This window comes from Streptomyces sp. NPDC032091 (assembly GCF_055580265.1).
Map to the genome: position 1 here is coordinate 92350 of NZ_JBVILR010000020.1, position 55311 is coordinate 147660.

The 55311-nt window shown below is 74.3% G+C and carries 53 protein-coding genes and 1 riboswitch (2 of these 54 cut by a window edge); of the genes, 34 read left to right on the forward strand and 19 right to left on the reverse strand.

Features of this window, described 5'->3' with window-relative positions:
* The 3 genes from ACZ5NJ_RS28155 to ACZ5NJ_RS28165 all read left to right on the forward strand — a co-directional run.
* Positions 1-40: the end of an amino acid permease gene (locus ACZ5NJ_RS28155; protein WP_468768289.1), read on the forward strand. Its footprint begins 1430 nt before the window's first position; only the last 40 of its 1470 coding nucleotides appear in the window; its start codon lies beyond the left edge, outside the window; it ends in the stop codon at positions 38-40.
* 10 nt (positions 41-50) lie between these two features.
* On the forward strand, positions 51-506 hold the full coding sequence (locus ACZ5NJ_RS28160; RefSeq protein ID WP_007262967.1) for an Lrp/AsnC family transcriptional regulator: 456 nt from the start codon (positions 51-53) through the stop codon (positions 504-506).
* A gap of 250 nt (positions 507-756) precedes the next feature.
* Positions 757-1428 carry a hypothetical protein gene (locus ACZ5NJ_RS28165; protein ID WP_468768291.1) on the forward strand — a complete coding sequence of 224 codons (672 nt, stop codon included), beginning with the start codon at positions 757-759 and terminating at the stop codon, positions 1426-1428.
* 205 nt (positions 1429-1633) lie between these two features.
* Here the strand turns inward: ACZ5NJ_RS28165 and ACZ5NJ_RS28170 are convergent, their stop codons facing one another.
* The gene (locus tag ACZ5NJ_RS28170; RefSeq protein WP_468768294.1) at positions 1634-2344 is read right to left on the reverse strand and encodes a GNAT family N-acetyltransferase; all 711 of its coding nucleotides are present in this window, start codon (positions 2342-2344) and stop codon (positions 1634-1636) included.
* A 305-nt stretch (positions 2345-2649) separates the two neighbouring features.
* On the opposite strand from ACZ5NJ_RS28170, the gene ACZ5NJ_RS28175 reads away from it, so the two are divergent.
* Together ACZ5NJ_RS28175 and ACZ5NJ_RS28180 are read left to right on the forward strand one after the other, a co-directional pair.
* On the forward strand, positions 2650-3450 hold the full coding sequence (locus ACZ5NJ_RS28175) for a carbon-nitrogen hydrolase family protein (RefSeq protein ID WP_468768296.1): 801 nt from the start codon (positions 2650-2652) through the stop codon (positions 3448-3450).
* 73 nt (positions 3451-3523) lie between these two features.
* Complete coding sequence (locus ACZ5NJ_RS28180) at positions 3524-5224, forward strand: flavin monoamine oxidase family protein (protein WP_468768298.1); 1701 nt, start codon at positions 3524-3526, stop codon at positions 5222-5224.
* 156 nt (positions 5225-5380) lie between these two features.
* On the opposite strand, the gene ACZ5NJ_RS28185 is transcribed toward ACZ5NJ_RS28180, so the two are convergent.
* The 4 genes from ACZ5NJ_RS28185 to ACZ5NJ_RS28200 all read right to left on the reverse strand — a co-directional run bounded on the left by ACZ5NJ_RS28185 (position 5381) and on the right by ACZ5NJ_RS28200 (position 10870).
* Positions 5381-6022 (reverse strand): DUF5995 family protein, encoded by a 642-nt coding sequence (locus tag ACZ5NJ_RS28185; protein WP_468768300.1) that lies wholly within the window; start codon positions 6020-6022, stop codon positions 5381-5383.
* 76 nt (positions 6023-6098) lie between these two features.
* Complete coding sequence (locus tag ACZ5NJ_RS28190; RefSeq protein ID WP_468768392.1) at positions 6099-7499, reverse strand: uracil-xanthine permease family protein; 1401 nt, start codon at positions 7497-7499, stop codon at positions 6099-6101.
* Between the two features lie 63 nt (positions 7500-7562).
* Positions 7563-8348 carry an SDR family oxidoreductase gene (locus ACZ5NJ_RS28195; RefSeq protein ID WP_468768302.1) on the reverse strand — a complete coding sequence of 262 codons (786 nt, stop codon included), beginning with the start codon at positions 8346-8348 and terminating at the stop codon, positions 7563-7565.
* 152 nt (positions 8349-8500) lie between these two features.
* Positions 8501-10870: a chitinase C-terminal domain-containing protein gene (locus ACZ5NJ_RS28200; protein WP_468768310.1), complete on the reverse strand. Its 2370-nt coding sequence runs from the start codon at positions 10868-10870 to the stop codon at positions 8501-8503.
* A gap of 296 nt (positions 10871-11166) precedes the next feature.
* Positions 11167-11296: riboswitch (FMN riboswitch) on the forward strand.
* Between the two features lie 153 nt (positions 11297-11449).
* On the opposite strand from ACZ5NJ_RS28200, the gene ribD reads away from it, so the two are divergent.
* The 11 genes from ribD (at position 11450) to ACZ5NJ_RS28255 (ending at position 20908) form a co-directional block, all read left to right on the forward strand.
* Positions 11450-12580, forward strand: a complete 1131-nt coding sequence (ribD, locus tag ACZ5NJ_RS28205; RefSeq protein WP_468768312.1) for a bifunctional diaminohydroxyphosphoribosylaminopyrimidine deaminase/5-amino-6-(5-phosphoribosylamino)uracil reductase RibD — start codon at positions 11450-11452, stop codon at positions 12578-12580.
* Complete coding sequence (locus tag ACZ5NJ_RS28210; RefSeq protein WP_468768313.1) at positions 12581-13204, forward strand: riboflavin synthase; 624 nt, start codon at positions 12581-12583, stop codon at positions 13202-13204.
* A complete protein-coding gene (locus ACZ5NJ_RS28215) occupies positions 13201-13854 on the forward strand; it encodes a nicotinamide mononucleotide transporter family protein (protein WP_468768315.1) in 654 nt (217 codons plus the stop codon). Before ACZ5NJ_RS28210 ends, ACZ5NJ_RS28215 begins: the two co-directional genes overlap by 4 nt.
* Entirely contained in the window at positions 13851-15155 is a 1305-nt protein-coding gene (locus ACZ5NJ_RS28220; RefSeq protein ID WP_468768317.1) for a bifunctional 3,4-dihydroxy-2-butanone-4-phosphate synthase/GTP cyclohydrolase II, read from the forward strand. Before ACZ5NJ_RS28215 ends, ACZ5NJ_RS28220 begins: the two co-directional genes overlap by 4 nt.
* 101 nt (positions 15156-15256) lie before the next feature.
* Positions 15257-15742, forward strand: a complete 486-nt coding sequence (gene ribH, locus ACZ5NJ_RS28225) for a 6,7-dimethyl-8-ribityllumazine synthase (protein WP_042817356.1) — start codon at positions 15257-15259, stop codon at positions 15740-15742.
* Between the two features lie 58 nt (positions 15743-15800).
* Positions 15801-16073: a phosphoribosyl-ATP diphosphatase gene (locus ACZ5NJ_RS28230; RefSeq protein WP_344159636.1), complete on the forward strand. Its 273-nt coding sequence runs from the start codon at positions 15801-15803 to the stop codon at positions 16071-16073.
* Between the two features lie 71 nt (positions 16074-16144).
* Complete coding sequence (gene hisG, locus ACZ5NJ_RS28235) at positions 16145-16993, forward strand: ATP phosphoribosyltransferase (RefSeq protein ID WP_395508623.1); 849 nt, start codon at positions 16145-16147, stop codon at positions 16991-16993.
* A 34-nt stretch (positions 16994-17027) separates the two neighbouring features.
* A complete protein-coding gene (locus tag ACZ5NJ_RS28240; RefSeq protein WP_468768319.1) occupies positions 17028-17492 on the forward strand; it encodes a PH domain-containing protein in 465 nt (154 codons plus the stop codon).
* A 199-nt stretch (positions 17493-17691) separates the two neighbouring features.
* Positions 17692-19095, forward strand: coding sequence for a hemolysin family protein (locus ACZ5NJ_RS28245; RefSeq protein ID WP_468768321.1), 1404 nt, complete (start codon positions 17692-17694; stop codon positions 19093-19095).
* Entirely contained in the window at positions 19092-20153 is a 1062-nt protein-coding gene (locus tag ACZ5NJ_RS28250; RefSeq protein ID WP_468768322.1) for a hemolysin family protein, read from the forward strand. The genes ACZ5NJ_RS28245 and ACZ5NJ_RS28250 overlap by 4 nt, the downstream gene beginning before the upstream one ends.
* A 182-nt stretch (positions 20154-20335) precedes the next feature.
* A complete protein-coding gene (locus tag ACZ5NJ_RS28255) occupies positions 20336-20908 on the forward strand; it encodes a helix-turn-helix domain-containing protein (RefSeq protein ID WP_468768323.1) in 573 nt (190 codons plus the stop codon).
* 22 nt (positions 20909-20930) lie between these two features.
* Here ACZ5NJ_RS28255 and ACZ5NJ_RS28260 read toward each other — a convergent pair whose 3' ends face one another.
* Complete coding sequence (locus ACZ5NJ_RS28260) at positions 20931-22883, reverse strand: AAA family ATPase (protein ID WP_468768325.1); 1953 nt, start codon at positions 22881-22883, stop codon at positions 20931-20933.
* Positions 22884-23259: 376 nt separating this feature from the next.
* Positions 23260-23895 carry a uridine kinase family protein gene (locus ACZ5NJ_RS28265; RefSeq protein WP_468768327.1) on the reverse strand — a complete coding sequence of 212 codons (636 nt, stop codon included), beginning with the start codon at positions 23893-23895 and terminating at the stop codon, positions 23260-23262.
* A 134-nt stretch (positions 23896-24029) separates the two neighbouring features.
* Here ACZ5NJ_RS28265 and ACZ5NJ_RS28270 point away from each other — a divergent pair, with 134 nt between their 5' ends.
* The 3 genes from ACZ5NJ_RS28270 (at position 24030) to ACZ5NJ_RS28280 (ending at position 26266) form a co-directional block, all read left to right on the forward strand.
* Positions 24030-25424 carry a peptidase C39 family protein gene (locus tag ACZ5NJ_RS28270; protein WP_468768329.1) on the forward strand — a complete coding sequence of 465 codons (1395 nt, stop codon included), beginning with the start codon at positions 24030-24032 and terminating at the stop codon, positions 25422-25424.
* 100 nt (positions 25425-25524) lie between these two features.
* Positions 25525-25953 carry an SPW repeat protein gene (locus tag ACZ5NJ_RS28275; protein WP_468768330.1) on the forward strand — a complete coding sequence of 143 codons (429 nt, stop codon included), beginning with the start codon at positions 25525-25527 and terminating at the stop codon, positions 25951-25953.
* Between the two features lie 163 nt (positions 25954-26116).
* Positions 26117-26266, forward strand: coding sequence for an SCO1431 family membrane protein (locus tag ACZ5NJ_RS28280; protein WP_468768332.1), 150 nt, complete (start codon positions 26117-26119; stop codon positions 26264-26266).
* Between the two features lie 18 nt (positions 26267-26284).
* Here ACZ5NJ_RS28280 and ACZ5NJ_RS28285 read toward each other — a convergent pair whose 3' ends face one another.
* Positions 26285-27241, reverse strand: a complete 957-nt coding sequence (locus tag ACZ5NJ_RS28285; RefSeq protein ID WP_468768334.1) for a DUF6114 domain-containing protein — start codon at positions 27239-27241, stop codon at positions 26285-26287.
* A complete protein-coding gene (locus ACZ5NJ_RS28290) occupies positions 27229-27849 on the reverse strand; it encodes a DUF6230 family protein (protein WP_468768335.1) in 621 nt (206 codons plus the stop codon). Before ACZ5NJ_RS28290 ends, ACZ5NJ_RS28285 begins: the two co-directional genes overlap by 13 nt.
* A gap of 69 nt (positions 27850-27918) precedes the next feature.
* On the opposite strand from ACZ5NJ_RS28290, the gene ACZ5NJ_RS28295 reads away from it, so the two are divergent.
* The gene (locus ACZ5NJ_RS28295; protein WP_468768336.1) at positions 27919-28611 is read left to right on the forward strand and encodes a TetR/AcrR family transcriptional regulator; all 693 of its coding nucleotides are present in this window, start codon (positions 27919-27921) and stop codon (positions 28609-28611) included.
* Between the two features lie 156 nt (positions 28612-28767).
* Positions 28768-29940, forward strand: coding sequence for an acyl-CoA dehydrogenase family protein (locus ACZ5NJ_RS28300; protein ID WP_468768337.1), 1173 nt, complete (start codon positions 28768-28770; stop codon positions 29938-29940).
* 55 nt (positions 29941-29995) lie between these two features.
* On the opposite strand, the gene ACZ5NJ_RS28305 is transcribed toward ACZ5NJ_RS28300, so the two are convergent.
* Positions 29996-30274, reverse strand: coding sequence for a hypothetical protein (locus tag ACZ5NJ_RS28305; protein WP_468768339.1), 279 nt, complete (start codon positions 30272-30274; stop codon positions 29996-29998).
* 215 nt (positions 30275-30489) lie between these two features.
* Here ACZ5NJ_RS28305 and ACZ5NJ_RS28310 point away from each other — a divergent pair, with 215 nt between their 5' ends.
* Positions 30490-31623: an Rv3169 family protein gene (locus ACZ5NJ_RS28310; protein WP_468768340.1), complete on the forward strand. Its 1134-nt coding sequence runs from the start codon at positions 30490-30492 to the stop codon at positions 31621-31623.
* A 28-nt stretch (positions 31624-31651) separates the two neighbouring features.
* Positions 31652-32740: a phosphotransferase family protein gene (locus ACZ5NJ_RS28315; RefSeq protein ID WP_468768342.1), complete on the forward strand. Its 1089-nt coding sequence runs from the start codon at positions 31652-31654 to the stop codon at positions 32738-32740.
* 6 nt (positions 32741-32746) lie between these two features.
* Here ACZ5NJ_RS28315 and ACZ5NJ_RS28320 read toward each other — a convergent pair whose 3' ends face one another.
* A complete protein-coding gene (locus ACZ5NJ_RS28320; protein WP_468768343.1) occupies positions 32747-33199 on the reverse strand; it encodes a hypothetical protein in 453 nt (150 codons plus the stop codon).
* 218 nt (positions 33200-33417) lie between these two features.
* Between ACZ5NJ_RS28320 and ACZ5NJ_RS28325 the strand changes: the two genes are divergently transcribed.
* The 4 genes from ACZ5NJ_RS28325 to fxsA all read left to right on the forward strand — a co-directional run bounded on the left by ACZ5NJ_RS28325 (position 33418) and on the right by fxsA (position 37308).
* Positions 33418-33858 carry an Lrp/AsnC family transcriptional regulator gene (locus ACZ5NJ_RS28325; protein ID WP_030240692.1) on the forward strand — a complete coding sequence of 147 codons (441 nt, stop codon included), beginning with the start codon at positions 33418-33420 and terminating at the stop codon, positions 33856-33858.
* Positions 33859-33895: 37 nt separating this feature from the next.
* Positions 33896-35524: an amidohydrolase gene (locus ACZ5NJ_RS28330; protein ID WP_468768344.1), complete on the forward strand. Its 1629-nt coding sequence runs from the start codon at positions 33896-33898 to the stop codon at positions 35522-35524.
* A gap of 328 nt (positions 35525-35852) precedes the next feature.
* Complete coding sequence (locus ACZ5NJ_RS28335) at positions 35853-36620, forward strand: polyprenol monophosphomannose synthase (RefSeq protein ID WP_468768346.1); 768 nt, start codon at positions 35853-35855, stop codon at positions 36618-36620.
* 94 nt (positions 36621-36714) lie between these two features.
* Positions 36715-37308, forward strand: a complete 594-nt coding sequence (fxsA, locus tag ACZ5NJ_RS28340) for an FxsA family membrane protein (RefSeq protein ID WP_468768394.1) — start codon at positions 36715-36717, stop codon at positions 37306-37308.
* A 119-nt stretch (positions 37309-37427) separates the two neighbouring features.
* On the opposite strand, the gene ACZ5NJ_RS28345 is transcribed toward fxsA, so the two are convergent.
* The 3 genes from ACZ5NJ_RS28345 to ACZ5NJ_RS28355 all read right to left on the reverse strand — a co-directional run bounded on the left by ACZ5NJ_RS28345 (position 37428) and on the right by ACZ5NJ_RS28355 (position 40323).
* Positions 37428-37802: an RNA polymerase-binding protein RbpA gene (locus ACZ5NJ_RS28345; RefSeq protein ID WP_007262928.1), complete on the reverse strand. Its 375-nt coding sequence runs from the start codon at positions 37800-37802 to the stop codon at positions 37428-37430.
* 301 nt (positions 37803-38103) lie between these two features.
* A complete protein-coding gene (locus ACZ5NJ_RS28350; protein WP_468768348.1) occupies positions 38104-39486 on the reverse strand; it encodes an MFS transporter in 1383 nt (460 codons plus the stop codon).
* 66 nt (positions 39487-39552) lie between these two features.
* A complete protein-coding gene (locus ACZ5NJ_RS28355) occupies positions 39553-40323 on the reverse strand; it encodes a glycerophosphodiester phosphodiesterase family protein (RefSeq protein ID WP_468768350.1) in 771 nt (256 codons plus the stop codon).
* A gap of 217 nt (positions 40324-40540) precedes the next feature.
* Between ACZ5NJ_RS28355 and ACZ5NJ_RS28360 the strand changes: the two genes are divergently transcribed.
* On the forward strand, positions 40541-42040 hold the full coding sequence (locus tag ACZ5NJ_RS28360) for an SCO1417 family PLP biosynthesis transcription factor (protein WP_468768352.1): 1500 nt from the start codon (positions 40541-40543) through the stop codon (positions 42038-42040).
* A 63-nt stretch (positions 42041-42103) separates the two neighbouring features.
* Here ACZ5NJ_RS28360 and ACZ5NJ_RS28365 read toward each other — a convergent pair whose 3' ends face one another.
* Both ACZ5NJ_RS28365 and ACZ5NJ_RS28370 read right to left on the reverse strand, forming a co-directional pair.
* Entirely contained in the window at positions 42104-43735 is a 1632-nt protein-coding gene (locus ACZ5NJ_RS28365) for a hypothetical protein (protein WP_468768353.1), read from the reverse strand.
* 30 nt (positions 43736-43765) lie between these two features.
* Positions 43766-43960, reverse strand: a complete 195-nt coding sequence (locus ACZ5NJ_RS28370) for a hypothetical protein (protein ID WP_344159715.1) — start codon at positions 43958-43960, stop codon at positions 43766-43768.
* 332 nt (positions 43961-44292) lie between these two features.
* Between ACZ5NJ_RS28370 and ACZ5NJ_RS28375 the strand changes: the two genes are divergently transcribed.
* Complete coding sequence (locus ACZ5NJ_RS28375; RefSeq protein WP_468768355.1) at positions 44293-44694, forward strand: ankyrin repeat domain-containing protein; 402 nt, start codon at positions 44293-44295, stop codon at positions 44692-44694.
* Between the two features lie 340 nt (positions 44695-45034).
* Positions 45035-46432 (forward strand): HEAT repeat domain-containing protein, encoded by a 1398-nt coding sequence (locus ACZ5NJ_RS28380; protein ID WP_468768356.1) that lies wholly within the window; start codon positions 45035-45037, stop codon positions 46430-46432.
* A 455-nt stretch (positions 46433-46887) separates the two neighbouring features.
* Here ACZ5NJ_RS28380 and ACZ5NJ_RS28385 read toward each other — a convergent pair whose 3' ends face one another.
* Genes ACZ5NJ_RS28385 through ACZ5NJ_RS28395 form a run of 3 tightly spaced genes read right to left on the reverse strand, consistent with a single transcriptional unit; the run spans position 46888 to position 49201 of the window.
* A complete protein-coding gene (locus ACZ5NJ_RS28385) occupies positions 46888-47754 on the reverse strand; it encodes a 5-oxoprolinase subunit C family protein (protein WP_468768357.1) in 867 nt (288 codons plus the stop codon).
* Positions 47751-48416 carry a 5-oxoprolinase subunit B family protein gene (locus ACZ5NJ_RS28390; RefSeq protein ID WP_468768359.1) on the reverse strand — a complete coding sequence of 222 codons (666 nt, stop codon included), beginning with the start codon at positions 48414-48416 and terminating at the stop codon, positions 47751-47753. The genes ACZ5NJ_RS28385 and ACZ5NJ_RS28390 overlap by 4 nt, the downstream gene beginning before the upstream one ends.
* A complete protein-coding gene (locus ACZ5NJ_RS28395) occupies positions 48413-49201 on the reverse strand; it encodes a LamB/YcsF family protein (RefSeq protein ID WP_468768361.1) in 789 nt (262 codons plus the stop codon). The genes ACZ5NJ_RS28390 and ACZ5NJ_RS28395 overlap by 4 nt, the downstream gene beginning before the upstream one ends.
* 86 nt (positions 49202-49287) lie before the next feature.
* On the opposite strand from ACZ5NJ_RS28395, the gene ACZ5NJ_RS28400 reads away from it, so the two are divergent.
* The 4 genes in view from ACZ5NJ_RS28400 to ACZ5NJ_RS28415 are tightly spaced (at most 54 nt apart) and all read left to right on the forward strand, a layout consistent with a single transcriptional unit that may run on beyond the window.
* Positions 49288-50838, forward strand: a complete 1551-nt coding sequence (locus tag ACZ5NJ_RS28400; protein ID WP_468768363.1) for a hypothetical protein — start codon at positions 49288-49290, stop codon at positions 50836-50838.
* The gene (locus ACZ5NJ_RS28405; protein WP_468768365.1) at positions 50835-50999 is read left to right on the forward strand and encodes a hypothetical protein; all 165 of its coding nucleotides are present in this window, start codon (positions 50835-50837) and stop codon (positions 50997-50999) included. Before ACZ5NJ_RS28400 ends, ACZ5NJ_RS28405 begins: the two co-directional genes overlap by 4 nt.
* Complete coding sequence (locus ACZ5NJ_RS28410) at positions 50996-51904, forward strand: hypothetical protein (RefSeq protein WP_468768367.1); 909 nt, start codon at positions 50996-50998, stop codon at positions 51902-51904. The genes ACZ5NJ_RS28405 and ACZ5NJ_RS28410 overlap by 4 nt, the downstream gene beginning before the upstream one ends.
* A 54-nt stretch (positions 51905-51958) precedes the next feature.
* On the forward strand, positions 51959-55311 hold the 5' portion of the coding sequence (locus ACZ5NJ_RS28415) for a hypothetical protein (protein WP_468768368.1). Its footprint extends 1417 nt past the window's final position; only the first 3353 of its 4770 coding nucleotides appear in the window; its start codon is at positions 51959-51961; its stop codon lies beyond the right edge, outside the window.

Consider the following 55311-nt stretch of genomic DNA (forward strand, 5'->3'; position numbering starts at 1 on the left):
CCGCCTGGCCACGGAAGAAGTGGCCACAGCAGAAATGTGATCCATCCGCAGTGCGACTGAACGATCTCGACGAACGCATCGTGCACGCCCTCGCCGAGGACGCCCGACGCTCCTACGCCGACATCGGCTCCGAGGTGGGCCTCTCCGCCCCCGCCGTCAAGCGCCGCGTGGACCGGCTGCGCGCCGAAGGCGCCATCACCGGATTCACCGTCCGCGTGGACCCGGCGGCCATGGGCTGGGAGACCGAGGGCTTCATCGAGATCTACTGTCGCCACAACACCTCGCCGGACGACATCCGGCGAGGGCTGGAGCGGTACCCCGAGGTGGTGTCCGCGTCGACCGTCACCGGCGACGCGGACGCCCTCGTCCAGGTCTTCGCCTCGGACATGCGCCACTTCGAGCGGGTCCTGGAACGCATCGCGGGCGAGCCCTTCGTCGAACGGACCAAGTCCGTCCTCGTCCTCTCGCCGCTGCTGCGCCGCTTCACCTCCGGCGCACCCGCGTAACGGCCACGCCCCCGCCCACCCGGCGGGGGCGCCGTCGTCTCCGGCCGTCGCCTGGGCCCTGACCGAGCGGCCCGTCGGGGACCCGGCCGCGCGGGGCGCCCTGGCCCTGTACGAGCGGCTGCGAGCCCTGCGGCACGGCCCGGACGCGCTCGTCCCGCTCGGCGGCTTCTTCGAGGAGCCGGCCGCCATCGCCGCGACCGACCCGGCGTTCACCCCGTACGCGGGGACCGTCCTGCCCTGCCCGGAGCCGTTGCGGGAAGGAGCCCCAGGCTCCTCCACCGCCCTGGACGACGGGCTGCTCGTGGTGGCCGTCCCCGGCGGGGACGCCTTCCTGCGCGTCGCCGCCCTCGCCGACCCGGAGCGGAGGGCGCGGGCCGAGCGGATCGCCGCCACCGTCCGGGAGGGCCACCTGGCGACCGTCCTGCGCCGCCACCGCGACCTCCTGGCCAGCCTGGACCGGCTGGCCGCCCGCGCCGCCGGCACCCCGGTGCCCGAGGGCGGCTACGAGGCGAATCCCGCGCTCAGCGCCCCGGAGCTGGTCGCCGACGTCGCCGCGGCCCTCGGGACCGGTACGGACGCAGCCGCCCTCCACCTCCAGCTGCTGGCCCTCGCCCGCCCCACCGACCGGGCCGTCCGCCGCTGGAACGGCTGGACCGCCGCCCGGCACAAGGCGGCCCGGGCGGAGCTGCTGGCGACCGGTGCCGTGGTGAGCGACCAGCGGGCCCGCGCGGGCCGGACCCTGTTCGTGCCCGGCGCTTGGACGCGGGCCACGGCCCCGCACCTGCCCGTGGAGACGGCGAAGCTGGACGCGCACCTGGCGTCCGCCTCGGGCACGACCCTCCACCTGCCCCTGCTGCGCCTGCCGGCACCCGTCCCGCCGCACGAGCTGTTCGCCCGCGCCTGGGCCGAGAGGGGAGCCTGAAGGGGACCCGCGGACGGACCGGGGGATCGGGGAGCCGGGGCGACACACGGCCACGGCCACGGGGACGGGGGCCGGGCGGAGGGCCGGACGGCCGCTGATCCGCGTGTTCATCGCCTCGGCCGTCCGGCCCCCTGCCCCAGCCCCCGTCTCCGCCGACGCTACGGGAGGCCCGGTCGGCACTCAATGAACCGCGTGTTAAACCGTGCTACGCGCGGTCCTCCGACGTCCCGGGCGTCCGCAGCCCGATGAAGACCGGCTCCCGGCGCAGCGCGAAGCCCATCGACTCGTACAGCCGGATCGCGTTCGTGTTGTCGGCGGCCGCGTGCAGGAACGGCACGTCCCCGCGCTCGCGGATCCCCGCCGCCACCGCCCGCACCAGCAGCGCCGCCAGCCCCCGGCCGCGGTGGTCCGGGTGGGTGCACACCGCGCTGATCTCCGTCCAGCCCGGCGGCCGCATCCGCTCCCCGGCCATCGCCACCAGCCGGCCCTCCCGGCGGATCCCCAGGTAGGTGCCCAGCTCGACGGTGCGCGGCAGGAAGGGGCCCGGCTCGGTCAGCTCCACCAGCGCCGTCATCTCCGCCACGTCGTCCGGCCCGAGCCGCACCGCCTCCGGTGCGGCCTCGGCCCGTACCGCCGAACCGTCCAGCTGCACGCCCGGGATGCGCCGTACGGTCTCCCAGCCGGCCGGCGGGGTCGGCAGACCGGTCAGCCACACCTCCCGCCCCGGCCCCACCAGCGCGGCCAGGTCCGCCCAGGCGGCCGGGTCCGCCGGGTCGGCGACGGCCGCGAAGGGGTTCGCCGCGGGCAGGTAGCGGGCGGCCCCGCTCCCGGAGTACTCGGCGAAGGCGCGGTGCGGGCCGGTCAGCGCGGCCCACACCGGGTTGTCCAGCGGGGCGGCGCGATTCTCGTGGGACATGCGGTGCGGGGTCCTTCCTCGGGACGGCCGCCCTCGACCCCGGCGCGGCGGGCGCGGGACTGCGGCCACGGCGGCAGGGTAAGCCCCCGCAGCCCCCGGGAGCAGCGGATTTACGACCGCGGCCCACCACCCCCTTCCCGCCCCCCGTTCCCACACCGCCGGGGCCCCGCGCAACGAATCGCCGGGTGGGCGGCAGAACGCGCAACGAATCGATGAGGCCAGCGCAACGCTGACGGCTTGTCCCGATCGAACGCCCGAACGTACCGTTTTACGACCCCCACCCCACCTGTCACAGAGGTACGCCCATGCCCCCGCTGCGCACCGCACTCCTCCAGAGCTCCGGACGGCTCGGCGACACCGCCGAGAACCTGAAGCGGCTCGACGAGGCCGCGGCGCGCGCCGCACAGGGCGGGGCCGGGCTCCTCGTGACGTCGGAGATGTACCTGACCGGCTACGCGCTGGAGGTCGGGGAGATCGCGGGCCTGGCCGAGCCGGCCGACGGCGAGTCCGCCCACGCCATCGGCGGCATCGCCCGCCGCCACGGGATCGCCGTGCTCTACGGCTACCCCGAGCGCGAGGGCGACACCGTCTACAACTCGGCCCAGCTCGTCGGCCCCGACGGGGCCCGCCTGGCGAACTACCGCAAGACCCATCTGTTCGGCTGCTTCGAGCAGGAGGCCTTCACCCCCGGCGACGTCCCCGTCGTCCAGGCCGACCTGAACGGCCTCCGCGTCGGCATCATGATCTGCTACGACGTGGAGTTCCCGGAGAACGTACGGGCCCACGCGCTGGCCGGGACCGACCTCCTCCTGGTCCCGACCGCGCAGATGCACCCGTTCCAGTTCGTCGCCGAACAGCTGGTCCCGGTACGGGCCTTCGAGAACCAGATGTACGTCGCGTACGTCAACCGGACCGGCCCCGAGGGCGAGTTCGAGTTCGTCGGCCTCAGCTGCCTCGCCAGCCCGGACGGGGTCACCCGCACCCGCGCCGGCCGCGGCGAGGAAATGGTGTTCGGCGAGGTCGACGGGGAGCTCCTGGAAGCCTCCCGCGAGACCAACCCGTACCTGCGCGACCGCCGTCCCGGGCTCTACGCCTCCCTCGTCTGAGGGCCGCCCGCACCCCCCTTCACCACCCCGCCCGCCCAGCCCTGCCTGCTCTGCCGCAAGGAGACGTACCCCCATGACGTCCACGGTGCCCACCACCGCCGTCCCGCACGGCGACGGACAGCTCCCGCCGATCACCATGTTCGGCCCGGACTTCCCGTACGCGTACGACGACTTCCTCGCCCACCCGGCGGGCCTGGGCCAGATACCGGCGACCGAGCACGGCACCGAGGTCGCCGTGATCGGCGGCGGCCTGTCCGGCATCATCTCCGCCTACGAGCTGATGAAGATGGGCCTCAAGCCCGTCGTCTACGAGGCCGACCAGATCGGCGGCCGCCTGCGCACCGTCGGCTTCGAGGGCCCGGGCACCGAGGGCCTCACGGCGGAGATGGGCGCCATGCGCTTCCCGCCCTCCTCCACGGCCCTGCAGCACTACATCGACCTGGTGGGCCTGCAGACCCAGCCCTTCCCGAACCCGCTCGCCGAGGCCACCCCCTCGACGGTCGTGGACCTCAAGGGCGAGACCCACTACGCCGAGACCATCGCCGACCTCCCGCAGGTCTACCGCGACGTCGCCGCCGCGTGGAACGCCTGCCTCGACGAGGGCGCCGACTTCTCCGACATGAACCAGGCGATGCGCGAGCGGGACGTCCCGCGCATCCGCGAGATCTGGGCCAAGCTCGTCGAGAAGCTCGACAACCAGACCTTCTACGGCTTCCTGTGCGAGTCGGAGGCCTTCCAGTCCTTCCGCAAGCGCGAGATCTTCGGCCAGGTCGGCTTCGGCACCGGCGGCTGGGACACCGACTTCCCGAACTCCATCCTGGAGATCCTGCGCGTCGTCTACACCGAGGCCGACGACCACCACCGCGGCATCGTCGGCGGCTCGCAGCAGCTGCCGATGCGCCTGTGGGAGCGCGAGCCCGAGAAGATCGTCCACTGGGCCCAGGGCACCTCGCTGTCCTCCCTGCACGACGGCGCCCCGCGCCCGGCCGTGACGCGCCTGCACCGCACCGCGGGCAACCGCATCACCGTCACGGACGCCAACGGCGACATCCGCACCTACCGCGCCGCGATCTTCACCGCGCAGTCCTGGATGCTGCTGTCCAAGATCGCCTGCGACGACACGCTGTTCCCGATCGACCACTGGACGGCGATCGAGCGCACCCACTACATGGAGAGCTCGAAGCTCTTCATCCCCGTCGACCGGCCGTTCTGGCTGGACAAGGACGAGGAGACGGGCCGCGACGTCATGTCGATGACCCTCACCGACCGCATGACCCGCGGTACCTACCTCCTGGACGACGGGCCGGACCGGCCGGCCGTCATCTGCCTCTCGTACACCTGGTGCGACGACAGCCTGAAGTGGCTGCCGCTGTCCGCGAACGAGCGGATGGAGGTCATGCTGAAGTCCCTCGGCGAGATCTACCCCAAGGTCGACATCCGCCGCCACATCATCGGCAACCCGGTGACCGTGAGCTGGGAGAACGAGCCCTACTTCATGGGCGCGTTCAAGGCGAACCTGCCGGGCCACTACCGCTACCAGCGGCGCCTGTTCACCCACTTCATGCAGGACGGCCTCCCCGAGGACAAGCGCGGCATCTTCCTCGCGGGCGACGACATCTCCTGGACGGCCGGCTGGGCCGAGGGCGCCGTCCAGACCGCCCTGAACGCGGTCTGGGGCGTCATGCACCACCTCGGCGGCTCCACGGACGCCACCAACCCGGGCCCGGGCGACGTCTACGACGAGATCGCCCCGGTCGAACTCCCCGAGGACTGATCCCCTCCGGCACCCGAGACCACGGGCCGCCCCCGCGTTCCCCACGCGGCGGCGGCCCGTTCCCATGCCCGGGTACGGGCCCCTCCGCGCGGGCTGCCGTCCCACTCCACCGTGCCCCGGAGCCCGGGAGGCGGGAGCCCCGGCCGCACCGGGGTTTCAGCCCGTCGGGGTCAGGAGGCAGCGGCCTACCAGGCCGACGCCCGCGTCCAGGGATTCCTCGAACTCCTCCGCCAGGTCGGGGGAGCGGCGCAGGGTCCACAGGAGGCGGGCCGCCGCCCAGGCTCCGGCGCGGGCGCGTTCCAGGCTCCAGGAGCCCAGGAGGTGGGTCAGGGGGTCGGCGATCTCCAGGAGGTCGGGGCCCGGCATCAGGTCCTCCCGGATGCGTTCCTCCAGGGAGACCAGGGTGTCGCCGACCCGGTGGAAGTCGGCCTCCAGGGCCGCCGGGGCGCAGTCCAGCACCCGGCAGGTGGACACCACCGCCAGGGCCAGGTCGTGCCCGATGTGGGCGTTGATCCCGGCCAGGGCGTGCTGGAGCGGGCGCACCCCCGGGTGGCGGCGGTACTGCAGGAGCGGGCGCCAGCAGGCCGGCGCCCGGTCCGACTCCACGGCCGCCAGGTACCGCTCCGCGAACCGCACGCTCAGCGTCTCGGCCCGCCGGGGCTCGGGGAAGCCCCCGTGCTCGATCCGCTCGTGCAGGCTCTGCGTCACGGTCAGGTAGACCCGGTTGAAGACGGCCACGCCGTCCTGCGCCGGCAGCCGCTCGTCGAGGACGCGCATCCGCGCGAGTACCGCTTCCATGGAGGACAGCGTCACAGCCGCGGCGGCCGGCGCGGGGAACTTGGCCGTAGGCTTCGCCGGTTCGGGCGAAGCGCCGTCAACCCCGCTTGTCCAGGGGCTCCCCGGTGCCCTCGTCGTATGCGGAGGTGCCCGAGTCCAGCAGCGGCTCCTGGCGCTTGAGGTGCTCCGGCGCGAAGTAGCGCAGCGCGTGGTAGCCGGTGATCACAACGATCGTGCCGAGCGCGATGCCGCCCAGTTCGAAGCTGTCGCTGAAGTGCAGCTTGACCCCGCCGACGCCGATGATGATGCCGGCGGCGGCCGGGACCAGGTTCAGCGGATTGCGCAGGTCCACCCGCCCGTTCAGCCAGATCTGCGCGCCGAGCAGGCCGATCATGCCGTACAGGATCACGGTGATGCCGCCCAGCACCCCGCCGGGGATCGCGGCGACGACCGCGCCGAACTTGGGGCACAGGCCGAAGAGCAGCGCGAAACCGGCCGCCGCCCAGTAGGCCGCCGTGGAGTAGACCCGGGTGGCGGCCATGACGCCGATGTTCTCCGAGTACGTGGTGTTGGGCGGCCCGCCCACCGCGGTGGACAGCATGGACGCGGCGCCGTCGGCGGCGATGGCGGTGCCGAGCTTGTCGTCGAGCGCGTCGCCCGTCATCTCGCCGACGGCCTTGATGTGCCCGGCGTTCTCGGCGATCAGCGCGATCACCACCGGCAGCGCGATCAGGATCGCCGACCACTCGAAGGACGGCCCGTGGAGGGACGGCAGCCCGATCCAGTCGGCCTTGCCGACACCGGAGAGGTCCAGCCGCCAGTGGTCCACGGCCTCGGTCCCACCCGCCGGCGAGTGGATCTTGCCGAAGACCAGGTCGAAGACCCACGAGATCCCGTACCCGAAGACCAGGCCCAGGAAGATCGCGATCCGCGACCAGAACCCGCGCAGGCACACCACCGCCAGCCCGGTGAACAGCATGGTCAGCAGGGCCGTCCACTGGTCCTGCGGCCAGTACGTGGCCGCCGTCACCGGAGCCAGGTTGAACCCGATCAGCATCACCACCGCGCCCGTCACCACCGGCGGCATCGCCGCGTGGATGATCCGCGCCCCGAACCGCTGCACGGCCAGACCCGCCAGGAAGAGCGCCGCGCCGACCACGAACACCGCGCCCGTGACCACCGCGCTGTCCCCGCCGCCGGCCCGGATCGCCGCCGCCACGCCCACGAAGGACAGCGAACAGCCCAGGTACGAGGGCACCCGGCCGCGCGTCGCGAGCAGGAAGACGGCGGTGGCGATGCCCGACATCATGATGGCCAGGTTCGGGTCCAGGCCCATCAGCACCGGGGAAACGAAACTCGCGCCGAACATCGCGACCACGTGCTGGGCGCCGAGCCCGGCGGTGCGCGGCCACGACAGCCGCTCGTCCGGCCGCACCACCGCGCCAGGGGCGGGGGTCCGCCCGTCTCCGTGCAGGGTCCAGCGCAGGCCGAAACCCATGTTCCACCACTTCCGTTCCGCCGAGAGGTCAAGGATCATGACCGCAGGGCGGCCAGCCATATATTACGGCCGGTTAGCTGTGGGTTCGTCCCGATTGGCGTCCTCGTGCCGGGAGAGGTACGCGTCGAACGTGACGCGGCCCACCGCCCGCCCGGGCGGCGTCAGGATGCCCCCGCGCCGGCACGCCCCGTACGCGCGCCCCGCGAGCGGTACGCCGAGCACCCGCCGCCGGCTCCCCGTCGCCGCGAGGTAGGCGCGGGCCCACTCCTCCAGGGTGCGGACCTCCGGCCCGCCCATGTCGGGCACCCGCCCGGCCGGCTCCGGCACCGCCAGCTCCGCGAGCCGTTCCGCGACCTCCTCGACCGCGATCGGCTGCACCCGCACGCCCTTGGGCAGCGGCACGACCGGAACCAGCGGAAGCCTCGCCATCGAGGCCGTCACCTGCGCCACCAGGTCGTGGAACTGGGTGGTCCGCAGGATCGTCACCCCCAGCCCGGACTCCTCCAGCATCCGCTCCACCCGCAGCTTCGTCCGGTAGTAGCCGAGCGGCACCACGTCCACCCCGACGATCGAGATGTAGACGAGGTTGCCGACGGTCCCGGCCCGCCGGGCCGCGTCGATCAGGTGCCCGGCGGCCACGTCGTCGCCCCCGCGCGGTGAGGTCGCGCAGTGGACGACCACCCCGACGCCCGCCATCGCCGCGTCCAGCCCGCGTCCGTCGCGCAGGTCGACCGGGTGGGCGGTGGAGGACCGGCTCAGCGCCCGCACCTCGTGGCCGTGGTCGCGCAGCAGGGTGACGACCAGGGAGCCGAGGTTTCCGGTGCCGCCGGTCACGAGGATCGTGCTCATCTTCGGGGTGTCCTTCCGCGGGGGAGTGCTGTCTCCCAGGGGACAGACCGGGGCGCCGGAATGTGACACCGGCGCGCGGGAGGGGCCCGGACGTGCGAGGACCCGGTGGCCGCCGGGCCACCGGGTCCTCACGTCACCTCACCCGCGGGGGGTCAGCAGGCGCCCAGGTCCTTCCAGACGCCCCACTGGCCGGTGGTGCCGGGCTCCTCGTTCTGCGTCCACCACTGGGCCTTCCAGGTGTGGCCCTTGTGCGAGACGACGCTCCCGCCGGTGTAGACCGTGCCCGCCACGTACGCCGGGCTGGTGCAGGTCCCGCCCGGGGGCGTGGTCGGGGGCGTGGTCGGCGGGGTGGTGGGAGGCGTCGTCGGCGGCGTGGTGGGCGGCGTGGTCGGGGGCTGGCTGCCGCCCGGCTCCGTCACCGTGGTGCCGCGTGCCAGGTCGCCGGCGAGGGCGTACGTCGTGCCGGAGACGTTCACCGTCCAGTTGGACGGCGTGGACACCGGCAGGTAGTAGTTGAACGCGAGGTCGACCGTGGCGCCGGGGGCCAGCGACTGCCAGGCCGGGAGCTTCAGCGAGACCCGCTGGAAGTCGCCCTTCAGGCCGCCCACGTTGGCGCCGGAGTGGCCGGTGGCGATCACCTTGGTGCCGAAGCCGGACTGGTCCGAGGCGTTGGCCGGGGCCGAGGTGCCGTAGTCGAACTGGAACTCGGTGCCGCCGGGCAGGGTGGTCTTCGTGTTGTTGGTGATCTTCAGCTTCGGGGTGATCGGGTAGTTGGAGTCGCCCAGCTTGAAGTCCGTGAACTCCGTCTTGATGTCCACCGCCTGGGTGGGCAGTGTGCTCCCGGCCTTCTTCGCGCCGTAGGGGGAGGCCGCCTTGAACTTGTCGTACATCAGCGAAGTGAGGGTGGAGCCCATTTCGTACTGGCCCTTGGCCGCGTTGTACGCGTAGTCGCCCGCCAGCTCCCAGACCATCGTGCCGCCGATGCCCTTGTCCACGACGTAGTCGGCCTTGGCGGCGACGGACTGCTCGTCCTCCGTCGACAGGAAGACCTTCTTCTGCGCGTTCCACAGCCACGGCGCCACCAGCGTGGAGTCGTACTTGCGGGCGTAGGTGCCGGTCAGCGTGGTGTTCGCGGGGAAGCCGTACGTGGTGACGTAGTCGCCGACGACGCCCTTCTCCAGGTTCTTCGCGTGCCACATCGGGTTCGAGCCCGCCGGGGACTCGACGCCATTGGCGTCCAGGTCGTGCCAGAGGTTGTCGATGCCGACCGCGCCGTCACCGCACTTGGTCAGACCGGCGCCCGCCGGGCAGCTGGTGGCCGCCGCCTTGCCCCACAGGCCGTCGGTGCCGCCCTGCACGTTCTTGAAGCCGCGGGTGTAGTACGGCAGGCCGATGTTGATCCGGCCCGACGGCATGGAGCCGCGGAAGTAGTGGTAGGCCCAGTCGGTGTTCAGGTAGCCGACGCCGCCGTACTGGGAGGTGGAGTAGACGCCCGCGGCCGCCAGTTCGGCGTCCTTGCCGTCGTCGAAGAGGGAGGCGTTGGGACCGACGTACTCGTTCCAGGCGCCGTGCAGGTCGTAGGACATGATGTTCACGTAGTCCAGGTACTTCTGCATCTGGAACGTCTCCATGCCCCGCAGCAGGTAGCCGGAGGAGGGGGCGGCGACGGACAGCAGGTAGTGCCTGCCGTCGGCGGCGCCCGCGCGGTCGAGCTTCTCGCGCAGCGACTTCATCAGGGCCGCGTAGCCCTGGACCAGCCCGGCCCGACGGGCGTTGGACAGCTGCCAGTCCAGCGGGTTGCCCGCGTCCTTCATCGTCGTCGGGTACTCGTAGTCGATGTCGACGCCGTTGAACCCGTACTTGCGGACGAACTCGACCGAGGAGTCCGCGAAGGTGTCGATGCCCGCCTGGTTGACGGAGCCGTCGGCGTTGGTGGCCATCGAGTAGAAGCCGCCCGAGGCCACGCGGTTGCCGTCGTCGCCGAAGTAGCCGCCCGTTTCGGCCCAGCCGCCGACCGAGATGAGCGTCTTCACGTTCGGGTACTGCTTCTTGAACTTGTTCAGCAGGTTGAAGTGGCCCTTGTAGGGGAGGGCCGGGTCCATCTCGGCGCCCGCCACCCCCGGCCAGGTCATCCCGGTGGCGGCGTTGTTCGGGCCGTCCGAACCGACCGAGATCCTGTTGTCCGAGCCGACGTGGGCGAAGGCGTAGTTCAGGTGGGTCACCTTGGACCACGGGACGTTGTTGGCGAGGTAGGCCGGGGTGCCGTCCTTGCCCGTGCGCCAGCCGGTGAAGTAGCCGATGACGCGGCGCTGGTGGTCCGCGCCCATCTTCTCGCGGCCTTCGGAGTCGTAGACGGAGCAGTACGGGACGTCGACTCCGGGCGTCTTGTACAGCCCGTCGGGGCGACAGCTCTCGTTGTCGGCGGCGTGCGAGACGCCCGCGGAGAGCCCGCCGACCAGCAGGCCGGCGATGGCGGCGCCGGAGGCCAGCAGCATCGCTCTCGTACGTGTGGGGGACGGCATGGTGCCTCCTGGGGAGGGGAGGATGGCAGGGCCCATTGCGGCAACAGGCGGAGGTGTGGCGCTGGTTGGCCCGTGACGTGCGCACGTCGGCAGGCCGGCTCCCGGGAAGATGAAGGGAACGTTAAGAGGACTAGACCAACCCGTCAATAGGTCTGGACCAACCTCGGACCCGGCGCGGCCGTCGCACCGCCGGCGCCGGAGGAGCGCTCAAGGACGGCATTCTTGTGAGCCAGGCCACAGCGGTTCACCCGCATGGCCGCCGATCCCCCGTGGCACACTGGCCCTAGTACCAGTAGCAGCGCACTCCGGGGTCGGTGTAATTCCGAACCGGCGGTATAGTCCGCGACCCGTCCGCAGCCAGCGGCCGGTTGACCAGGTGAAATTCCTGGACCGACGGTTAAAGTCCGGATGGGAGGCAGTGCGCGGCGGGCAGTCACCGGTACGCCGCCGTCGGCGGTCCACCGGCGTATCCCCAGGGATACGTGTCGGACGGACCGTGTTTTCCGGCTCCCCGGCGTCCCCGCGTGCGCTTTCCCGCTTCATCTGTCGTATCCCGACAGGCCCCGGAGTCCGTGCCCGATGAGGCAGGAGGACCCGGTGGCGACACACGCCGCGCAGGCAGCACCCGACCCGAGCATCACCGCGATGCGCCGGGCCATCGAGCTGGCCTCCCGCGGACTCGGCTCCACCAGCCCCAACCCCGTCGTCGGCTGCGTCATCACCGACCCCGCGGGCGCCGTCGTCGGCGAGGGCTGGCACCAGCGGGCCGGCGGCCCGCACGCCGAGGTCCACGCCCTGCGCGACGCGGGAGACGCCGCCCGCGGCGCCACCGCCTACGTCACCCTCGAACCCTGCAACCACACCGGCCGCACGGGCCCCTGCGCACAGGCGCTGATCGACGCCGGGATCGCCCGCGTCGTCTACGCCGTCTCCGACCCGAACCCGCAGGCCAGCGGCGGCGGAGCCACCCTGCGCGCCGCCGGGGTCGCCACCGAGGCAGGCCTCCTCGCCGACGAGGCCGAGCAGGGCAACACCGCCTGGCTCACCTCCGTCCGCCTCGGCCGCCCCCACGTCACCTGGAAGTACGCCGCCACCCTCGACGGCCGCAGCGCCGCCGAGGACGGCAGCAGCCGCTGGATCACCTCCGCCGAGTCCCGCGCCGACGTCCACCGGCTGCGCGCCGAGGCCGACGCCGTCCTCGTCGGCGGCGGCACCCTGCGCGCCGACGACCCCCACCTGGCCGTACGGGGGATCGAGGGGGCCGTCCAGCCGCTGCGCGTCGCCCTCGACACCCGCGCCGGGCTGCCCGCCACGGCCCGCGTCCTCGACGACGCGGCCCCCACCCTGATCGTCACCGGCGAGGACGCCGACACCCGCCACCTGCCCGGCACCGACGTCCTGCGGCTGCCCCTGCATGACGGCCGCGTCCCCCTCCGCCGCCTGCTCACCGAGCTGTACGCCCGCGGGGTGCGCTCCGTCCTCCTCGAAGGCGGACCCACCCTCGCCGGAGCCTTCCTGGAGGCCGGCGCCGTCGACCGCGTCGTCGGCTACATCGCCCCGGCCCTCCTCGGCGCCGGCCCCGCCGCCCTCGGCGGCGCCGGCATCACGAACATCGCCCACGCCGTACGCCTCGACATCACCGAGGCCGTCCGCAGCGGCACCGATCTGCGCATCACCGCCGTTCCCGCCAACGCCCCCAAGGAGCACTGAGTGTTCACCGGAATCGTCGAAGAACTGGGCGAGGTCACCGCCGTCGAGCAGCTCGCCGAGGCCTCCCGCTTCCGCCTGCGCGGACCGGTCGTGACCGAGGGCGCCAAGCACGGCGACTCGATCGCCGTCAACGGCGTCTGCCTGACCGTCGTGGAGACCGCCGACGGCGAGTTCACCGCCGACGTCATGCAGGAGACCCTCGACCGCTCCAGCCTCGGCGCGCTCGGCGCGGGCTCCCGGGTCAACCTGGAGCGCCCCATGGCCCTCGGCGGCCGCCTCGGCGGACACCTGGTCCAGGGCCACGTCGACGGCACCGGCCGGATCCTCTCCCGCACCCCCTCCGAGCACTGGGAGCTCGTCAAGATCGCGCTCCCGGCCCCGCTCGCCCGCTACGTCGTGGAGAAGGGCTCCATCACGGTCGACGGCGTCAGCCTCACCGTCGTCGAGGCCGCCGCCGACTACTTCACCATCAGCCTCATCCCCACCACCCTGGCGCTGACCACCCTGGGCATCAAGCAGCCCGGCGACCCGGTCAACCTGGAGGTCGACGTCCTCGCCAAGTACGTCGAGCGCCTGCTCGCCGCCGGCGTGAACCCGCTGCACGCCGAGGAGGCGCAGAAGTGAGCGCCCTGACCTGGCTGAACTCCGAGGCCTTCACCGCCTTCGGCCAGAAGATCATCTGGTCCGACGCCATCGGCAACACCATGGGCCTGATCGCCCTCGCCCTCGGCTGGAAGCGCTCCATATGGACCTGGCCGACCCAGTTCCTCTCGGGCGCCATCCTCTTCGTGGCCTTCGCCGCCGGCCACCTCTCCGGCAACGCCGGCAAGCAGGTCGTCGTCATGCTGGTCGCCCTGTGGGGCTGGGCCCAGTGGACCCGCGGCAAGCGGCAGGCCCAGGACGCCTCCCTCGCCGTCCGCTTCGCCACCTGGCGCGAGCGCGGCCTGCTGCTCGGCGCCGCCGCCGTCGGCACCCTCGCCGTCACCGGGCTGTTCACCCTCTACCCGTGGATGTCCTGGAACCCGCTGCCGGACGCCTACATCTTCGTCGGCACCATCGTCGCCATGTACGCCCAGGCCAAGGGCCTGGTCGAGTTCTGGTTCGCCTGGCTGCTCGTCGACGCCGTCGGCGTCCCCCTCGCCTTCACCAGCGGCTACGCCTTCTCCGCGTTCGTCTACGTGATCTACGGAGCGCTCGTGCTCTGGGGTGCCTACGACTGGTACCAGCGCTCCCGCACCAACCCCGCCCCGGCCCTCGAAGGAGCAACGGCATGACCCCCCTCCTCACGCCCGTGCCCGACCCGGCCGACTCCGACGCCGAGGAGTCCTTCCGCCTCGACCCCGTCGAGCAGGCCATCCGCGACATCGCCGCCGGCCGCCCCGTGGTCGTCGTCGACGACGAGGACCGCGAGAACGAGGGCGACCTCGTCATCGCCGCCGAGAAGGCCACCCCCGAGATCGTCGCGTTCATGATGAGCGAGTGCCGGGGCCTGATCTGCGCGCCGATGGAGGGCGCCGAGCTCGACCGGCTGGAACTCCCGCAGATGGTCCAGCACAACACCGAGTCGATGAAGACCGCCTTCACCGTCTCCGTCGACGCGAGCGCCGCCCACGGCGTCACCACCGGCATCTCCGCCGCCGACCGCGCCACCACCCTGCGGCTGCTGGCCAACGGCACCTCCGAGCCCGGCGACTTCGTCCGCCCCGGCCACGTCTTCCCGCTGCGCGCCAAGCCCGGCGGCGTCCTGGTCCGCAACGGCCACACCGAGGCCGCCGTCGACCTCGCCCGCCTCGCGGGCCTGCGCCCGGCCGGCGCCATCGTGGAGATCGCCGGCGAGGACGGGGTCATGCTGCGGCTGCCCGAGCTGATCCCCTTCGCCCGCAAGCACGGCCTGACGATCATCTCCATCGAGGACCTGATCGCCTACCGCCGCTCCGCCGAGCCCACCGTCCGCCGCGAGGCCGAGGTCAGCCTGCCGACCGCCGCCGGCGAGTTCACGGCGTACGGCTACCGCTCCACGGTCGACGGCGTCGAGCACGTCGCCCTCGTCCACGGGGAGATCGGCGACGGCCGGGACGTCCTCGTCCGGATGCACTCCGAGTGCCTGACCGGCGACATCTTCCAGTCCCAGCGCTGCGACTGCGGCCCCCAGCTGCAGGCCGCCATGGCCCGCGTCCAGGCCGAGGGCCGCGGGGTCATCGTCTACCTGCGCGGACACGAGGGACGCGGCATCGGACTGCTGTCCAAGATGCGCGCCTACGAGCTCCAGGAGCGCGGCCGCGACACCCTGGACGCCAACCTGGAACTCGGCCTGCCCGCCGACGCCCGCGACTACGGCGCCGGTGCCCAGATCCTCGCCGACCTGGGCGTGCGCACCGTCCGGCTGATGACCAACAACCCCGACAAGGCCGCCGCGCTGGAGGACCACGGCATCTCCGTCGCCGGCCGTGAGCCCATGCCCGTCCAGGCGGGCGAGCACAACCTGCGGTACCTGCGCACCAAGCGGGACCGCATGGGCCACGACCTCCCCTGGCTGGAGGGGGCCGTACCCACCTCCGCCTGCGGCAACCAGTAACCAGGCACCACAAGCACCACGCACCACGCACCACAAGCACCACCCACCACGCACCACACCCGTCAACCCGGTACCCACCGGCACCCCCGAGGAGCAGAGCTGTGAGCGGCAAGGGCGCACCCGTACTGAGCGTGAAGAACTGCGGCGACCTCCGGGTGGCCGTCATCGCGGCCCAGTGGCACGAGAAGGTCATGGACGGCCTGGTCGACGGCGCCCTGCGGGCCCTGCACGAGCTGGGCATCGACGAGCCCACCCTGCTGCGCGTCCCGGGCAGCTTCGAGCTCCCCGTCGTGGCCAAGGTGCTCGCCGGACGCGGCTACGACGCCATCGTCGCCCTCGGCGTGGTCATCCGCGGCGGCACCCCGCACTTCGACTACGTCTGCCAGGGCGTCACCCAGGGCCTGGTCCAGGTGTCGATCGACACCGGGGTCCCCGTCGGCTTCGGCGTCCTGACCTGCGACAACGACGAGCAGGCGCTGGACCGTGCGGGCCTGGAGGGCTCGAACGAGGACAAGGGCCACGAAGCGGTCACCGCCGCCGTCTCCACCGCCATGACCCTCCGCACCGTCAGCGAACCCTGGCGGTAGTCCACGGAGTGAACCCTGGCACCGGGGGCCCCGGGTGAACCCGTACCCTAAGGGCATCATGGCGAACAAGACCTTTGAAGAGCTCTTCTCCGAGCTCCAGCTCAAGGCCGCCGACGGCGACCCCAGCACCTCCCGTACCGCCGAGCTCGTCGGCAAGGGCGTCCATGCCATCGGCAAGAAGATCGTCGAGGAGGCCGCCGAGGTCTGGATGGCCGCCGAGTACGAGGGCAAGGAAGCCGCCGCCGAGGAGATCTCCCAGCTGCTCTACCACGTCCAGGTGATGATGGTCGCGCGCGGGATCTCCCTCGACGACGTCTACTCCCACCTCTAGGCCGGAGCTCTCCGTCGGCCACGGGCCCCCGCCCACCCACCCCGTACACACCCAGCACAGAAGGAAGCCCCATGCTGCGCATCGCCGTCCCCAACAAGGGTTCGCTCTCCGGACCGGCGTCGGAGATGCTCCATGAGGCCGGCTACCGCCAGCGCAAGGAGTCCAAGGAACTCGTCACGGTCGACCCCGACAACGAGGTCGAGTTCTTCTACCTCCGCCCGAAGGACATCGCGATCTACGTCGCGTCGGGCAAGCTCGACATCGGCATCACCGGCCGCGACCTGCTGCTGGACTCCGGAGCCAACGCCGAGGAGATCCTCCCGCTGAACTTCGGCCGCTCCACCTTCCGCTACGCCACCAAGCCCGGCACCGCGAAGGGCCCCGAGGACTTCGGCGGGATGACGATCGCCACCTCCTACGAGGGCATCGTCGCCAAGCACCTCGCCGACCTCGGCGTCGACGCCTCCGTCGTCCACCTGGACGGCGCCGTCGAGACCGCCATCGAACTCGGCGTCGCGCAGATCATCGCCGACGTCGTCGAGACCGGCACCAGCCTGCGCAACGCCGGCCTGGAGGTCATCGGCGAGCCGATCCTCAAGTCCGAGGCGACCGTCATCCGCCGCACCGGCGCCGACGGCGACGACCCGAAGGTCGCCCAGTTCCTGCGCCGCCTCCAGGGCGTCCTGGTGGCCCGCAGCTACGTGATGATGGACTACGACTGCCGCGCCGAGCACCTGGAGCGCGCGGTCGCCCTCACCCCGGGCCTGGAGTCGCCTACGGTCTCCCCGCTCCACAACGAGGGCTGGGTCGCGGTCCGCGCCATGGTCCCCGCCAAGGACGCCCAGCGGATCATGGACGACCTGTACGAGCTCGGCGCGCGCGCGATCCTCACCACCTCGATCCACGCCTGCCGCCTCTGACCGGCCGGCCCGTCCCAGAAGGCATCACCGCACCATGACCGAGTCCGCCGCCCAGCCCGCACCGCCCGCACTGCCGGTCACCTTCCGGCCGAACCGCACCCGGGCGGTGCTGCTGGGCGTCGGCGCCGTCATGTTCGCCACCATCACGGCGATCGCGCTGCTGCTGGAGAACCTCAGCCCCGGCGAGCGCGCCAGCTTCGTCGTCACCGCCGTCCTCCTGTCCTCCGTCCTCGTCCTGCTCAGCCGCCCCAAGGTGGTCGCGGACGAGGCCGGGGTCACCGTGGTCAACCTCACCACCACCCGCCGCCTGGAGTGGGCGCAGATCCTGCGCGTCAACCTCCGCCCCGGCGACCCGTGGGTGTTCCTCGACCTCAGCGACGGCACCAGCCTGCCCGCCCTGGGCATCCAGCCCGGCATCGCCAGGGCGCGCGCCATCGGCGACGCCCGCGCCCTGCGCGCCCTCGCCGAGACCCGCGGGACCGGCGGCGCCGGCCACTGAGCCCGCCGCACCGGCCGCTGCGTCCCATTGCGGCGACGATCTCAATGACTACCCTGGTGGGGCGGCGCACCACAGCGCCCACCCACCCGCCCCGGGACCCCGTGGCCCGTGGGCACCTGCGACCAGAGGAGTGACTCCTTCCAGCAATGGACGGATCGTCCGGTAGTACCCGCGCCGCCCTCCCCGTGGAGGCGGCGGCATGACCATTCCGCTACTCCTTCTCGTAGCGGCCTTCGCCCTGATCCTCGCCAACGGTTTCTTCGTGGCGGCCGAGTTCGGCCTCGTCACGGTGGAGAAGCCCGAGGCCGAACAGGCCGCAGCCGACGGTGACCGCCGTGCCCGCACGGTGGTCGAAGCCCTGCGGGAGCTGTCCTTCCAGCTCTCCGGCACCCAGCTCGGCATCACCATCACCTCCCTCGTCGTCGGCATGCTCGCCGAACCGGCCCTCGCCGTGCTGCTGTCGAAGCCGCTCGCCGCGACCGGCCTGCCCGACGGGGCCGTCCCCGGAGCCGCCGTCCTCATCGGCATGCTGCTCGCCTCCGCCGTCCAGATGGTCGTCGGCGAGCTCGTCCCGAAGAACTGGGCCGTCTCCAAGCCGCTCCAGGTCGCCCGGTTCGTGGCCGGCCCGCAGCAGACCTTCTCCCGGGCCCTGCGGCCCGTCATCGCCGGCCTCAACGCCGTCGCGAACCGCCTCGTGCGGGCGCTCGGCGTCGAGCCCGCCGAGGAGATGGCCTCGGCCCGCACCCCCGGCGAACTGGTCTCCCTGGTCCGCCATTCGGCCCAGGCCGGCGCCCTCGAACAGGACACCGCCGACCTCTTCGTACGGACCCTCTCGCTGGGCGAGCTCACCGCCCAGCACGTCATGACCCCCCGCGTGAAGGTCAGCGCCCTCCAGGACTCGGCCACCGCGGCCGACGTGCTCAACCTGACCCGCGCCACCGGCCTGTCCCGCTTCCCGGTCTACCGCGAACGCATCGACGAGATCACCGGGGTCGTCCACCTCAAGGACGCCCTCGCCGTGCGCGAGTCCGAGCGCGCCCGCACGACCGTCGGCCGGATCTGCGTCGCCCCGCTGCTGGTGCCCGGCTCCCTGCCGGTCCAGCCGCTCCTGGAGCGGCTGCGCAGCGAACAGCCCATGGCCGTGGTCGTCGACGAGTACGGCGGCACGGCGGGCGTGGTCACCCTGGAGGACATCGTGGAGGAACTCGTCGGCGAGGTCCGCGACGAGCACGACCTCGCCGAGGCCGACAGCCCCGAACTGGCGGTCATGCCCGCCGAGGACGGCCGCCCCTCCTGGGAGGCCGACGGCAGCTGCCGCGTGCACACCCTGCGCCGGATAGGCCTGGAGGTGCCCGAGGGCCCGTACGAGACCGTCGCCGGCCTCGTCGCCGACCTCCTGGGCCGGATCCCCGCCCCCGGCGACCGGGCGGAGCTGCCCGGCTGGAAGCTGTCCGTCCGCCAGGTCCGGCGCAACCGCGCCGAACGGGTCCGGCTGGTCCGTCTGACGGCGCTGCCGCAGGCCCCCGCCGAGACCCTCCCGCAGCCCGCCCGCACCGCCGGGCGGCAGCGCGGCGAGCAGCAGCTGGAAGGCGCCGCCCGATGAACGCCCTCCAGCTCCTCTTCGCCCTGCTCCTGGTCCTGGCCAACGGTTTCTTCGTCGGCGCCGAGTTCGCGCTCGTCTCCGTACGCCGCAGCCAGATCGAGCCCCTCGCCGCCGGCTCCAAGCGGGCCCGCCAGGTGCTGTACGGCCTGGAGAACCTGCCGCGGATGATGGCCGCCGCCCAGTTCGGCATCACCCTGTGCTCCCTCACCCTCGGCGCGGTCGCCGAGCCCACCGTGGCCCGGCTACTGGAGCCCGTCTTCGAGGCGGTGCACGTGCCCGAGGGCCTGGTCCACCCCCTGGGCTACGCCTTCGCACTGGCCGCGGTGGTCTTCCTCCACCTGGTCATCGGCGAGATGGTCCCCAAGAACCTCGCCATGGCCGCCCCCGAGAAGACCGCCCTGTGGTTCAGCCCCGGCCTGGTGGCCTTCGCCCGCGTCTGCGGGCCGGTCACCACCGCCCTGGGCGCCTGCGCCGCGCTGGTCCTGCGGCTCTTCAAGGTGGAGCCCAAGGACGAGGTCGAGGCCGTCTACACCAGCGCCCAGCTCGGCCGACTCGTCGAGGACTCCCGGCAGGCCGGGCTCCTCGAACCGGTCGAGCAGGAGCGCCTGGAGGACGCCCTGGAACTGGGCAGCCGCCCGGTCACCGACGTCCTGCTGGCCCCGGGCCGGCTCGTCACCGTCGGCCCGGCCGTCACCCCCCGCCAGATCGAGCAGCTGACCGTGCGCACCGGCTACTCGCGCTTCCCGGTCCGCTCCGACAGCGGTGCCTTCATGGGCTACCTCCACGTCAAGGACGTCCTGGACCTGGAGGACCGCGAGCGGGCCGTACCCCAACGGGTGTGGCGCCGGATGACCACCCTGTGCTCGACGCTGCCGCTGGACGACGCCCTCAGCGTCATGCGGCGCGACGCCACCCACCTGGCACAGGTGGCCGACCCGGCGGGACGCGTCCTGGGCCTGGTGGCCCTGGAGGACGTCCTGGAAATGCTGGTCGGCGAGGTCCGCGACCCCGCCCACCGCGTCCCGGCCCGCCGCCGGGCGGCAGCCCTGACCGCCTGAGCACCGCTGCCGGGGGCTCAAACGCCGGCGGGGCTGGATTTCGCACAGCGAAATTCCAGCCCGCGCGGCGTTTGAGCGCAACGGGTCCGGGCAACGCCCGGGGAACGGTGGAAGGGCGGGTAGGGGACCTCAGCCCGCGCAGCGGCCCCCGGCACCGCGAGGCCACCCGGCACAATGGTTCCGTGGACCCGGACACGGAAGCGGTACTCGACGCCATCGGCCCCCGCCTCCGCACCCTGCGCCGCGACCGCGGCCTCACCCTGGAGGCCCTCGCCGCCACCACCGGGATCTCGGTGAGCACCCTCTCCCGCCTGGAGTCCGGCAAACGCCGCCCCACCCTGGAGCTGCTCCTCCCGCTCGCCAAGGCCCACCACGTCGCCCTCGACCACCTGGTCGGCGCCCCGCCCACCGGCGACCCCCGGGTCCACCTGGAGCCCCTGCGCACGCACGGCCGCGTCATCGTGCCGCTGACCCGCTACCCGGGCCGGATCCAGGTGTTCAAGCAGGTCCTCACCCCCCGCGAGCCGAAACTCGTCACCCACGAGGGCTACGAGTGGTTCTACGTCCTCGCGGGCGTGGTGCGGCTGCTCCTCGGGGACGAGGAGATCGTCCTCCGCCCGGGCGAGGTGGCCGAGTTCGACACCGCGCGCCCGCACTGGTTCGGCCCGGCCGACGGCACGGCGGCGGAGGTCCTGCACCTGTTCGGCCCCCGCGGCGACCAGGCCGTCGTCCGCGCCGGCCCCCGGACCCCCTGAGGACCCGGCCGGCCGCGGCGGGCTACAGCGGCGGCTCCGGCCGCTCCTGGGGTCCCCGCCCCGACAGGACCTCCCCGTACGCCTGCATCAGGTCCGCGAGCCGCAGCGTCGCCAGGTCCTCCCGCGAGGGGTCCCCGGCGAAGCCCGACAGCCGCAGGTCCCGGTAGGCGCAGCTCTTCTCGTACAGGGTGCGCAGGAAGCGCCCGTTGCCGAGCTCGTCGATCCAGCCCTGCTCCACCACGTGCCCGCTGATGCTGCGCAGCTCCTCCAGGGCCTCCTCGTCCCAGAGGTCCCCGTTCGCGTCGGCCAGCACCCCGCCGATCGCGGTCAGTTCCGCCGGCCGGTAGCTCGGGAAGTCCACCCGGGTCGTGAACCGCGAGGACAGCCCCGGGTTGGCCGCCAGCAGCCGGTCCATGCCCGCCGGATAGCCCGCCAGGATCACCACCAGGTGGTCCCGGTTGTCCTCCGCGCGTTTGAGCAGCACCTGGAGGGCCTCGTCCCCGTACGCGTCGCCCTTGCTGTAGCCCGAGTTGGACAGGCTGTACGCCTCGTCGACGAAGAGCACCCCGCCGATCGCCGAGTCGATCAGCTCGTTCGCCTTGACCGCCGTCTGCCCGAGGAACTCACCCACGAGATCGGCCCGTTGCGCCTCCACCAGATGGTCGCCGCCCAGCAGGCCCAGCGCGTAGAAGACCCGCCCCAGGATCCGGGCCACCGTGGTCTTGCCCGTCCCCGAGGGCCCCGAGAAGACGAAGTGGCGCTTCGGCGGCTGTACCGGGAGCCCCTGCGCCGCCCGCAGCCCGGCCATGTGGAGCTGCGCCGAGAGGGCCTTCACCTGCCGCTTCACCGGCTCCAGGCCCACCATCCGCTCCAGCTCCGCGAGCGCCTCCGCCAGCGCCCGCGGGTCGGCCGGCCCGGCGGGCAGCCCGACGGGGGCGCCCTGCGCGGGGAAGGTCACCTTGTGCCGTACGCCCTCCAGCCGGCCCGTCCCGGCCGCCGGCCCGAAGCGGGGGTCCGGCGGCTCGCCCGGCGTCGGCGGGTCGGGGTCCACCTGCCCGTCCGGGGCCACGTCCTGTACCGGCCCGCCGCCGCCCAGCGCCACCGCCGTGTAGTCCCCGCCGGCCGGGGAGAGCCCGTGGCCGGCGAAGCCCTCGGACAGGTGGCCCCCGTATCCGGCGTAGCCGGCGGCGTCCGCCATCCCGTCGAAATCGTCGCTGTCCTCGATGGCCGTCAGCCGCGCCGCCGTGTCCATGAACGCCGGGTCCACCCGGTGCACGGCCCGGTACAGCGGCAGGGCCGCCGCGCTGCGCCCGGTGCCCTCGCGGGCCCGGGCCAGCCAGTACCGCAGCTCCTTGCGCTGGGGCTGCTCGCTGCGGCAGCGCATCAGCGCCGCCGACAGCATCGGCTCCGCCTGCCCGTACATCTCCAGCCGGACCCGGGCCATCCCGCCGAAGAGCCCCGCCTCGATGCCGAGCAGCGGATCGTGCACCAGCGGCTCGGTGTGCCGTACGAGCTGCTCCCAGTCCTTGACCAGGTAGGCCCGGCAGGCGTGCAGGAACCGCACCTGCGGATCGGTGTCCACCGGCGGCAGCGCCGCCAGGGCCTGGTCCAGCTCGGGGACGTGGCGGCCGTCCAGCCAGTGCGAGGCGTGCGCCAGCAGCAGGTCCCGCCGGCTCTCCAGTACCGGCTGGACCCACCAGCCCAGCCAGTACCAGGAGTTCAGGGTCCGCCGGTGCCGGGTGCGCTGCTCGCCGAAGCGGTCCCGGTGGGCGTACATGCGCAATAAGGCGTTGGTGGTGTCCACGCGCAGCGCGTGCAGCCCCAGCCAGGCGTCGGCCATCGTGGGATCCAGGCTGACGGCGGTGCGGAACTCCTCCTCGGCCTGCGGGTAGGCGCCCATGGTGCAGGCGTCGACCCCGCGCAGCCAGGCGAGTTCGGCCGGGGCGTGTGCGCTGCCCGGCATGCCGAAGTCCATCACGTCCCCCACAAGCCTGCCCGTGGCACGCGGCAACCCGCGCGCCGAGCGCGCGAGTTGTCCACCCGGCCGATGAAATCAGGGCTGCATCGTACCTGCGGTGACGCACCTTACCCAGGGTGCGGTGGGCACGGGTCGCAGGTGTGCCCCGGAGGCGTACCGTGACGCAGGGTGAGGAAGGGTGGGTGGACCGGCGCGCCCCGCGCCCGGCCGGCACCGGCTCCGGGCAGAACGAAGCCCCCGATCACGGGGGAACAACCGGGGGCTCCGCGTCTGCGGCGGCCTTCGCAGACCGCGCATTCAGAACGTAAGGCCGCATCCGGGCCCGGGTCAAGCGGGTCGGGGAAGCCCTCCGGCGTGTGTCGAGCGGACGGGCTCAGGCCCGGGGGAGCCCGTCACCCTCGGTGAGCGCGGAGGGCGTTCCACGGGTCGCAGAAGCCCCGGAAGTCCACTCGTATCCCGTACCACTCTGGTGTACCAAGGTGTCCGCGAAGGGGCGCGAAGGGTCGTCCGAGAAGTGCGCGAGCTCGGCGCGCTCCCATCCGTCCCAGAAATCGGAGAGTTCGCGCCCGTCCCGCGTCCGTCCCCGCCCCCAGGAGGTCTCACGGGGGGTCTCCATCCACAGCAGCCGCGCCAGGTGCGGGCGCAGCGCCCGCCGCCCGGCCCCGACCCCCTCGACGAGCAGCACCGGAGCCGGCGCGAGCACCCGCTCGGGGCCGAAGCGGCGCCCGGCCCAGTCGTACGGGGCCCAGTGCGCGGGCCGCCCGGCGGCGAGGGGCTCCAGCACCTGGGCGTTCAGCCGCGCCCACCAGTCGAAGAGCTCCGTGTGCGTGGCCACGTCGTCGAGGTGCAGCACGGGGGCTCCGCCGAGGGCTTCGGCGAGCCGGTCGGCGAAGGTGCTCTTGCCGCTGCCGGCGTGCCCGTCGATCCCGACGACCCGGACGGCCCCCAGGGACGGCGGCAGCGCGGCGAGCGCCCGCGCGAGCGGCTCCAGTGACCCCTGTCGTTCCACGGCCCCAGCGTATGCCCCGCCCCCACCTCCCGGCCCCGCCCCCGACACGGGCGCGCGCTTCACCGCCCCGCCCCCGGGAACTGGAAGGGTGGGCGGGACGATCCGCCGTACCGACCTCCCGGGGGCACACGCCGATGACCGCACGAACCCCACGCAGGGCCCTGCTCGCCGCAGCCCTCGCCGCCGCCACCGCCACCGCCCTGCCCACCGGAGGCCGAGCGTCCGCCGCCACCGGCGACGGCGCGCCCGACTCCGCCCCCGCCCCCGCGGCACACGGCACCGCCGCACCCCCCACCGTGGACAACCGCTTCTGGTACACCCACGCCCACTGGCGGGCCGGCACCCACCGCGGCACCGTCGCCGTCGACGGCGCCCGCCCCGGTCTGGAGATCGGGGCGCCGGCCGGCCGCACCGACTACACCGACCCGCACACCGGCCGGAAGTCCGCCTGGGAGTACGCCGTCTGGACCTCCCCGGTGCACCGCTCCACCGTCCCCGCCACCGAGGCCATCGCCTCCTGGAACGCACGCACCCCGGCCGGCAGCTGGATCCAGACCGAGCTGCGCGTCACCTACCCCGACGGCACGGTCGGCCCCTGGTACGTGATGGGCCGCTGGGCGGCCGGCGACGGGGACATCCGCCGCACCTCCATGGACGGCCAGGGCGACGGCCGCACCGCCGTGTCGACCGACACCCTGGCCGTCGACGCCCCGGCCGCGGCGGCCGGCGTACGCATCACGCACTGGCAGCTGCGGCTGACCCTGTACCGCAGGCCCGGCGCCTCCGGAGGACCCACGGTGTGGCTGGCCGGGGCGATGGCCTCCGCCGTCCCCGACCGGTTCACCGTGCCGGCCGCCGCCCCCTCGGGCCGGGCGCACGAGCTGAACGTCCCGCGCTACTCCCAGGAGGTGCACACCGGGCAGTACCCGCAGTACGACAACGGCGGCGAGGCCTGGTGCAGCCCCACCTCCTCCCAGATGATCATCGAGTACTGGGGCCGCAAGCCCAGTGCCTCCGCCCTGGCCTGGGTCGATCCGGAGTACGCCGACCCGCAGGTCTGCCACGCCGCCCGCTCCACCTACGACGCCGCCTACAAGGGCTGCGGCAACTGGCCCTTCAACGCCGCCTACGCCGCCACCTACCGCGACCTCGCCGGCGTGGTCACCCGGCTCCGCTCCCTCACCGACCTGGAGACCCTGGTGGCCGCCGGCATCCCGGCCATCACCTCCCAGTCCTTCCGGCGCGAGGAGCTGACCGGCGCGGGCTACGGCACCGCCGGCCACCTGATGACCGTGATCGGCTTCACCGCCGCCGGGGACGTCGTCGCCAACGACCCCAACTCCCCGGACAACACCTCCGTCCGCCGCGTCTACAAGCGCCGCGAGTGGGAGAACGTCTGGCTGCGCACCAAGCGGCACAACGCCGAGGGCAAGACGGTCTCGGGCAGCGGCGGCGTCTGTTACCTCTACGCCCCGGCCCGGCCGACGGCGGCCCAGATCGCCGCCCTGCGGCAGGTCGGGGTGCTGTGAAGGCCGGAGAGATCCGCGGAAGACCCCCACCCCGAATGGCTTAACCGGCAGATTCTGGGCATAAAGGGCATGTAAGGCTTCTCATAGGAGGCAGCCCACCATGACCACCCATTCGAGCATCGAACACCACCCGGACCTGGCCGAAATGCGGACTCGGTTCGAGCGGGTGACGGCCACCCCCGCCGCGCAGGCCGTGGAGGCACTGGCCCTGATCACGGGCCTCTACCTGGCGGCATCGGCGTGGATCGCCGGGTTCAGCGCGCTGAGCCCGCTGGCCATCAACAACCTCATCGCCGGCGCGGCCTTCTGCCTGTGCATGGGCGGCCTGGGATCGGCGTACGAACGTACGCACGCGATGGCCTGGACCGCGGTCGCGATCGGCGCCTGGACCATCGTGGCCCCCTGGGTCATGGCCGGTGCGATGGACACCACCCGCAGCATCGTCAGCAACGTCATCACCGGCGTCGTCGCCCTGTGCCTCGGCCTGGCGATGGTGGCGATCGGCGGACGCCCGCGCACGACCACCTGACCGGACGCGCGTCCCGCCGGGCCCCGGCCGCCCTCCGCACTCCGGAGGCGACCGGGGCCCGCGGCGTGCGGCCCGTCGCGCCGTGCCGCGCCGTGGGCCGCGTCGGGTGGTGTGACCCTTGCCATATACCGCGAATGGGGCGAACGCTGGCACATTGGACGGCATGACCGCACACACCGCCGCCCTCACCGCCCGCGCCCGGCGCCTCGTCGCCACCGGCGGCCCCAAGGACTCCGCCTGGCTGGAGCACGTGCTCGGCTGGACGCTGGTGGTCGTCGTGGCCATGTTCGTCACCCAGGTCGGCTGGCTGTAGACCCGCCGGCCGGCGTGGTCAGGACGCCTCCAGCCGCAGCCCCTCGGTGACGATCACGTCCGAGGTGACCAGTGCCTGTTCGGCGCTGACCCGGGTCATGAACACGAACGGCGGGATGACCGGCGGAGCCGGCAGCCCGTCCGGGCTGAACGTCACGCACACCAGCCCTTCGATGCACCCGCTGAACCGCGTCAGGTACAGGGTCACGTCCCCGCGCAGCTCCAGCGACCGGGCCGCCAGCCCGTACTCCTCCCCGCCGTCGCGGGTGCGCAGCCGGTAGTCGCGCAGCGAGGCCGCCGCCATCTTCAGTACGAGGACCCGGCGCGGCCCGTCCGCGGTCGCCAGCTCGGTGACCCCGGCCAGGGCGAAGCCCCGCGGCGCGAACAGCGAGGTGGTCACCGTCGGCGGCGTCCGGGCCGCCGGGGGCCCCTGCCCCGCCGCCGCCCCGGCCGCCCGCGCCGGAGGGGCCCCGGCGGCCAGCGCCGCCAGCAGCGCCACGGGCAGCGCGGCGGCCAGCACCCGCGACGGCCCCGGCTCCGCCCCCGGCGCCCCCCGGCCCGCCGCCCCCCGGCCCGCCGCCTCCGAGGCCGTGCGGTAGGGGCCCTCCTCCGCCCCCTCCGGCCGCGGGGTCCAGCCGAAGGCCAGGGCGCCGCCCGCGATCCCCAGCAGGGCGCCGACGAAGAAGCCGCCCAGGTTGGTCACCACGAAGGACAGCACCGACAGCAGCAGGGCGTGGACCGCGACGTAGGCCCGGGCCTGCGGCAGGTACCACAGGAACAGCCCCGCGACGATCAGCGCGGCCCCGATCCCGAGGGCCGCGATCCCGCCCAGCCCCAGGCTGACCAGCACCGACAGCGGGGAGAGCGGGACCAGCAGCAGCTCGGCCCCGGCCAGCACCAGCAGCAGTCCGCCCCAGAACGGGCGCGCCCGCCGCCAGCTCCGCAGCCGCGCCCGGGGAGCGGCTAGGGGAAGCACGAGGCCCCGTCGAGGCTCACGCCGAGCCGCAGGCCCCGGAGGCGGAAGTCGCCGCCCGTGGCCGACCAGGCGTGCGACCGCACCCCCGCGACCTCGATGTTCCCCGCCTGGAGCCCGAACTTCCCCGGCTCGCCCCGCACCCCGTCGACCTGGTCCAGGGTGGAGGCGTCCCGGCCGATCTGCGCGGTGCCGAAGGTGGCGTCCCCGACGAGGTCCTCCCCGTCGATGACGAGGTTCCTGGCGGTCACCTCGCCGGCCGGGCCGCCCGCGGTCAGCTTGAACACCACCGTGCCCAGCGGGGTGGCGACCTTCGCCGACTGGCAGATGTCGCCGAGGGTGGCCTCCCCGATCCCCAGGAGCGCCACCGGATGCCCCGTGCCGTCGGCGGAGCGGTCCGTGTGCACGTACGAGGCCAGTCCCTTGCTGCTCAGCTTCGACGAGGAGACCTGGAAACTCGTCCCCGAGACGGCGAAGGACGCGGCGAGCGCGCCCTGGGCCATCACCACGGCCAGCGCCCCGAGGGCGGCCACCGCCGGCAGCGCCACGGCCGCCGATTTCCTCCAGTCGACCCGGCCTTCGGCGGCGGGCTTCGTGCCGTCCTTGCCCATGCGGTCCCTCCCGTACACTGCGGGAAATCCTGTGGCAGACAGTTCGAGGCTTCGAGGCTAGGGCCGGATTTGAATAATAGTCAACAGCGCGGCGCGACCGGCCGATCGCAGGTCCGCAGAGCCGAACTCATAGCGGTCGGGCGGAAGTTGTTCGCCGACACCCCGTACGACGCCCTCTCCATGGACGACATCGCCCAGCAGGCGGGCGTGGCCAAGGGGCTCGTCTACTACTACTTCAAGAGCAAACGCGGCTACTACCTCGCCATCGTCGAGGACTCGGTCGCCCAGCTCGTCGCCCGCGCCACCGGGGAGCCCGAACTGCCCGGGGCCCAGCGGCTGCGCCGCACCGTCGACGGCTACCTCCACTACGCCGAGCACCACCACGCCGCCTACCGCACCATCGTCACCGGCGGGGTCGGCTCCGACGCCGAGGTGCTCGCGATACGCGACGCCGTGCGCGAGGAACTCCTGGCCGCCATCGCCGAGGGGGCGTACGGGCGCCGCACCGTCCCCCCGCTGGCCCGGCTCGCGCTCGTCGGCTGGCTCTCCGGGGTGGAGGGGGCCACCCTCGACTGGATCGGCTCCCCGGGCGCCGAGGGCCGTCCCGGCCGGAGCGCGCTGGGAGGTCTCCTCGTCCGCCAGCTCCGCGCGACGTTCACGGTGATCGAGGAGCTCGTCCCCGAATGTCCCGCTCCTCCGGTCTCCCCCGAGGAGGCTTCGAGCGCCCCGGATGATCATGGCAATCCTGTACCGGTGACGTAAAGCGCCTGATCGGGCATACTCAAGCCGCCGCAGCCGCTGTTCGAGCCCTTCCGCGACCCGGGAGGGCAGCATCGGCTGTGTAAGCACCGAGATCCGGCGGCGCGTACCACACCTCACGCGTCGCCGCCGTGCCCGACGAGGGAGGAGAGCGCCGCCATGACCGACCGCGCCCCGCAGCCGGTGGACCGTCAGCTGCCCACCGAGGAGTCCCGGGACCTCCTCGCGCTCGTACGAGAGATCGCCCAGCGGGAGATCCGCCCCAAGGCCGCCGAGGAGGAGGACGCCGGGCGCTTCCCGCGCGAGGTCTTCACCCTGCTCTCCGAGTCCGGGCTGCTGGGCCTCCCGTACGCGGGCGAGTTCGGCGGCGGCGACCAGCCGTACGAGGTCTACCTCCAGGTCCTGGAGGAGCTCGCGGCCGCCCGCCTGACCGTCGGCCTCGGCGTCAGCGTGCACTCCCTGGCCTGCCACGGCCTGGCCGGGTACGGCACCAAGGAGCAGCGCGCCGCCCACCTGCCCGACATGCTCGGCGGCGGTCTGCTCGGCGCCTACTGCCTCTCCGAGCCGGCCTCCGGCTCGGACGCCGCCTCGCTCACCACCAAGGCGGTGCGCGACGGCGACGACTGGGTGATCACCGGCACCAAGGCCTGGATCACCCACGGCGGGGTCGCCGACTTCTACACCGTCCTGGCCCGCACCGGCGCCCCCGGCCCCAAGGGCATCACGGCCTTCCTGGTGCCCGGGGACGCGGAGGGCCTGACGGCCGCCGTCCCCGAGAAGAAGATGGGCATGAAGGGCTCGCCCACCGCCCAGCTGCACTTCGACGGCGTGCGCGTGCCCGACGCCCGGCGGATCGGCGAGGAGGGGCAGGGCTTCACCATCGCGCTGGCCGCCCTCGACGCGGGCCGGCTCGGGATCGCCGCCTGCGCCATCGGCGTGGCCCAGGCCGCCCTGGACGAGGCCGTCTCCTACGCGCTCGGCCGCAAGCAGTTCGGGCACCCGATCGCCGACTTCCAGGGGCTGCGCTTCATGCTGGCCGACATGGCCACCAAGATCGAGGCGGGCCGGGCCCTCTACCTCGGGGCCGCGCGGCTGCGCGACGCGGGCAAGCCCTTCTCGCGGCAGGCCGCGATGGCCAAGCTGTTCTGCACGGACGCGGCGATGGCCGTCACCACGGACGCGGTGCAGATCCTCGGCGGCTACGGCTACACCGCGGACTTCCCGGTGGAGCGGCTGATGCGCGAGGCGAAGGTGCTCCAGATCGTGGAGGGCACGAACCAGATCCAGCGGATGGTCATCGCCCGCCACCTGGCCGGCCCCGAGACCCGCTGACGTCGACGGAGGGGCCGCACCGGCGGGGAGCCGGGGCGGCCCCTCCGGCGTTCCCTCAGCCGAAGAGCGGGCCGGACGGCCAGATGGGGGCGGAGGCGATCCGCGACCAGTCCGGGTCGCGCCGGCCCGGCAGGGTGCGGCCGTCGGCGGCCCAGAGGGCGAGCAGGGCCGTGTAGATCGGCGGGTCGGGCTGGCCGCGGAAGCCCGGCGGGCCCGGCCGGGGCTGCTCGCGCGCGGGCTGCGCGGCGGCCTGCTGAACCGATTCTTCGTAACCCGGCGGTGTGGGGCGCCGCCTGTGCCCCGCTCTCGGCGACGGCGTCTCCAGGGTGGTCATGCAGGGCCAACGCCGGACCCGGCGGACGGGTAACCCCTCCCCGCCCGCGCCCATCCGTTCGAGCCGTCCCACGAGCGGCGGGCGCCGGCCGGCGGTGGCCAGGAGTGCCGGGCTGTCAGGGTGTGCCACAACCCTGGTCGCGACCGCGATATCTGACGTACCGTCATATCCGCTCGGCCGGCGCCGCGCCGGTACCCGCGCCCAGGAGGTTCGCCATGCCCGCCGACCGTCCCGTGCCCCTCGACGAGTACCCCGTCCACCAGGCCCCGCTCTCGATGAAGCACCTGGTCACGGGCGACCGCAACGCCTACGACCGCTGCATCTTCCACGTCTTCGACCACGCCGGCCGCGCCGTCCTCATCCTCGGCCTCGGCGTCTACCCCAACGCCGGGGTGATCGACGCCTACGCCACCCTGCGCCTCGGCGACGAGCTCCTCGCCGTCCGCGCCTCCGACGCCCTCACCGACGACCGCATGAACCTCTCCGTCGGCCCCCTGTCGATCACCGTCGACGTCCCCCTCAAGCGGCTCACCCTGCGCTGCGACCCCGACCCGGCGGACCCGCGGGGGCTCTCGTACGAGATCACCTGGACCGCGGAGTTCCCCGCCGTCTGGGAACCCCACCACGTCCAGCGGCGCGGCGACCGCCTCCTGCTGGAGGGCCGCCGCTTCGTCCAGGCCGGCGGCGTCGGCGGCACCATCAGGGCCCGCGGCGAGGAGTTCACCCTGACGCCGGGGGAGTGGACCGGCACCCGCGACCGCAGCTGGGGCGTGCGCCCCCTACCCGGCGAGGACGGCGGCCGCGCCGCCGACGAGATGCGCCCCGAGGGCTTCCACTGGCTCTGGATCCCCGTCCGCTTCGAGGACCGCTTCGTCATGGTCGTCGCCCAGGAGGACGCCGACGGCCACCGCACCCTCAGCGAGGCCGTCCAGGTCTTCCCCGAGGACAGCGGCCGCCACGACGTCCAGCTCGGCTGGCCCCACACCGAGATCCGCTACCGCCCCGGCACCCGCCACCCCGAACGGGCCGTGGTCCACCTCACCGACCCCTCCCGCAAGCCCCTCGAACTCGGCGTGGAGATCCTGAACTCCTCCCCGCTGGCCGTCGGGGCCGGATACCCGCCCGCCGCCGACTGGCAGCACGGCAGCTGGCAGGGCCGCGGCTGGACCGACCGGCGCGCCTACGACCTCTCCGACCCCGGCGCCCACCCCACGGCCGCCTTCGGGGTCACCGACCACTCGGCCCGCTTCACCCTCGACGGCCGCACCGGCCACGGGATCTTCGAGCACGGCAGCTTCGGCCGCCACGACCCCAGCGGCTTCGCCGACTACACCTCGGTAGCCCCCTGACCGGCCCCGACCGGAGAGGAGTACGACCATGACGGCACCGCGCCCCCGCACCTCCACCCGCGAGCCCGGGGAACTCGGCCAACGCCTCACGGCCTGGCTCGACCACCGCCTCCCCGGAGCGAAGGTCACCGGCACCTCGGTGCCCGGCTCCAACGGCATGTCCAGCGAGACCCTGCTCTTCGACATCGAGCACCCCGACGCCCCCGTCCGCGCCTGCGCCCTGCGCCTGGCCGCCGACCCGGCCGCCTACACCGTCTTCCCCGCCTACGACATGCCCCGCCAGCACCGCGTGATGGCCCTGGTCGCCGAGCACACCGACCTCCCCGTCCCGCGCGTGCTCTGGCTGGAAGAGGACCCCCGCCCGCTGGGCGCGCCGTTCTTCGTGATGGCCCGCGCCGAGGGCCGCGTACCGCCCGACGTCATGCCGTACACCTACGAGGGCAACTGGCTGCACTCCGCGACCGACGCCGAACGCGCCGAGCTCCAGGAGGAGAGCATCTCCCTCCTCGCCCGCCTGCACGACCAGTTCCCGGCGAAGGAGGCCTCGTTCCTGCTGCCGCAGGGCGCGGGCAGCCCGCTGCGCCGCCACGTCGAGGCCCAGCGCGCCTACTACGCGTGGGTCGTGGACGGCCTGGCCCGCTCGCCCCTCCTGGAACGCGCCTTCGACCGGCTGGAGGAACTCTGGCCCGCCGACGAGGGCGACCCCGTCCTCAACTGGGGGGACGCCCGCATCGGCAACGTCGTCTACGACGGCTTCCGGCCGGCGGCGGTCCTCGACTGGGAGATGGCCGCCTGCGCCCCGCGCGAGGTCGACCTCGGCTGGACGGTCTACCTGCACCGCTTCTTCCAGGACCTGACCGAGGGCTTCGGCCAGGTCGGCCTGCCGGACTTCCTGCGCCGCGAGGACCTGGAACGCCGGTACGCCGAGCTCACCGGGCACACCCCGCGGGACATGGAGTTCCACACCCTCTACGCCGCCCTGCGGCACGGCATCGTGATGCTGCGCATCGCCTACCGGCAGGCGTACTTCGGGGAGGTCGAGGTCCCCGCCGACCCGGACGGCCTGATCCTGCACCACGCGAGCCTCGCCGCCATGGTGCAGGGGACCTACTGGTAGCGGAGCTCAGGCCGCCTGCGCGTGCTGGCCCTTCAGCGGCGGCGCGGCGGCCGCCGCCGGCCGCACCGGACGCGAGCCCGGACCGCCGACGTGCGAGAAGGGCTGCGTCCGCCAGTCCAGGCCCTGCGGCAGCGTGAGGTGCACGACGGCCTCCAGCTCGGGCTGCTCCGACTGGAGCAGCCCCACCGTCGCCAGCGCGTCCGCCACCGGCCGGCCCGTACCCGCGCACACCGTGAGCCCGAACGGGTTCCACGGGGTCAGGCACAGGGCGTGCTCCGGGAGGTGCTCCTCGTCCGCGACGAGGGCGATCGACTGCCCGCAGTCGGGGCAGACCGCGTGGTGGATCTCGAAGCCCTCGGAGTCGACGGCTTCGAGGTAGTCGTCGTCCTCCGCGTACTCGGCGGCGAGCGGTTCCAGGGGCTCCGGTTCGGTGCGACCGGCGCGCTGGGTGTTCGGCATGGATGTACTCCCCCTTGGGTGGGCCGGGCGGGCATGGTTCTTCGGCCACGGCCACAGCAAGCACTTCCCGTCGAGCGGCACGGGTAACCACGAGAGCGGGATGTACGCCCGTACACGCCTGTGGCATTGGTCACATGCCCGCCGCAGGTGCCACTTCCGCGTGGACACCGCTGTGCCTGGAGCGGTCCTGGGCCTTAGGTTGAGCGGCTATGAGCGCAATGGAGGAGCTGGACCGCCAGATCGTGGATCTGCTCGTGCGGGACGGGCGGATGAGCTACACGGACCTCGGCAAGGCCACCGGACTGTCCACGTCGGCCGTCCACCAGCGAGTACGCCGCCTGGAACAGCGCGGAGTGATCCGCGGCTACGCGGCCGTCGTGGACCCCGAGGCCGTCGGGCTCCCCCTCACGGCCTTCATCTCGGTCAAGCCGTTCGACCCGAGCGCGCCGGACGACATCGCCGAGCGGCTGGCGGGCGTACCCGAGATCGAGGCCTGCCACAGCGTCGCCGGGGACGAGAACTACATCCTCAAGGTCCGCGTGGCCACCCCCCTGGAACTGGAAGACCTCCTGGGCCGCCTGCGGGCCCTGGCCCACGTCTCCACCCGCACCACAGTGGTCCTCAGCACCCCCTACGAGGCCCGTCCGCCCAGGGTCTGATTCGGGCCCGCCCGGCCCAGGGGCGAGACTGGTCCCCATGACCGACCGCACCGCCCCCGCCCCGGGCGCCGACGCGCCCGCCCGCACCGTCCTCCTGCGCGGAGGAGAGGTGCACAGCCCCGCCGACCCCTTCGCCACGGCGATGGTCGTCGAACGCGGCCACATCGCCTGGGTGGGCTCCGAGGGCGCCGCCGACGCCTTCGCGCAGGGCGTGGACGAGGTCGTCGACCTCGAAGGGGCGCTCGTCACCCCCGCCTTCACCGACGCGCACGTCCACGCCACCTCCACCGGCCTCGCCCTCACCGGCCTGGACCTCACCACCGCCCGCTCCCTCACCGAAGCCCTGGACCTCGTCCGGGCGTACGCCGCGCGCCGCCCCGCCGACCGGGTCCTCCTCGGCCACGGCTGGGACGCCGCCCGCTGGCCCGAGCGCCGCGCCCCGCGCCGCTCCGAGCTCGACGAGGCCACCGGCGGCCGCCCGCTCTACCTGAGCCGCGTCGACGTCCACTCGGCGGTGGTCACCACGGCCCTCCTGGACCTGGTCCCCGGCGTCCACCCGCACGGCGACGACGAGCCGCTCACCAAGGACGACCACCACGCCGTGCGCCGGGCCGCCCTGGCCGCCCTCACCCCGGCCCAGCGCGCCGAGGCGCAGCGGGCCGCCCTGGACCGGGCCGTCTCCCTCGGCATCGGCTCCGTGCACGAGTGCGGCGGGCCCGAGATCTCCTCCCCGGAGGACTTCGCCGGCCTACTGGCCCTGGCCGCGGAACACCCCGGCCCGCGCGTCCACGGCTACTGGGCCGACCGCGACCTGGACCTGGCCCGCGAGCTCGGCGCGGTCGGCGCCGCCGGCGACCTCTTCGTGGACGGCGCCCTGGGCTCGCACACCGCCTGCCTGCACGCCCCGTACGCCGACGCCGCGCACACCGGCACCGGCTACCTGGACGCCGCCGAGGTCGCCGCGCACGTGGCCGCCTGTACCGAGGCGGGCCTCCAGGCCGGGTTCCACGCCATCGGCGACGCCGCCGTCACCGCCGTCGTCGAGGGCGTCCGCGCGGCCGCCGACACGGTGGGCCCGGACCGGATCCGGGCCGCCCGGCACCGCGTCGAGCACGCCGAGATGATGACCCCCGCCACCATCGCCGCCTTCGCGGAGCTCGGCCTGACCGCGTCCGTGCAGCCCGCCTTCGACGCCGCCTGGGGCGGCGAGGACGGCATGTACGCCGACCGGCTGGGCGCCGAGCGGGCCCGCACCCTCAACCCGTACGCGGCGATGCTCAAGGCGGGCGTCCCGCTCGCCTTCGGCTCCGACGCCCCGGTGACCCCGCTCGACCCCTGGGGCACCGTGCGCGCCGCCGCCTTCCACCGCACCCCCGCGCACCGGATCTCCGTACGGGCGGCCTTCGCCGCCCACACCCGGGGCGGCTGGCGGGCGCTGGGCCGGGACGACGCGGGCATCCTCGTGCCGGGCGCGCCCGCCGACTACGCGGTCTGGCAGACCGGCGCGCTGCTGGTCCAGGCGCCCGACGACCGGGTGGCCCGCTGGTCCACCGACCCCCGTTCCGGGACCCCGGGGCTGCCGGACCTGAGCCCGGGCGCGGAGCTGCCCGTGTGCCTGAAGACGGTCGTGGGCGGCCGGGAGGTATTCGTACGGCCACAGGGGTGATCCCGCCGCCATCGGCTCGGCCCCGGCGGCCCGGCCCGGATAGGTTCGCCCGGGTCCACCGGCAGGACGCCGGACCGGAGGGAGCCGTCCGCCCAGCGCGCCCGTGCCTCGGGAGCGAGGGAAGGTTTCACCGGGGCGGCGGTGGCCCCGGATCGGGCCCGGCGGTCCAGTAGACAACGGTCACGGCGGTCCGCAGCCAGCGGGCCCCGGTCCGGACCGAAGGACCGCCGGGCCCCGATCGCTGTTCTAAAATCATCCTGCTGTGACGTGCCGGACGAGGTCCGGGCCGCAGAGGACCGACTGGACGAAAGACACCCAAGGGGAACCGGTGAGCAACGGCGGACAGCGGACCTTCGGTCCGCTCGGCACCACGCTGGTGATCATTCCGACCTACAACGAGGCGGAGAACATCGGCAGGATCGTGGGCCGGGTCCGCGAGGCGGTCCCCGCGGCGCACGTGCTGGTCGCGGACGACAACAGCCCCGACGGCACCGGCAAGCTCGCCGACGAGCTGGCGGCCGGGGACGACCACGTGCACGTCCTGCACCGCAAGGGCAAGGAGGGGCTCGGCGCCGCCTACCTGGCGGGCTTCGCCTGGGGCCTGGAGCACGGCTACGGGGTCCTCGTGGAGATGGACGCCGACGGCTCCCACCAGCCGGAGGAGCTGCCCCGTCTGCTCACCGCGCTGGCCGGCGCGGACCTCGTCCTCGGCTCGCGCTGGGTGCCGGGCGGCCGCGTCGTGAACTGGCCCAAGAGCCGCGAGTTCCTCTCCCGCGGCGGTTCCACCTACTCCCGGCTGATGCTGGACGTCCCGATCAGGGACGTCACCGGCGGCTTCCGCGCCTTCCGCCGGGAGACCCTGGAGGGGCTCGGCCTGGACGAGGTCGCCTCGGCCGGCTACTGCTTCCAGGTCGACCTGGCGCGCCGGGCGGTCCGCAAGGGCTTCCGCGTGGTGGAGGTGCCCATCACCTTCGTGGAGCGCGAGCTCGGCGACAGCAAGATGAGCAAGGACATCGTGGTCGAGGCCCTGTGGCGGGTCACCCAGTGGGGCCTGGGGGAGCGCGTGGCGAAGCTCACCCGCCGGCGGAGCTCCTGAACCCGTCCCCTAGGGGCTGCCCGGTACCTCCGGCTGAGGCCGCTTTTACCCCGGGCCGGGCACACTGGGTGGTATGAGTACCGGCACTGGTTCTTTGAGGACCGGCACATCGACGGCCCCCCGGCGGCGCTCGCCCGCCCGTACGTTCCTCCCGCTGGCGGTAGCCGCCTGGGTGATCCTGGAGATCTGGCTGCTCGGCCTGGTCGCCGGCGCGGCCGGCGGGTTCACCGTCGCCGCGCTGCTCGCGGGCGGACTGGTGCTGGGCGTGGTGGTCATCAAGCGCGCGGGGCGGCGGGCCTTCGGCAACCTGGCGCGGACCTTCCAGCAGGCGCAGGAGCAGGCCGCGGCCGGCGCGACGCCGACGGCGCCCCCGCCCGGCAAGGGCTCCGGGAACGGCATGACCATGCTGGCCGGGCTCCTGCTGATCCTGCCGGGGCTGCTCTCCGACGTCGCCGGCCTGCTCCTGCTGCTGCCGCCGGTCCGGGACTTCGTCGCCCGCCGGGCCGGGCGCACGCTGGAGCGGAAGATGGGATCCGGCACCCAGGGGGGCTTCGGCGACGCCTACACGCAGGCCCGGATCCACTTCCCCGACGGCAAGGTGGTCCAGGGCGAGGTGATCCGCGAGGACGGCTCCCCGGCGGGCGGACCGCACGGGGACGCCGGCCACCGTCCGCCGCTGGCGCCATAGCCGGACGGCGAACCGGGAGCCGGACGGCGAACCGGGACGACACAAGCCGAGACGACACAAGCCGAGGGGCCCCGCCACATCAGTGGCGGGGCCCCTCGGCTTGTGCTCTGCGCCCGCGGTCAGGCGGACTTGCGGCTGTCCCGCGGATGCACGGCGATGTTCATGGCGCCGGAGCGAAGGACGGCCAGCCGTTCGGCCAGCACCTCCTCCAGCTCCTCGCGGGTGCGTCGCTCCATGAGCATGTCCCAGTGCGTTCGCGCAGGCTTGCCCTTCTTCTCTTCGGGCCCGTCCCCGTCCACCAGGAGTGCCATGGCGCCGCACGCCTTGCACTCCCACTCCGGCGGAATCTCTGCCTCAACCGAGAACGGCATCTCAAATCGATGTCCGTTCTGGCATGCGTACTCCACCGCCTGGCGCGGGGCCAGATCGATGCCGCGGTCCGTCTCGTAGCTGGTAACCACGAGCCGCGTACCGCGGAGAGCTCGCTCACTCATGAATCGTGCCTCCCGGGCTTGTCGCCCACAGGACAGGTGTCGCTGTCGTCGTCATCCGGTCAACGTCCGGTCGGCGGTATAGATTCCCGCTCCGGGTCAATGCGTCGCCCGTCGTGCCGCCCCTTGTTGTACCCACCAGTGCCCGTTTTGTCACATCTGGCAGCAGATGTCACCCAACGTCTGTACTCCATCAACGCGCAGTAACGGTCCGCCTGGCAGGCCAAAGGCGTACACTACCGGCCGATCGCCTGAACGTCGAAATTCGTTCGGAACTCGTTCACGAGTCCGGACGGATCCCGGCTCAGACACGCACCGGAACAGGATTGCCCGCCGCCTCCACCGCGCGCCGCACCGGCACTCGCGCGAGCAGTGCGAAACCCAGTGCGAAGAAGACCACCAGCGAGATGATCGCGTCCCGGTAGCTGCCCGTGACCTGGTACGTCAGCCCGAAGACCAGCGGTCCCACCCAGCTCAGCCCGCGATCGCTCATCTCGTACGCCGAGAAGTACTCGGCCTCCTTGCCCGCCGGCACCAGGTGCGAGAACAGCGACCGCGACAGCGCCTGGCTGCCGCCCAGCACCAGCCCGATCATCGCCGCCAGCGCGAAGAACCACACCGGGGTCCTCGCCGGGAGGAAGTACCCGGCCCCCAGCGTCAGCCCCCACGCGGCCAGCGAACCGAGGATCGTCCGCTTCGCCCCGTACACCACCGCCAGCCGGCCCATCGCCAGCGCCCCGACCACCGCCAGGACCTGCACCAGCAGCACGGCCACGATCAGCGTGGACTGCTCCAGCTCCAGCTCCTCCGAGCCGTAGACCGAGGCCTGGGAGATCACGGTCTGCACGCCGTCGTTGTAGACCAGGTAGGCCAGCAGGAACGACAGCGTCAGCGGATAGCGCCGCATGTCCTTCAACGTGGCCACCAGCTGCCGCCAGCCGCTGACCGCCGGCGCCGCGCCCGCCTCCCGGACCACCGCCCGGTCGCGCAGCCGGCGCAGCGGGATGACCGCGAAGGCCCCCCACCACAGGCCCGCCGAGGCCAGGCAGATCCGCACCGCCGTGCCCTCGGAGAGCCCGAAGGACGCGTGGCCCTGGAAGAGCACCAGGTTCAGCACGAGCACGAACGCGCCCGAGGTGTAGCCGAAGGCCCACCCCCGGGAGGAGACCGTGTCCCGCTCGTCCGGGGTGGAGATCTGCGGCAGGAAGGCGTTGTAGAGCACCATCGAGACCGCCAGTGAGGCGTTCGCGACGACCAGCAGGAACCCGCCCAGCAGGTAGCGGTGCCCGTCCAGGAAGAACATTCCGGTCGTCGCCGCCGCCCCGGTGTAGGCGGCCGCCGCCAGCAGCGGCTTCTTGCGGCCGGTCCGGTCCGCCGCCGCGCCGGCCAGCGGCATGACCAGCACCGCCAGGATCACCGACAGGGACACCGTGTACGCGAAGAACGACCCGGCCCGCACCGGTATGCCCAGCGGGTGGACGTAGCCCTCGGCGTCGGCCGCGGCCTTCGCCACCGCCGTCAGGTACGGCCCGAGGAACACCGTGAGCACGCTCGTCGAGTAGACCGAGCACGCGAAGTCGTAGAAGTACCAGCCGTGCTGTTCGCGCTTGCGCGCGGCGGCACCGTCGGCGGCCGCTCCGCCGTCCGCCGCACCGGATTCCGCTTCGTTGTCCGTACGCTCGGTCATGAGCGCCCCCTCGCCGTTCCCCGTAGGACGCCGGCCGCCGCCCCGGGCGCGGCCCCCTCCGGACCGTCAGGCCCAGGCGCCGCGCCGGTCCAGCACCGTGCGCAAGATGTCGATCCGGTCGGTCATGATGCCATCGACACCCAGGTCGAGGAGAGCCTCCATACGTTCCGGTTCGTTCACGGTCCAGACGTGCACCTGGAGTCCCCGCTCGTGCGCGGTCCGTACGAAGCGCCGGTCGACCACCCGGACGCCCGCCTGGGTCTCCGGCACCTGCGCCGCCACCGCGCCCGCCCGCAGCGCCGCCGGGATCGCCCACGACCGCAGCCGCAGCCCCAGCACGCCCCGCACCCCGTACGAGGTCGCCAGCCGGGGACCGGCGACCTTCTGGGCCCGGGCCACCCGGCTCTCCGAGAACGAGCCCACGCACACCCGGTCCCACGCCCCGGCCCGGGCGATCAGGTTCACCAGCGGGTGCAGGGCCGACTCGTCCTTCACGTCCACGTTCCACCGGGCGTCCGGGAACTCCTCCAGCAGCTCCTCGAAGAGCGGCAGCGGCTCGGTGCCCGCCACCCGCGCCTCGCGCACTCGGCTCCACGACAGCTCCCGGATCCGGCCCGAGGCATCGGTGACCCGGTCCAGGGTGGCGTCGTGGAAGGCCACCAGCTTCCCGTCGGCCGTCGCGTGCACATCGGTCTCGAAGTACCGGTAGCCCGCCGCGGCCGCCCGGCGGAAGGCGGCGGCGGTGTTCTCCAGCCCGTCCGCGGCCCCGCCCCGGTGGGCGAAGGGGATCGGGGCCGGGTGGTCCAGATAGGGATGGGGTCGGCGTACGTCAGTCACGGGCGCAGTATGCACGCCGGCTCCCGCGGGGCGGGAGTGGCGACGTGGACGGCCGGTGAACGCCCCCCGCCCGCGGGCCGCTCCCGCCGGACGGCCCGTCCCCCCCACCTGGCCCGGGTGGACCGCCCCATGACACCCTGGGGCCCGCGGAACCAATCCAATCCCGGCCCCGGTCCTCGCCCGCCGAGGCCAATCCGACGAAGGTGGACCGGACGCCATGGCTCAGTGGACCTCAGCGGTCGGCACCGCACAGCTCGCCCGGCTGATCGGCTCCCAGCAGGAGCGGCCGCCCGTGCCCGGCGCCCGCAAGGCCCCCGCGTACCGCACCCTCGCCGACGGCATCCGGCTGCTCGTCCTGGAGGGCCGCGTCCCCGTCGGGGCCCGGCTGCCCGCCGAGCGCGAACTGGCCGTCGCCCTCTCCCTCAGCCGCACCACCGTCGCCGCCGCCTACGAGGCCCTGCGCGGCGAGGGCTTCCTCGAATCCCGCCGGGGCGCCGGCAGCTGGACCTCCGTGCCGGCCGGGAACCCGCTCCCGGCCCGGGGCCTGGAACCGCTGCCGCCGGAGTCCCTCGGCTCCATGATCGACCTGGGCTGCGCCGCCCTCCCGGCCCCCGAGCCCTGGCTCACCAAGGCCGTCCAGGGCGCCCTGGAGGAGCTCCCGCCGTACGCCCACACGCACGGCGACTACCCGGCCGGCCTGCCCGCGCTGCGCCGGATGCTCGCCGACCGCTACACCGAGCGCGGCATCCCGACCATGCCCGAGCAGATCATGGTGACCACCGGGGCCATGGGCGCCATAGACGCGATCTGCAGCCTCTTCGCCGGCCGCGGCGAACGGATCGCCGTCGAATCCCCCTCCTACGCCAATATCCTCCAGCTGATGCGCGCCGCCGGGGTCCGTCTCGTACCCGTGGCCATGGGCGACGGGCTCAGCGGCTGGGACATGGACGTCTGGCGGCAGGTGCTGCGCGACTCGGCCCCGCGCCTGGCGTACGTGGTGGCCGACTTCCACAACCCGACCGGCGCCCTGGCCTCCGAGGAGCAGCGCCGGGCCATGGTCGAGGCCGCCCGCTCCGCCGGCACCGTGCTGATCGCCGACGAGACCATGGCCGAGCTCCGGCTGGACCCCGAACCGGCCATGCCGCGCCCCGTCTGCTCCTTCGACCCGGCCGGCTCCACGGTGATCACCGTGGGCTCCGCCAGCAAGGCCTTCTGGGCGGGCATGCGGATCGGCTGGGTCCGCGCTGCCCCCGACGTCATCCGCAGCCTGGTCGCGGCCCGCGCCTACGCCGACCTCGGCACCCCGGTGCTGGAGCAGCTCGCGGTGAACTGGCTGATGCGGACCGGGGGCTGGGAGGAGGCGGTCGGGATGCGCCGGACCCAGGCCCGGGAGAACCGGGACGCGCTGGTCGCGGCGGTGCGCCGGCAGCTGCCCGACTGGGAGTTCGAGGTGCCGGCCGGCGGGCTCACCCTGTGGGCCCGGGCCGGCGGGCTGTCCGGTTCGCGGCTGGCCGAGGTGGGGGAGCGGGTCGGCGTCCGCGTCCCCTCGGGCCCCCGGTTCGGGGTGGACGGGGCCTTCGAGGGCTACGTCCGGCTGCCGTTCACGGTGGGCGGCCCGCTGGCCGAGGAGGCCGCGGCGCGGCTGGCGGCGGCGGCCCGCCTGGTCGGCACGGGGGCGGGCGGCGGGGCGGAACCGCCGCGCACGTTCGTGGCCTGACCCGTCTGGTCGTCCGGCTCGCGGGGCGGCGTACGGGCCCTCGCGCGGCCCGGGTCAATACATCTAGGGCGCCTCGGCCGGGACCTCCGGGAGCGCCTCGGCGTCCAGGGCGCCGGCCTGCGCCGGGGGCTGGTCCTTGAGTGGTCCGGCGGGGGCCGCCGGGGCCTCGCCGCCGCCCTGGGCGGCGGTCTGCCGCTCGGGCAGCAGCTCCAGGACCGCGTGGCGGTGCGCGGGGTGCGTGGCGTCGTCGTACGGGTCGGGTGTGGCCGGCACCTGGAGCCGCAGGACCGGCCCGGTGCCGAGGCGGGCGTAGCCGCGGCCGGGCGGGAGCTGTGGGGCCGGCGTGGTGTGCGGGGGCAGCCCGAGGACGTCGGTGAGCTGCTGGGCGGGGGCGGGCCCGAGGACGACCCGGGCCCGGGTGTGCTGCCAGACGGCGTCGCCGATCAGTTCCAGGTGGTCGAAGTGCTCGGCGACCACCACCGTGACGTGCGCGGCGCGGCCGTGCCGCAGGGGCACCTGGAGCTGGGCGAGGGGGTCCGGGCGGCCCTCGGCGGTGGCGAGGTGCGCGAGGACGCTGGGCCGGTCCAGCAGGATCCACAGCGGCCGCCGCGTGTCCTCGGGCGCGGGCCGGCCGGCCTCGCGGGCCCGGTGCGTGGCGATCAGGCGCCGTTCGGTCTCGTGGGCGGCCCACTCGACGGTGGCCAGGGCCCCCGTCGGCCCGCACTCGACGGCGAGGACCCCGGCGCGGCCGGCCAGGCAGGCGTACTCGTTGCTGCCGCCACCCTCGACGATCATCACGTCGCCGCCCTGGCGCAGGGCCTGGAGGGCGAGGGAGCGCAGCAGGGTGGTGGTCCCGCCGCCGGGCCGGCCCACGGCCAGCAGGTGCGGTTCGGTGGAGCCGGGGCCGGTCCGCCACATCACGGGCGGCACGTCCCGCGGCTCGTCGCCCTCCAGGACCGGCAGGGTGCGCCGGACGCCCTCGGGGTCGGTGAAGCCGAGGACGTACTCGCCGGGGGAGGTCACGAACGGCTGGGCGGCGATCCCGGTGGGCAGCGGCTCCAGGACGCTCAGGTCGAGCCGGTTGGCCTCCTCGTCCCAGACGAAGAGGTACTCCCGGCCGCGCCCGGACTTGGCGTGCAGCACGGCCTCGATCCGGGCCCGCGAGGCCGCCTCCCCGTCGGTGAAGTACGCGGGGTAGCGGATCCGGAGCCGGGTGATGCGGCCCTCGGCGTCGAAGGCGTGGTCGCTGAAGGCGTCGTCGAAGCCGCCGCCGTGGGTGAAGAGCGGGCTCGGGTCCTCGGGGGCGGAGAAGTAGGGCACGAGGGCCTCGTAGAGGGAGCGCAGCCGGTCGGTCTCGGCGTCGCTGGGCCCGGTCTTCACGGGGTTGCGGTCGCGCCCGTGCCAGCCGGCCGCCGCCATGAGCGCGATCAGCGCGGTGACGGGCCCGTACGGGACGAGCGCGACCACCAGGACGCAGGCGGCCCCCAGGAACAGGGCGGGGCCCCGCTTGTCCTTGGGGGTCGCGCTCCATTTGCGGCGGCCGGCGGAGGCCAGGACGCGCAGTCCGCGGCCGATGACCAGCAGCGGATGGAGGACGTCCGTGGCGTTGTCGGCCGCCGTTCGGGCGAGGTCGCGGCCCCGGGCGAGCGAGGTGCTGCCACTGGTGAGGATGCGGGGGATTGGGCGCCGGGCCACGGTCGTCTCCTGGTGGGTGGGGCGGGCGGTCTAGAGCTTGATCCCGCCGAGCAGGCTCGCCAGGCTCGCCGTGCTCGCGGTGATGCTCGGGGCGATGGCGGAGCCGGCGAGGAAGAAGCCGAAGAGCGCGCAGACGACGGCGTGCGTCAGCTTCATCCCGTCCTTCTTGAAGAACAGGAAGCAGATGATGCCGAGCAGCACGACGCCTGAGATCGACAGGACCATGGGAGTCCTCCTGGTAGCCGGAACGGTCGGAAAGGTCACCATCAGTTGTTCCAGGCTCACAGGAAGTATCAATGCGACAAAAGGTGCATACGGGTGAATCTTCGGGATTTTCACTTGACCGGACCCTCCCGGCTGGCGCGTCGGCCCATGGGAGTGTCGGGTGCCCCGGCCAGGGGACATCCTTGCCTCGGGTGGGCCCCCTCATGTCCCTGACCGGGCGCTACCCTGGCGATTCACCCGTACGGACGCAGCGCCGGGCACCCCCCTGCCCGCCCGGCCTGGGCAGACTCCTGCCCCGTACGACTTGGGAAGAGTGAAAGGCGGAACGACCGATGAGCGAGCACCAGGACGCACCCGACGAGGACGTCATCGAACTGGCCACCAAGATCTTCGACCTCGCCCGTCAGGGTGAGACGGAGACGCTGGCCGCCTACCTCGACGCCGGCGTCCCCGCCAACCTCACCAACGACCGCGGCGACACCCTCGTCATGCTCGCCGCCTACCACGGCCACGCCGGCGCCGTCACCGCCCTGCTCGCCCGCGGCGCCGAGGCCGACCGCGCCAACGACCGCGGCCAGACCCCGCTCGCCGGCGCCGTCTTCAAGGGCGAGGAGGCCGTCATCCGCGCCCTGCTCGCAGGCGGGGCCGACCCCCACGCCGGAACCCCCTCCGCGGTCGACACGGCCCGCATGTTCCACAAGGCGGACCTGCTGGAACTCTTCGGAGCCAAGTAGTCCGCTTTTTCGGCCGCCCGACCGGGGCCGGGACGGGTCCACGACCTCACGGCTTGGTCACGACGCCTTTAAATGTGGTCGCGGCGCACAAACCGCCTGGGTCATCATGGCGTCGGATTCGATTCGCGGACATGACGGACGGGCAGGACCGGGCTGGACACGACGGGTGTCCCACCCCCCCTGCCGCACCGGCCGGCACGGCCGCGGAGCACCGACGAGAGTGAGAAGGCAATGGTCTACATCGAGCGGAACATGACGGCGGACGTCCTCACATGCTGTTACGCGGCCCTGTGAATCCCGATTCCCGGTTGCGTCCCCAGCTTGATTTGAGGCCATTCCCATGTTCGAACCAGTCATAGCGCCGAGCGGTACCCTGCTCGGCCTCCTCCAGCGGGGCCGCGGCGACGGCACGCTGCACGCCCTCGCGGCGCCCCGGACCGAGGCCCTCGCGGCCCTCGACCAGTGCGTGACCCGTGACCCGCGGCAGGACTGGCAGGTCGAGAACCGGTCGCTGTACTACGCACGCCTGTACCTGGACCTCGACGGCCCCCTCGGCGCCATCGAGGCCCACCTCTTCGGCGTCGACAACCTCGTCGACGAGGAGGACCACCGCACCGGTCTCGCCCTGTCCGTCCTCGGCCACCTGGCCTCGTACGGCCGCGACGACGCGCTCATGCTGCTGCGCCGCTACGCCGCCTCCGGGGCCAACTGGGCCTGGGCCCTCGACGAGCTCGCCCTGCGCGACGACGACGAGGGGCTGCGCTCCCTCGCCCCGTCCGTCCTGGCCGGGTTCCCGGACACCGCCGAGGGCGAGGCGCGGCTGGCCGCCGCCGTCCGCGACGCCTACGAGCCCCGGCCGTGGAGCCTGTGGGAGGAGCTGCCGCAGTACGGGCAACGTCTGCGCGCCGCCCGCCAGCAGGGCTCCTTCGACCGCTGGCAGCGCCAGATGACCCCCAGTGGTCCCCGGCCCGGCTGGGGCGTCCAGGCCGTCTTCGACTGGGCCGCCGACGGGCTGCGCCGCGGCACCCCGCTGCACGTGCCCGCCGCGCGCTGCCTCGCCGCCGTGGCCGGCCCCGAGGACCGCTCCGCCATCCTCGCGGCCGCCGCCGGAGCCTCGGGCGAAGCCGCCCGGGCCACCGCCCTGCACCACCTGGTCCTCGCGGAACCGGAGAACCCGGCCGTCCTCGACCTCATCGAAGCCGCCGGCGACGAACCCGCCGTGGCCGCCTACGAGCGCATGTGCGGCCCCGCGGCGGTGGAGCGGGCCCGGCTGTGGGTCCACCGCCCCGACGCCCTCGGAGCGGCCGCCGCGGCCCTCCTGGCGGCCCGCGGCGGCGCCGACGACACCGGGCTGGTGCTGGGCGCCCTCCGCTCGACCGTCCGGGGCTCCGGCCCCGACTCGTCCCGCCTGTTCACCCTCGTGGACGGCGCGGGCCGCCTCGCGATCGGCTGCGCGGCGCCGGTGCTGCGGCACATCTACCGCGAGACGGCCTCCTCCCACCTGCGCGGCCGCGCCGCCCGCGCCCTGGCCAGCACGGACCCCACCTTCGCGGCGGGCTTCGCGGTCGAGTGCCTCTGGGACTGCGAGGAGACCACCCGCGAGGTAGCGGCCCGCCACGCCGAAACGGCCGACGCCCGCGTCGCCCCCCGCCTGCGCCGCCTGGCGGCGGACCCGGCGGAGGAGGAGGACGTCCAGTCGGCGGTCCGCAGCCGCATCGCCCCCGAGTCGGCGGTGTAGCCCCCACCTCCCACCGCCCGGCCCCCGGGTGCCCCGCGCCTCAAACACCGACGCGGCCGCACCCTGCGGCCGCGCGTCCATCCCACCCCGCCCGGCACGGGGTCGGGGCGGAGGCCTGCCCCGCGCAGCGCTCCCGCCGCCCAGGCCCTCTGCGCCTCAAACGCCGACGCGGCTGACTTTCGCCGCTGCGCGGCCATTCCAGCCCGCGCGGCGTTTGAGCGCACCGGGCGCGCAGCGCACGGAACGGGTCCGGGCGGAGCCCGGGGAACGGTGGAAGGGCGGGTAGGGGACCCAGCCCCGCGCAGCGACCGCCCCACTGGCCGGGACGGGCCGCGCGCAGGGGTTCCACCGGGCCCGGGCCTGGCCCGCGTAGCGGTCTCTCCGGGGCGGGGTCGGCCCCACGCGGCGGCCGCCGACCGGGGGTCGGCGCGGCGGACGGCCGCCGGCCCGCCGGCTCACGTGCGTACGAACCGCACCGCCACCCCCGGCCGGGCCTGCGCGGCGGCGTCGAGGGCGGGGCCCGGGGCGACGACCCCGACCACCGGGTACCCCCCGGTCACGGGATGGTCCGCCAGGAACACCACCGGCAGCCCGTCCGGCGGCACCTGCACCGCCCCCAGCACCATCCCCTCGCTCGGCAGCTCCCCGCCCCGCGCCCGCTCCAGCGCCGGCCCGCCCTCCGTCCGCAGCCCGATCCGGTTCGACGCCGGCGACACCCGGTACTCCGCCGACAGCAGCGCCGCCACCGAGGCCCCGGTGAACCAGTCCGCCCGCGGCCCCAGCCGCAGCGGCAGCACCAGCTCCGCCACCGGCGGCCCGGCCACCCGCAGGGCGTCCGCCCCGGCCACCGGAGCCGGACCCGCCGCCCCGACCTCCAGCACCGTCCCGTCCGCCAGGACCGGCGGCCCCAGCCCCGACAGCAGGTCCGTCGAGCGGCTCCCCAGCACCACCGGCACGGCGAACCCGCCCCGCACCGCGACGTAGCTCCGCAGCCCCGCCGAGGCCCGCCCCACGTCCAGCTCCGCCCCCGCCGGCAGCCACACCGGCGCGCCCCACGCCGCCGGGCGCCCCGAGACCCGTACCGGGCACGGCGCGCCCGTCACCGCCACCGTCACCGGGGCCAGGGCGCGCAGCCGCACCCCGTCCAGGGTGGTCTCCACGGTGGCGGCCCCCGCCGGGTTGCCGACGAGGCGGTTGGCCAGCGCGTGCGCGGCGGTGTCCAACGCACCCGACCGGGGCACACCCAGGTGCGCGTACCCGGGCCGCCCCAGGTCCTGCACGCTGCTCAGCGCCCCCGCCCGCACCACCAGCACCCCGCTCACACCCCCACCCCCACGCCCGGCACCCCGCCCGGGCTCCCGCTCCGGCCCGCCTCCTCGAACCGCACCCGCATCCCCGGTGCGAGCAGCGACGCCGGCTCCCGTGCCGGGGCCCACAGCACCGCGTCGGTGGAGCCGATCAGCTGCCAGCCGCCGGGGGAGGAGCGGGGGTAGACCCCCGCGTACTCCCCGGCCAGCGCCAGCGACCCCGCCGGGACCGCCGTACGGGGCGTGGCCCGCCTCGGGAGCCACAGCCGCTCCGGCAGCCCCGTCAGATACCCGAAGCCGGGGGCGAACCCGCAGAACGCCACCCGGAACTCGATCCCCCCGACCAGCCCGGCCACCTCCCGCTCGGCCACCCCCCACGCCCCGGCCACCTCCGCCAGGTCCGGCCCGTCGTACCGCACCGGCACGGTGACCAGCGCTCCCTCCGTCTCCGCGAGCGGCGGCACCTCCCAGCGGGCGATCCGCGCCGCCAGCGCCCCCGGCTCCCGGACCCCGTCCAGCAGCACCGTCCGCGCCGCCGGGACCACCTCCCGTACGGGGCCCAGCTCGCCCGAGTCCCGCCGGCGCAGCAGCTCGGCGTGGAGCGCCGCCGCCTCCGCGGCCGAGTCCACCTCCAGCAGCAGCGCCTCCCGGCCCACCACCAGGGCCCTCGCCCTCACGCGAAGGCCTCCACCCGCACGCCCGCCGCCCCCAGCGCCTCCCGGACCCGCAGCGCGAGCCCGGCGGCCCCCGGGGTGTCCCCGTGCAGGCACAGCGAGCGCGCGCGGACCCGTACCGGAGACCCGTCCGAGGCCGTGACCTCCCCCTCCGCCGCCATCCGTACGGCCCGCGCGACCACCGCGTCCGGGTCGTGCAGCACCGCCCCCGGCGTCCCGCGCGGCACCAGCGTGCCCCCGGGGGTGTAGGCCCGGTCGGCGAACGCCTCCGGTACGGGCTCCAGCCCCGCCTCCTGCGCCGCCGCCAGCAGCAGCGACCCCGGCAGGCCCAGCACCGGCAGCCCGGCCTCCCCGCCGGCCAGCCGGACCCCGTCGACCACCGCGCCGGCCTGCTCCGCGTCGTGCACCGTGCGGTTGTACAACGCGCCGTGCGGTTTCACGTACGACACCCTCGACCCGGCCGCCCGCGCGAACACCTCCAGCGCCCCGATCTGGTACGCCACCTCGGCGGCCAGCTCCGCCGCCGGCACGTCCATCGCGCGCCGCCCGAACCCCGCGAGGTCCCGGTACGAGACCTGCGCGCCGATCCGTACGCCGCGCGCGGCGGCCAGCTCGCACACCCGGCGCATGATCGACGGGTCGCCGGCGTGGAAGCCGCAGGCCACGTTCGCGCTGGTGACCACCGACAGAAGCGCCTCGTCGTCCGTGAGCGTCCACCGCCCGAAGCCCTCGCCGAGGTCGGCGTTGAGGTCGATCGCGGCCGCTGGGGGTGTGATCATGGAAGCCATGCGGCGAGCGTAGAACAGCGCACGCGCCGCATGCCGCAGAGCCCTTCCGCGGCCTTCCGCGGAGCCGGGGACGATCCGGCCGAACCATGCCGTTTGGGATGTTGTCCGTGACACCGCCTAATCTTTTCGACGTGACTCTCCCTGCCCCGGCGAAAACCCTCCCGTCCCCGGCGCCGGGCCCGGCCGCCGACGAGGGCCTCGCCCGGCGGCTGCGCGCCCTCGCCTGCACCGCCCCGCTGCACGACCTCGACGTACGCAAGGCCAACCTGGCCGGCGAGTACGGGGTCTACGCGATGGCGGAGGTCGCGCTGGCCGCGATCGACCTGGTCACGCTCAACATGGACTTCGACACGGGCGCCGACCACGAGCAGATAGTGGCCCGCCTGCTGCCCCGCGTCGCCGCCCAGACGCCCCACCGGCCGGCCGCCGAGCACGAGCGGGTCGCCCGCTGGGTGCTGGAGAACCTGATCAACGTCGGCAGCGTCGACCGCGGCTTCCGCGCGATCTACGGCACCTTCGGGCCCGACGGGGTCTACGTCCGCCGGGACTACGACTTCAAGCTGATCGAGGAGGTCCCCGGCCACGGCGGCGCCGTCTACCTGCGCACCACCGACGAGGCCGTCAACGTCCTGGTCGGCGCCCTCGACACGGACGTCACCAGCGCCCAGATCGCCGCCGAGGTCAAGCTGGAGGTCCTGATCAGCCGGGGTCGGCTGGCCGACGCCCAGCTCGCCGCCGAACAGGCCCGCTACCGCACCGTCCAGTACGCCGAGACCCTGCGCCGCACCCTCGACGCCACCCGGCGCAACGTCCGCGCGGTCGACTGGCTCCAGGCCGTGCCGGACATGATCGCCGAGGCCCTCGACCACGTCGCCGACCGCTACCGGCACGAGAACGCCATCCTCACCAACATCCGCAAGGCGCGCGACGAGGCCGAGGACCCCGAGAACAAGCGGCGCGCCGCCGAACTCGTCGACATCGTCAAGGACTGCATCCGCCGGCACACCCAGCTCCAGTCCCGGCTGCTCGACGCCGGCCCGCTCTTCCGCGCCGAACAGGACCGCCAGGCCTTCGCCACGCCCGCCGCGCGCTCCGGGATCGACCTGTACGGGCAGCTCGTCGCCCCGCTGATGCCGCTGCCCGTGGTGCACGCCACCCGGGTCACCGACGCCTTCTTCGCCGCCGGCACCGGGCTGCGCACCCCCGTCTCGGTGCGCGTCGCGGACCTGGTGGAGATCCTCCTGACCCCGCCCGTGGAGCGGGAGCACCTCGGCGCCGAGATGCCGGAGCCCGACCTCATCGCGACCCCGGACGACAGCCGCTTCAGCGAGGAGCAGCTCGCGGCCGCCACCCGCCTCCTCGACCTCCCGCACGACGCCCCGCGCCGCCTGTCCGGCCTCCTCGCGGAGGCCCGCCGCGAGGACCCCGACCTCCCCTACCTGGTGGCGCTGCTCGCCGTCCACGCGGCGAGCCCGGCGGTGGGCACGGCGTACCGGCAGGGCGAGGAGCGGCTGCTGTTCGCGGTGGACGACGGCACGGCCCTGGAGGACCCGGAGTTCGGCGGCGCCGACCTGATCGTCGGCACGGCCCTCCTGGACGCGGCGGGCATGGCGGCGGACCGGGCGGAGCCCTCATGACCCACCCCGCCCCGACCGCCCGCCCGGGCCGGCCCGGGCGCCGATCCGACGGCGTCGTAGCGCCCGCCCCGGGCCGCCCCGCCCGGCGGGCCGACGTCGCCGCCCCGCACCACCACCCCCGCCGCCAGGCCCACCGCACCGCCGAGGAGACCCACCCGTGAGCGACCACCACGCCGAACACCCCGCGTGGAGCGAGCCCGACGGTCCGTCGGCCACCGCCGCGCCCGCGCCCGCGCCGGCCCCCGCCCTGACGCCGGCCGACGCCGCCGACGCGGCCCGCCTCGTCGGGTTCGGGCTCCAGCCCAAGCTGCTCCCCGCCCGCGACGCCGAATACGCCGAACTGCTGCGCCGCTACCGCGAGGACCCCGGCTTCGGCCGGCTCGCCGACGCCGTCGCCACCGGCCTCGGCCTCGTCGTCCTGGAGGTGTCCCCGCGCGCCGGCATGGCCGTCGCCGCCGGCGAGGACTCCGTCTTCGCCGTTCGCATGGGCGACTACGCCCGCCGCACCGCCGCCGACGGCGGCGACCGCTTCCTCCACGGCCTCGCCCACCTCGCCGTCGCCGCCCTCGCCTTCCCCCGCCCCGAGGACCTCGCGGACGACGGCTACATCGGCCGGATCACCGTCAACGGCGTCGACGCCTTCGTCCGGCAGACCTGCCGCCGCCTGGAGGAGCGCGCCGAGGAACTCGGCGAGAACACCGACCCCGCCTCCGACGCCCCCGGCCTGGAGGCCGCCTGGCGGGTCTACGCCCGCCGCAGCGCGACCGGCGCCACCAAGGACGCCCGCCGCCTCGCCGGCTCCACCACCGGCATCGTCGGCAAGGCCGCCGCCTTCCTCACCGACTCCGGCTTCCTCCAGCGCACCGGAGACGACGCCGGCGGCACCTACCGCACCACCCCCCGCTACCAGCTCCAGGTCCGCGACATGGCGGGCAGCGCGGCCATGGCCGAGCTCCTGGAACTCGGCGTGGTGCCCGTCAGCGACGGCACCGCCACCCTCCTGCCGCCGCCCGAGGGCGACGACCTGGAACTCGCCGCCGACGCCGGCCTGCCGTTCCACGCCTGAGCCCCACGCGCCCCCGTACCGAGACACACCGAGAAGCAACGAGAGTCCGCCGCCATGTACGAGCTGTCCCGGATCCGCCTCTACTCCATCGGGCCCGCCGGCGCGCGCTACGCCGACACCGTGCTCGACCTGCGCGGAGTCGGCGAGCCGGTACCCCACCCGGCGCCCGCCCAGGCGGAGTTCTTCGAGGACGAGCCCACGGGCCCGCCCCGCCGCCCCGCACCCGCCGGCGTGCTCTTCCTGGAGAACGGCGGCGGCAAGTCCGTCCTCCTCAAACTGATCTTCTCGGTGATGCTCCCCGGCCACCGCAACACCCTCGGCGGCGCCAGCTCCGGCGTGCTCCGCAAGTTCCTCCTCGCCGACGACTGCGGCCACGTCGCCCTGGAGTGGCAGCACACCCAGACCGGCGAGTGCGTGGTCGTCGGCAAGGTCAGCGAATGGCGCGGCCGCCAGGTCTCCAACGACCCCCGCAAGTTCGCCGAGGCCTGGTACTCCTTCCGCCCCGGCCCGGGCCTCAGCCTCGACAGCCTCCCCGTCGCCGAGGCCACGTCCGTGCGCCCGCCCGTCGAGGGCGCCTCCGGCGCCCAGGGCCGCCGCCGCACCATGAAGGGCTTCCGCGACGCGATCACCGAAGCCGGCAAGGCATACCCGCACCTGGAGGTGTCCTGGGAGGAGATCCACGACCGCTGGAACGAGCACCTCACCGAACTCGGCCTCGACCCCGAACTCTTCCGCTACCAGCGCGAGATGAACGCCGACGAGGGCGAGGCCGCCGGCCTCTTCGCGGTCAAGAAGGACTCCGACTTCACCGACCTGCTGCTGCGCGCCGTCACCGACACCCGTGACACCGACGGCCTCGCCGACCTGGTCCACGGCTTCGGCAACAAGCTCGGCCGCCGCGCCGAGCTGATGGCCGAACGCGAGTTCACCGCCGGCTCCGTCGACCTGCTCACCCGCATCGTGGAGGCCGCCGAGACCCGCGCCCGGCTCCGCGACGTCCACGCCGGCGCCGAACGCCGCACCCGCACCCTCGCCCGCCGCCTCTCCGCCCGCGCCGCCGAGGAACGCGGCCGCGCCGCCGACCTCGCCCAGCAGGTCACCGGCGCCGGCCACGCCGTCACCGCCGCCGAGGAGCAGCGCGCCCGCAGCGCCGCCGTCTCCGCCGAACTCGCCTACCGGCACGCCTCGCTGGCCCTGACCGTCGCCGACAAGGCCGCCGCCGCCCAGCGCCGCGAACTCCTAGAAGCCCGCACCCTGCACTCCGCCTGGCAGGCCGCCGAAACCGTCCTGCGCCACCGCGCCGCCGCCGACCGCTCCGCCCGCGTCGCCGCCGCGATCCGCGAGGCCGAACGGGACGCCGCCCCGGCCCTCGCCGCCCGCGCCACCGCCGCCGCCGCACTCGTACGGGCCCTGCACACCGCCGCCGAACAGGGCGAGCGGGCCGCCAACGAGGAGGAGGAGCGTTCCGCCGAGCTCCAGGCCGTCGGCGAGACCGCCCACCGCGACGCCACGTCCGCCGCCACCGCCGCCCAGCGCGCCCGCAGCGAGGCCGAACACCTGCGGGCCCGCCTCGCCGAGGTCGAGCAGGAGACCGCCGAAGCCGTCCGCGCCGGCTGGCTCGACGACACCGCCCCCGACGCCGACCCGGCCCGCGCCGCGCTGGCCGCCAGCGACGCCGAGAAGACCGCCGTGGCCGCCTGGGACGAGTCCCGCGAGGCCGCCCGCGCCGCCGCCGAAGCCGCCCGCGAGGCCGCCGGCGCCGAGTCCCGCGCCGAACTCACCGCCGCCCGCGCCGCCGACGCCGCCGACGCGGCCGAGGCCGCCCACGCCGCCGAGGAACGCGCCGCCGCCTCCCTGGCCGCGTCCCCGCGCCTCGCCGAGCTCCTCGGCCTCCCCGCGGTCCCCGAGACCTTCCTCCCGCACCCGCGCGAGGGCCGGTCCGCCGGATCCGCCACCGCACCCGCAGGCTCCGGAATCCCGGCCGACGGCCGCGCCGGCGTCCCCGGCTCCGGCGCAGCCGCGCAGGCCCGGGCGCAGGGCACGTCCGCGCAGGCCGTCGGTGGCCCCGGCGGATCCGCCACGCCGCCCGGCCGCCCCGAGACCGCCGGACGGCTCACCGCCGAGGACCTCGACCGCAACGCCGACACCCTCCGCGAGCTCCTGGCCGACACCGTCGGCTCGGCCGAACGCCAGCTGTTCGAGCTGCGCACCGCCGCCGCCGACGACTCCCGCATCCTCGGCGCCCTCGGCGACGGCGGCCTGCTCCCGCCCGGCCCCGACGTCCTCGCCACCGTCGAGTACCTCGGCGAACACGGCATCCCGGCCCTGCCCGGCTGGCGCTACCTCGCCCAGTCCGTGGCGCCGGCCGACCACGCCGCCGTCCTCGCCGCCCGCCCCGAACTCGTCGACGGCGTCATCATCACCGACCCCGACACCCACACCCGGGCCCGCGAGGTCCTCTCCGGCGCCGCCCTGCTGCCCCGTTCCACCGTCGCCGTCGGCACCGCCGCCGCCCTGCTGGCCCCGGCACCCCCCGCCGACGGCGATCCGGCGGTCTCCGGCGTCTTCATCGTCGCGCCGAACCCCGCCATGCACGACGAGCACGCCGCCGACGAGGAACGCCAGGCCCTGCGCGCCCGCGCCACCGCCCGCGACACCGAGATCCGCGAGCTCGCCGCCCGCCTCGCCGGCGACCGCGAGCTCGCCGCCCGCCTCGCCTCCTGGCGCACCGGCTGCCCGCCCGGCCGCCTCGCGGAGCTCGCCGCACAGGCCGCCGCCGCCCGCGCGTTCGCCGAGGAGGCCGACGCCGAGCTCGGCGAGGCCCGTACCGTACGCGCCGAGGCGGACGAGGCCGCCGCCGACGCGGCCCGGGTCCGCGACGAGCGCCAGGAGACCGCCCAGCGCGCCCGCCGGGCCGCCGACGCCCTCGCCGGCCTCGCCCACCGGCTGCGCGAGCGCTCCGGCTGGCAGGCCAGGGTCCGCGAACTCGCCGACGAGGCCGCCGAGTCCGAAGCCCGCGCCGAAGCCTGCCTGGACCGGGCCCGCGCCGCCGACGAGGACCGCCGCGCCGCCCAGCGCGCCGCCGATGACGCCCGCCGCACCGCCCGCGCCCTGCGCGCCGAACGCGCCGAGATCGCCGGAGCCCCCGACCAGCTCCCCGAGGACGACGACCCCCGCGCCCCCCTGCCCGACCTCCGCGAGGCCTACCGGACCGCCTCCCAGGTGTACGAGAAGGTCGGCGTCGGCGCCGACCTGCGCGCCGAACAGGCCCGCGCCGAGAGCGACGAGAGCGCCGCCCTCGCCGAACTCGACCGGCTCACCAACAAGGTCCGCACCCGCGCCGCCCAGCTCCTCGAAGGCACCGACGGCGCCGACGGCCCCTCCCGCCAGGCCGCCGCGGCCCGCGC

Bases quoted from the DNA above. Each gene is read 5' to 3' on its own strand.
- ACZ5NJ_RS28400 (WP_468768363.1), top strand. From the start codon at position 49,288: ATGCCGTTTGGGATGTTGTCCGTGACACCGCCTAATCTTTTCGACGTG.
- ACZ5NJ_RS28230 (WP_344159636.1), top strand. From the start codon at position 15,801: ATGGCGAACAAGACCTTTGAAGAGCTCTTCTCCGAGCTCCAGCTCAAG.
- ACZ5NJ_RS28325 (WP_030240692.1), top strand. From the start codon at position 33,418: ATGGAGGAGCTGGACCGCCAGATCGTGGATCTGCTCGTGCGGGACGGG.
- ACZ5NJ_RS28310 (WP_468768340.1), top strand. From the start codon at position 30,490: ATGCCCGCCGACCGTCCCGTGCCCCTCGACGAGTACCCCGTCCACCAG.
- ACZ5NJ_RS28170 (WP_468768294.1), bottom strand. From the start codon at position 2,344: ATGTCCCACGAGAATCGCGCCGCCCCGCTGGACAACCCGGTGTGGGCC.
- ACZ5NJ_RS28195 (WP_468768302.1), bottom strand. From the start codon at position 8,348: ATGAGCACGATCCTCGTGACCGGCGGCACCGGAAACCTCGGCTCCCTG.
- ACZ5NJ_RS28175 (WP_468768296.1), top strand. From the start codon at position 2,650: ATGCCCCCGCTGCGCACCGCACTCCTCCAGAGCTCCGGACGGCTCGGC.
- ACZ5NJ_RS28220 (WP_468768317.1), top strand. From the start codon at position 13,851: ATGACCCCCCTCCTCACGCCCGTGCCCGACCCGGCCGACTCCGACGCC.
- ACZ5NJ_RS28185 (WP_468768300.1), bottom strand. From the start codon at position 6,022: ATGGAAGCGGTACTCGCGCGGATGCGCGTCCTCGACGAGCGGCTGCCG.
- ACZ5NJ_RS28250 (WP_468768322.1), top strand. From the start codon at position 19,092: ATGAACGCCCTCCAGCTCCTCTTCGCCCTGCTCCTGGTCCTGGCCAAC.
- ACZ5NJ_RS28350 (WP_468768348.1), bottom strand. From the start codon at position 39,486: ATGACCGAGCGTACGGACAACGAAGCGGAATCCGGTGCGGCGGACGGC.
- ACZ5NJ_RS28290 (WP_468768335.1), bottom strand. From the start codon at position 27,849: ATGGGCAAGGACGGCACGAAGCCCGCCGCCGAAGGCCGGGTCGACTGG.
- ACZ5NJ_RS28260 (WP_468768325.1), bottom strand. From the start codon at position 22,883: ATGGACTTCGGCATGCCGGGCAGCGCACACGCCCCGGCCGAACTCGCC.
- ACZ5NJ_RS28300 (WP_468768337.1), top strand. From the start codon at position 28,768: ATGACCGACCGCGCCCCGCAGCCGGTGGACCGTCAGCTGCCCACCGAG.
- ACZ5NJ_RS28320 (WP_468768343.1), bottom strand. From the start codon at position 33,199: ATGCCGAACACCCAGCGCGCCGGTCGCACCGAACCGGAGCCCCTGGAA.
- ACZ5NJ_RS28305 (WP_468768339.1), bottom strand. From the start codon at position 30,274: ATGACCACCCTGGAGACGCCGTCGCCGAGAGCGGGGCACAGGCGGCGC.
- ACZ5NJ_RS28330 (WP_468768344.1), top strand. From the start codon at position 33,896: ATGACCGACCGCACCGCCCCCGCCCCGGGCGCCGACGCGCCCGCCCGC.
- ACZ5NJ_RS28405 (WP_468768365.1), top strand. From the start codon at position 50,835: ATGACCCACCCCGCCCCGACCGCCCGCCCGGGCCGGCCCGGGCGCCGA.
- ACZ5NJ_RS28380 (WP_468768356.1), top strand. From the start codon at position 45,035: ATGTTCGAACCAGTCATAGCGCCGAGCGGTACCCTGCTCGGCCTCCTC.
- ACZ5NJ_RS28280 (WP_468768332.1), top strand. From the start codon at position 26,117: ATGACCGCACACACCGCCGCCCTCACCGCCCGCGCCCGGCGCCTCGTC.
- ribD (WP_468768312.1), top strand. From the start codon at position 11,450: ATGAGGCAGGAGGACCCGGTGGCGACACACGCCGCGCAGGCAGCACCC.
- hisG (WP_395508623.1), top strand. From the start codon at position 16,145: ATGCTGCGCATCGCCGTCCCCAACAAGGGTTCGCTCTCCGGACCGGCG.
- ACZ5NJ_RS28315 (WP_468768342.1), top strand. From the start codon at position 31,652: ATGACGGCACCGCGCCCCCGCACCTCCACCCGCGAGCCCGGGGAACTC.
- ACZ5NJ_RS28360 (WP_468768352.1), top strand. From the start codon at position 40,541: ATGGCTCAGTGGACCTCAGCGGTCGGCACCGCACAGCTCGCCCGGCTG.
- ACZ5NJ_RS28270 (WP_468768329.1), top strand. From the start codon at position 24,030: ATGACCGCACGAACCCCACGCAGGGCCCTGCTCGCCGCAGCCCTCGCC.
- ACZ5NJ_RS28375 (WP_468768355.1), top strand. From the start codon at position 44,293: ATGAGCGAGCACCAGGACGCACCCGACGAGGACGTCATCGAACTGGCC.
- ACZ5NJ_RS28275 (WP_468768330.1), top strand. From the start codon at position 25,525: ATGACCACCCATTCGAGCATCGAACACCACCCGGACCTGGCCGAAATG.
- ACZ5NJ_RS28190 (WP_468768392.1), bottom strand. From the start codon at position 7,499: ATGGGTTTCGGCCTGCGCTGGACCCTGCACGGAGACGGGCGGACCCCC.
- ACZ5NJ_RS28345 (WP_007262928.1), bottom strand. From the start codon at position 37,802: ATGAGTGAGCGAGCTCTCCGCGGTACGCGGCTCGTGGTTACCAGCTAC.
- ACZ5NJ_RS28200 (WP_468768310.1), bottom strand. From the start codon at position 10,870: ATGCCGTCCCCCACACGTACGAGAGCGATGCTGCTGGCCTCCGGCGCC.
- ACZ5NJ_RS28395 (WP_468768361.1), bottom strand. From the start codon at position 49,201: ATGGCTTCCATGATCACACCCCCAGCGGCCGCGATCGACCTCAACGCC.
- ACZ5NJ_RS28245 (WP_468768321.1), top strand. From the start codon at position 17,692: ATGACCATTCCGCTACTCCTTCTCGTAGCGGCCTTCGCCCTGATCCTC.
- ACZ5NJ_RS28240 (WP_468768319.1), top strand. From the start codon at position 17,028: ATGACCGAGTCCGCCGCCCAGCCCGCACCGCCCGCACTGCCGGTCACC.
- ACZ5NJ_RS28180 (WP_468768298.1), top strand. From the start codon at position 3,524: ATGACGTCCACGGTGCCCACCACCGCCGTCCCGCACGGCGACGGACAG.
- ACZ5NJ_RS28370 (WP_344159715.1), bottom strand. From the start codon at position 43,960: ATGGTCCTGTCGATCTCAGGCGTCGTGCTGCTCGGCATCATCTGCTTC.